52 protein-coding genes and 1 pseudogene (2 of these 53 only partly in view) are annotated in these 57,671 nt (G+C 47.2%); 23 read left to right on the top strand and 30 right to left on the bottom strand.

Going from position 1 to position 57,671, the window contains the following annotated elements:
- Both H7F26_RS08480 and H7F26_RS08475 read right to left on the bottom strand, forming a co-directional pair.
- Positions 1-234, bottom strand: partial view of a Ger(x)C family spore germination protein gene (locus tag H7F26_RS08480; RefSeq protein WP_061565965.1) — the beginning only. The gene continues 990 nt to the left of window position 1, outside the view; 234 of the gene's 1,224 nt are visible here — the first part of the coding sequence; the start codon lies at positions 232-234; its stop codon lies off the left edge, out of view.
- Positions 218-1,861 (bottom strand): spore germination protein, encoded by a 1,644-nt coding sequence (locus tag H7F26_RS08475; RefSeq protein WP_026080768.1) that lies wholly within the window; start codon positions 1,859-1,861, stop codon positions 218-220. Before H7F26_RS08475 ends, H7F26_RS08480 begins: the two co-directional genes overlap by 17 nt.
- Positions 1,862-1,985: 124 nt before the next feature.
- On the opposite strand from H7F26_RS08475, the gene H7F26_RS08470 reads away from it, so the two are divergent.
- A complete protein-coding gene (locus H7F26_RS08470; protein WP_017473985.1) occupies positions 1,986-2,204 on the top strand; it encodes a YczF family membrane protein in 219 nt (72 codons plus the stop codon).
- 23 nt (positions 2,205-2,227) lie between these two features.
- Here H7F26_RS08470 and H7F26_RS08465 read toward each other — a convergent pair whose 3' ends face one another.
- Positions 2,228-3,964: a right-handed parallel beta-helix repeat-containing protein gene (locus H7F26_RS08465; protein ID WP_025805989.1), complete on the bottom strand. Its 1,737-nt coding sequence runs from the start codon at positions 3,962-3,964 to the stop codon at positions 2,228-2,230.
- 289 nt (positions 3,965-4,253) lie between these two features.
- Between H7F26_RS08465 and H7F26_RS08460 the strand changes: the two genes are divergently transcribed.
- Together H7F26_RS08460 and H7F26_RS08455 are read left to right on the top strand one after the other, a co-directional pair.
- Positions 4,254-5,744, top strand: coding sequence for a peptide MFS transporter (locus tag H7F26_RS08460; RefSeq protein WP_016886090.1), 1,491 nt, complete (start codon positions 4,254-4,256; stop codon positions 5,742-5,744).
- Between the two features lie 250 nt (positions 5,745-5,994).
- Positions 5,995-7,140, top strand: a complete 1,146-nt coding sequence (locus H7F26_RS08455; RefSeq protein WP_011197542.1) for a phytase — start codon at positions 5,995-5,997, stop codon at positions 7,138-7,140.
- Positions 7,141-7,381: 241 nt separating this feature from the next.
- Here H7F26_RS08455 and H7F26_RS08450 read toward each other — a convergent pair.
- Positions 7,382-9,444, bottom strand: a pseudogene (locus H7F26_RS08450) (beta-galactosidase).
- A 280-nt stretch (positions 9,445-9,724) separates the two neighbouring features.
- On the opposite strand from H7F26_RS08450, the gene H7F26_RS08445 reads away from it, so the two are divergent.
- Both H7F26_RS08445 and H7F26_RS08440 read left to right on the top strand, forming a co-directional pair.
- Positions 9,725-10,642, top strand: a complete 918-nt coding sequence (locus H7F26_RS08445; RefSeq protein ID WP_009330195.1) for a bifunctional helix-turn-helix transcriptional regulator/GNAT family N-acetyltransferase — start codon at positions 9,725-9,727, stop codon at positions 10,640-10,642.
- A gap of 15 nt (positions 10,643-10,657) precedes the next feature.
- Positions 10,658-11,926, top strand: coding sequence for an MFS transporter (locus H7F26_RS08440; RefSeq protein ID WP_011197540.1), 1,269 nt, complete (start codon positions 10,658-10,660; stop codon positions 11,924-11,926).
- Between the two features lie 46 nt (positions 11,927-11,972).
- On the opposite strand, the gene mmsB is transcribed toward H7F26_RS08440, so the two are convergent.
- From mmsB to H7F26_RS08410, 6 genes are all read right to left on the bottom strand, one after another.
- On the bottom strand, positions 11,973-13,184 hold the full coding sequence (mmsB, locus tag H7F26_RS08435; protein WP_009330197.1) for a multiple monosaccharide ABC transporter permease: 1,212 nt from the start codon (positions 13,182-13,184) through the stop codon (positions 11,973-11,975).
- On the bottom strand, positions 13,159-14,727 hold the full coding sequence (gene mmsA, locus H7F26_RS08430; RefSeq protein ID WP_021838088.1) for a multiple monosaccharide ABC transporter ATP-binding protein: 1,569 nt from the start codon (positions 14,725-14,727) through the stop codon (positions 13,159-13,161). Before mmsA ends, mmsB begins: the two co-directional genes overlap by 26 nt.
- Positions 14,728-14,731: 4 nt before the next feature.
- Entirely contained in the window at positions 14,732-15,811 is a 1,080-nt protein-coding gene (gene chvE / locus H7F26_RS08425; protein WP_003178897.1) for a multiple monosaccharide ABC transporter substrate-binding protein, read from the bottom strand.
- A gap of 127 nt (positions 15,812-15,938) precedes the next feature.
- A complete protein-coding gene (locus tag H7F26_RS08420) occupies positions 15,939-17,141 on the bottom strand; it encodes a response regulator transcription factor (RefSeq protein WP_061565967.1) in 1,203 nt (400 codons plus the stop codon).
- Positions 17,134-18,897, bottom strand: coding sequence for a cache domain-containing sensor histidine kinase (locus H7F26_RS08415; protein ID WP_003178895.1), 1,764 nt, complete (start codon positions 18,895-18,897; stop codon positions 17,134-17,136). Before H7F26_RS08415 ends, H7F26_RS08420 begins: the two co-directional genes overlap by 8 nt.
- On the bottom strand, positions 18,890-19,882 hold the full coding sequence (locus H7F26_RS08410; RefSeq protein WP_003178894.1) for a substrate-binding domain-containing protein: 993 nt from the start codon (positions 19,880-19,882) through the stop codon (positions 18,890-18,892). Before H7F26_RS08410 ends, H7F26_RS08415 begins: the two co-directional genes overlap by 8 nt.
- 501 nt (positions 19,883-20,383) lie before the next feature.
- On the opposite strand from H7F26_RS08410, the gene H7F26_RS08405 reads away from it, so the two are divergent.
- The 9 genes from H7F26_RS08405 (at position 20,384) to H7F26_RS08365 (ending at position 26,344) form a co-directional block, all read left to right on the top strand.
- Positions 20,384-20,767 carry a YwqH-like family protein gene (locus tag H7F26_RS08405; RefSeq protein WP_003178893.1) on the top strand — a complete coding sequence of 128 codons (384 nt, stop codon included), beginning with the start codon at positions 20,384-20,386 and terminating at the stop codon, positions 20,765-20,767.
- Between the two features lie 13 nt (positions 20,768-20,780).
- Positions 20,781-21,059 carry a YwqI/YxiC family protein gene (locus tag H7F26_RS08400; RefSeq protein WP_003178892.1) on the top strand — a complete coding sequence of 93 codons (279 nt, stop codon included), beginning with the start codon at positions 20,781-20,783 and terminating at the stop codon, positions 21,057-21,059.
- Between the two features lie 17 nt (positions 21,060-21,076).
- A complete protein-coding gene (locus tag H7F26_RS08395; protein ID WP_003178891.1) occupies positions 21,077-22,702 on the top strand; it encodes a ribonuclease YeeF family protein in 1,626 nt (541 codons plus the stop codon).
- A 12-nt stretch (positions 22,703-22,714) separates the two neighbouring features.
- On the top strand, positions 22,715-23,056 hold the full coding sequence (locus H7F26_RS08390) for a hypothetical protein (RefSeq protein ID WP_003178890.1): 342 nt from the start codon (positions 22,715-22,717) through the stop codon (positions 23,054-23,056).
- 25 nt (positions 23,057-23,081) lie between these two features.
- Positions 23,082-23,885 (top strand): hypothetical protein, encoded by an 804-nt coding sequence (locus tag H7F26_RS08385; protein ID WP_003178889.1) that lies wholly within the window; start codon positions 23,082-23,084, stop codon positions 23,883-23,885.
- Positions 23,886-24,325: 440 nt separating this feature from the next.
- Complete coding sequence (locus H7F26_RS08380; protein ID WP_003178887.1) at positions 24,326-25,006, top strand: hypothetical protein; 681 nt, start codon at positions 24,326-24,328, stop codon at positions 25,004-25,006.
- Positions 25,007-25,026: 20 nt separating this feature from the next.
- Entirely contained in the window at positions 25,027-25,473 is a 447-nt protein-coding gene (locus tag H7F26_RS08375) for a hypothetical protein (protein ID WP_003178886.1), read from the top strand.
- A 54-nt stretch (positions 25,474-25,527) separates the two neighbouring features.
- Positions 25,528-25,872, top strand: coding sequence for a hypothetical protein (locus tag H7F26_RS08370; protein WP_225852984.1), 345 nt, complete (start codon positions 25,528-25,530; stop codon positions 25,870-25,872).
- Positions 25,873-25,897: 25 nt separating this feature from the next.
- Positions 25,898-26,344, top strand: coding sequence for a hypothetical protein (locus H7F26_RS08365; RefSeq protein WP_003178884.1), 447 nt, complete (start codon positions 25,898-25,900; stop codon positions 26,342-26,344).
- 34 nt (positions 26,345-26,378) lie between these two features.
- On the opposite strand, the gene H7F26_RS08360 is transcribed toward H7F26_RS08365, so the two are convergent.
- Genes H7F26_RS08360 through H7F26_RS08345 form a run of 4 tightly spaced genes read right to left on the bottom strand, consistent with a single transcriptional unit; the run spans position 26,379 to position 29,101 of the window.
- Positions 26,379-26,834 carry a pyridoxamine 5'-phosphate oxidase family protein gene (locus H7F26_RS08360; protein ID WP_003178883.1) on the bottom strand — a complete coding sequence of 152 codons (456 nt, stop codon included), beginning with the start codon at positions 26,832-26,834 and terminating at the stop codon, positions 26,379-26,381.
- Positions 26,835-26,849: 15 nt separating this feature from the next.
- Complete coding sequence (locus H7F26_RS08355) at positions 26,850-27,077, bottom strand: non-oxidative hydroxyarylic acid decarboxylases subunit D (RefSeq protein ID WP_003178882.1); 228 nt, start codon at positions 27,075-27,077, stop codon at positions 26,850-26,852.
- Positions 27,078-27,096: 19 nt separating this feature from the next.
- Entirely contained in the window at positions 27,097-28,518 is a 1,422-nt protein-coding gene (locus tag H7F26_RS08350; RefSeq protein WP_009330203.1) for a non-oxidative hydroxyarylic acid decarboxylases subunit C, read from the bottom strand.
- A gap of 13 nt (positions 28,519-28,531) precedes the next feature.
- Complete coding sequence (locus H7F26_RS08345) at positions 28,532-29,101, bottom strand: non-oxidative hydroxyarylic acid decarboxylases subunit B (RefSeq protein WP_003178880.1); 570 nt, start codon at positions 29,099-29,101, stop codon at positions 28,532-28,534.
- A gap of 122 nt (positions 29,102-29,223) precedes the next feature.
- Between H7F26_RS08345 and H7F26_RS08340 the strand changes: the two genes are divergently transcribed.
- Positions 29,224-30,096, top strand: coding sequence for a LysR family transcriptional regulator (locus tag H7F26_RS08340; RefSeq protein ID WP_003178879.1), 873 nt, complete (start codon positions 29,224-29,226; stop codon positions 30,094-30,096).
- A 68-nt stretch (positions 30,097-30,164) separates the two neighbouring features.
- On the opposite strand, the gene rocF is transcribed toward H7F26_RS08340, so the two are convergent.
- From rocF to H7F26_RS08325, 3 genes are all read right to left on the bottom strand, one after another.
- Positions 30,165-31,058, bottom strand: coding sequence for an arginase (gene rocF, locus H7F26_RS08335; RefSeq protein ID WP_003178878.1), 894 nt, complete (start codon positions 31,056-31,058; stop codon positions 30,165-30,167).
- Positions 31,051-32,454, bottom strand: a complete 1,404-nt coding sequence (locus H7F26_RS08330; RefSeq protein ID WP_227592766.1) for an amino acid permease — start codon at positions 32,452-32,454, stop codon at positions 31,051-31,053. The genes rocF and H7F26_RS08330 overlap by 8 nt, the downstream gene beginning before the upstream one ends.
- A gap of 213 nt (positions 32,455-32,667) precedes the next feature.
- Positions 32,668-33,870, bottom strand: a complete 1,203-nt coding sequence (locus tag H7F26_RS08325) for an ornithine--oxo-acid transaminase (protein WP_003178876.1) — start codon at positions 33,868-33,870, stop codon at positions 32,668-32,670.
- A gap of 241 nt (positions 33,871-34,111) precedes the next feature.
- Between H7F26_RS08325 and H7F26_RS08320 the strand changes: the two genes are divergently transcribed.
- The 4 genes from H7F26_RS08320 to H7F26_RS08305 all read left to right on the top strand — a co-directional run bounded on the left by H7F26_RS08320 (position 34,112) and on the right by H7F26_RS08305 (position 37,909).
- A complete protein-coding gene (locus tag H7F26_RS08320; RefSeq protein WP_017473992.1) occupies positions 34,112-35,524 on the top strand; it encodes a sigma-54 interaction domain-containing protein in 1,413 nt (470 codons plus the stop codon).
- Between the two features lie 128 nt (positions 35,525-35,652).
- A complete protein-coding gene (gene tcyA / locus H7F26_RS08315; protein WP_009330207.1) occupies positions 35,653-36,459 on the top strand; it encodes a cystine ABC transporter substrate-binding lipoprotein TcyA in 807 nt (268 codons plus the stop codon).
- Positions 36,446-37,150 carry an amino acid ABC transporter permease gene (locus H7F26_RS08310; RefSeq protein WP_003178869.1) on the top strand — a complete coding sequence of 235 codons (705 nt, stop codon included), beginning with the start codon at positions 36,446-36,448 and terminating at the stop codon, positions 37,148-37,150. Before tcyA ends, H7F26_RS08310 begins: the two co-directional genes overlap by 14 nt.
- A gap of 15 nt (positions 37,151-37,165) precedes the next feature.
- The gene (locus tag H7F26_RS08305) at positions 37,166-37,909 is read left to right on the top strand and encodes an amino acid ABC transporter ATP-binding protein (RefSeq protein ID WP_003178866.1); all 744 of its coding nucleotides are present in this window, start codon (positions 37,166-37,168) and stop codon (positions 37,907-37,909) included.
- 38 nt (positions 37,910-37,947) lie between these two features.
- Here the strand turns inward: H7F26_RS08305 and H7F26_RS08300 are convergent, their stop codons facing one another.
- Together H7F26_RS08300 and H7F26_RS08295 are read right to left on the bottom strand one after the other, a co-directional pair.
- A complete protein-coding gene (locus H7F26_RS08300) occupies positions 37,948-39,672 on the bottom strand; it encodes a methyl-accepting chemotaxis protein (protein WP_003178861.1) in 1,725 nt (574 codons plus the stop codon).
- Between the two features lie 14 nt (positions 39,673-39,686).
- Entirely contained in the window at positions 39,687-41,348 is a 1,662-nt protein-coding gene (locus tag H7F26_RS08295) for a pyridoxal phosphate-dependent decarboxylase family protein (protein ID WP_003178859.1), read from the bottom strand.
- 237 nt (positions 41,349-41,585) lie between these two features.
- Here H7F26_RS08295 and H7F26_RS08290 point away from each other — a divergent pair, with 237 nt between their 5' ends.
- Positions 41,586-41,825, top strand: coding sequence for a hypothetical protein (locus tag H7F26_RS08290; protein WP_009330209.1), 240 nt, complete (start codon positions 41,586-41,588; stop codon positions 41,823-41,825).
- 40 nt (positions 41,826-41,865) lie between these two features.
- Here the strand turns inward: H7F26_RS08290 and H7F26_RS08285 are convergent, their stop codons facing one another.
- Genes H7F26_RS08285 through H7F26_RS08270 form a run of 4 tightly spaced genes read right to left on the bottom strand, consistent with a single transcriptional unit; the run spans position 41,866 to position 44,424 of the window.
- Positions 41,866-42,045: a hypothetical protein gene (locus tag H7F26_RS08285; protein WP_009330211.1), complete on the bottom strand. Its 180-nt coding sequence runs from the start codon at positions 42,043-42,045 to the stop codon at positions 41,866-41,868.
- A 12-nt stretch (positions 42,046-42,057) separates the two neighbouring features.
- Positions 42,058-42,957, bottom strand: coding sequence for an ABC transporter permease subunit (locus tag H7F26_RS08280; RefSeq protein WP_003178852.1), 900 nt, complete (start codon positions 42,955-42,957; stop codon positions 42,058-42,060).
- The gene (locus tag H7F26_RS08275) at positions 42,938-43,867 is read right to left on the bottom strand and encodes an ABC transporter ATP-binding protein (RefSeq protein WP_003178850.1); all 930 of its coding nucleotides are present in this window, start codon (positions 43,865-43,867) and stop codon (positions 42,938-42,940) included. The genes H7F26_RS08280 and H7F26_RS08275 overlap by 20 nt, the downstream gene beginning before the upstream one ends.
- A 26-nt stretch (positions 43,868-43,893) precedes the next feature.
- On the bottom strand, positions 43,894-44,424 hold the full coding sequence (locus H7F26_RS08270; protein WP_003178848.1) for a hypothetical protein: 531 nt from the start codon (positions 44,422-44,424) through the stop codon (positions 43,894-43,896).
- 255 nt (positions 44,425-44,679) lie between these two features.
- Between H7F26_RS08270 and H7F26_RS08265 the strand changes: the two genes are divergently transcribed.
- The gene (locus tag H7F26_RS08265; RefSeq protein ID WP_003178846.1) at positions 44,680-45,342 is read left to right on the top strand and encodes a YczE/YyaS/YitT family protein; all 663 of its coding nucleotides are present in this window, start codon (positions 44,680-44,682) and stop codon (positions 45,340-45,342) included.
- Here H7F26_RS08265 and H7F26_RS21895 read toward each other — a convergent pair.
- From H7F26_RS21895 to H7F26_RS08255, 3 genes are all read right to left on the bottom strand, one after another.
- Positions 45,268-45,675, bottom strand: coding sequence for a GyrI-like domain-containing protein (locus H7F26_RS21895; RefSeq protein WP_074788389.1), 408 nt, complete (start codon positions 45,673-45,675; stop codon positions 45,268-45,270). The genes H7F26_RS08265 and H7F26_RS21895 overlap by 75 nt on opposite strands.
- Positions 45,626-46,009, bottom strand: a complete 384-nt coding sequence (locus H7F26_RS21890) for a GyrI-like domain-containing protein (RefSeq protein WP_003178845.1) — start codon at positions 46,007-46,009, stop codon at positions 45,626-45,628. The genes H7F26_RS21895 and H7F26_RS21890 overlap by 50 nt, the downstream gene beginning before the upstream one ends.
- A 245-nt stretch (positions 46,010-46,254) precedes the next feature.
- On the bottom strand, positions 46,255-47,070 hold the full coding sequence (locus H7F26_RS08255; protein WP_003178844.1) for an alpha/beta hydrolase: 816 nt from the start codon (positions 47,068-47,070) through the stop codon (positions 46,255-46,257).
- A 69-nt stretch (positions 47,071-47,139) separates the two neighbouring features.
- Here H7F26_RS08255 and H7F26_RS08250 point away from each other — a divergent pair, with 69 nt between their 5' ends.
- Entirely contained in the window at positions 47,140-47,820 is a 681-nt protein-coding gene (locus H7F26_RS08250; protein WP_185855272.1) for a 4'-phosphopantetheinyl transferase family protein, read from the top strand.
- 11 nt (positions 47,821-47,831) lie between these two features.
- Here the strand turns inward: H7F26_RS08250 and H7F26_RS08245 are convergent, their stop codons facing one another.
- Positions 47,832-49,181 carry an aminotransferase-like domain-containing protein gene (locus H7F26_RS08245; protein WP_003178841.1) on the bottom strand — a complete coding sequence of 450 codons (1,350 nt, stop codon included), beginning with the start codon at positions 49,179-49,181 and terminating at the stop codon, positions 47,832-47,834.
- A gap of 135 nt (positions 49,182-49,316) precedes the next feature.
- Here H7F26_RS08245 and H7F26_RS08240 point away from each other — a divergent pair, with 135 nt between their 5' ends.
- Positions 49,317-50,228, top strand: a complete 912-nt coding sequence (locus H7F26_RS08240) for a DMT family transporter (RefSeq protein ID WP_003178840.1) — start codon at positions 49,317-49,319, stop codon at positions 50,226-50,228.
- 46 nt (positions 50,229-50,274) lie between these two features.
- Here H7F26_RS08240 and licTE read toward each other — a convergent pair whose 3' ends face one another.
- The 3 genes in view from licTE to H7F26_RS08225 are tightly spaced (at most 57 nt apart) and all read right to left on the bottom strand, a layout consistent with a single transcriptional unit that may run on beyond the window.
- Complete coding sequence (gene licTE / locus H7F26_RS08235) at positions 50,275-51,015, bottom strand: lichenysin biosynthesis thioesterase LicTE (protein ID WP_003178838.1); 741 nt, start codon at positions 51,013-51,015, stop codon at positions 50,275-50,277.
- Positions 51,016-51,018: 3 nt separating this feature from the next.
- Positions 51,019-54,867: a lichenysin non-ribosomal peptide synthetase LicC gene (gene licC, locus H7F26_RS08230; protein WP_003178834.1), complete on the bottom strand. Its 3,849-nt coding sequence runs from the start codon at positions 54,865-54,867 to the stop codon at positions 51,019-51,021.
- 57 nt (positions 54,868-54,924) lie between these two features.
- On the bottom strand, positions 54,925-57,671 hold the 3' portion of the coding sequence (locus H7F26_RS08225; protein ID WP_074788390.1) for a non-ribosomal peptide synthetase. It continues 8,029 nt past the right edge of the window; the window shows 2,747 of its 10,776 coding nt (coding positions 8,030-10,776); its start codon lies beyond the right edge, outside the window — the gene reads right to left on this strand; its stop codon occupies positions 54,925-54,927.

Genomic DNA, 57,671 nt, shown 5'->3' with positions numbered 1-57,671 from the left:
CGTCACAGAATAGCTCGAAATCGGCGGCCTGTCTTCTCCCTGTCCGCCTTGAAGGGCTCCTGTCACATTGATCGGGTTGACGATTTGAAAGCTTAATTCGTATTCAGTATCTTTTCCTTTATCAATACCAACAGCAGTGATCAGCAGCAGATCCGTCAGTTCTCTTTTATCCCAGCACCCTTGAAGAAGGACAGTGGCGGCAAGCAGGAGTACAATCTTAACGCTTCGTCTCATTTTGATCACCATCTTCTTGTTTTGTCTTCATATCGCCTGACTCCGGCGGTTCGGGTTTCTGGTACTCTCCTTGACGCACCTTATTGTCGTTGCCGATCAGTTCAGGCCGCTTCTCATGTGTCCACAAAGGCAAGCGAACGATGGCGTCGCCCCAATTTTTCAAAATAAACGGCGCAAAAGGAGTCATATACGGAACACCGAAGGAACGCAGGCTGCATAAATGGACAAACATGATGATCAGTCCAAGAATAATGCCGTAAAAACCTGTCGTCGCCGCGGCTAATATGAAGAAAAACCGGACGAGCCTGGCGGAAATCGCCATGGGGAAAGAAGGTGTAGCAAAACTTGAAATCGCTGTGATCGCTACAATGATGACCATCGCCGGCGACACAATCCCGGCCTGAACGGCCGCCTGCCCAATGACGATCGCTCCCACAATCGAAACGGCTGAACCTATCGCTCTCGGAAGGCGGATTCCAGCCTCCCGCAAAATTTCAAACGAAATTTCCATGATCAGGGCTTCCACCACAGCCGGGAACGGAACGATTTCACGCTGCGCGGCAATTACGATCAAAAGATCCGTCGGGATCATTTCCTGGTGAAACGTCGTCGCACCGACATAGACGGCAGGCGCAATCAGCGAAATAAAAAAGATCAATACGCGTAAAAAGCGGATAAACGTCGCAATGTCAAAGCGTGAATAGTAATCTTCAACAGATTGAAAAAATTGAATAAAAACGGCAGGGACAAGCAGAACAAACGGTGTACCGTCAACAAAAATGGCGATTCTTCCTTCAAGCAGGTTTCCTGCGACCATATCCGGCCTTTCAGTTTGATATACCGTCGGAAAAGTCGTAAATACGGCGTCTTCAATAAACTGTTCAATATAACCCGATTCAAGGATGCTGTCGATCTCAATGCTTTCCATCCTTTTTTTGACTTCTTTCACCGTTTTCGGGTCGCATACCCCATTGATATACATGATCGCTACATCGGTTTTTGTGACGCTTCCCATCGTCGTTTTTTCAACCCATAGATTCGGGTTTTTAATAATTCTGCGCACCAAAGAAATATTCGTGTCGAGCGATTCGATAAATCCTTCACGTGAACCGCGGAATGCCTGCTGATTCTCAGGCTCCTTGATCGAGCGTTTTTCACCGCCTTTCGTGGTCGTAATAACCGCTTTTGCCGTCCCCTCGGCCAAAATGATCGTATTTCCTGCCATCAAAGATTCGAGCACTTTGTCCAATCGCTTTTCTTTTTCGACACCGCCCAGGGCAACGGCATCACTTGCAATCGTCTCAAGAACCTCCCTGCCGTACTCCTTTTTCGCCAATTCTTCGGAGTTCATGATCGATTCCAGCAAAAAATCGTGAATCGCTTTATCATCTGTAATGCCGCCGACATAAACGACGGCTATTTCAATTTTTTCGCCAGCGCCCGTTTTTAACTTACGGATGACAATATCGGAGCTGTTTCCGGTCATTTCTTTAATCAGGCTCAGGTTTTCGGCAAGCAAGGGACGCACAAACCCAGACAACTTTACGGTTTCCGGGTATTTATCTCCGCTCATTAGAGATTCTTGTTTGTTATCTTTTTGATGACGACCTTTAAAAAAGAATGGCATGGCTGTCAGATTCCCCTTTTCGTTTTTCATATTTTTCCTTGCGCAAGCACATTTATACTATTCCCGGGTGAATAGTGCTTTATGAAAGGAGAAAAAATAACGGGGAACGGAGAGTGGTGCAAAGTTGAAATTAATCGGAATCGGGCTTTTATTATTAGCTTCCTTAGAGGCTTTTGCCGTCATGCTGGATGTATTTCAAGGCATGACCTTGCAAAGAGCCATTGTAAACTCCCTGACGTTTGCCACCCTGGAAGTGGGCGAGTGGATCATCATCCTTTTATTTTTGTTTATCATTTTTCTCGAAGCCTCGGAAAGCTTTCGCAAAAAGAGAAAAAGGACATAAAAGGCTCCCTGTCCAAAGGGAGCTTAAACTTCGATATTTCCATTGACTGTATCTGTTTGGTGGGAATGGATCATTCCTTTGACAATCGTATTGCCGATGATGAGCGTTTGCCTTGACGTATTGGTTTGAATGGCCGTTACTCTTGCTTCCGTATTGCTTCGAAGCGTGTTGTTGAGGATCGCCGAGTCCGACGATTGGTCAAGATAAATGAGGACAGCCGGCAAGGACGGCCTGCTGAGCGTTATCGTATTGCCGATAACCTCGTGTGTTCCGCGGGTGAGAAACACCGTGACGATCAGCGGTGAATCTTCAATATAGTTTCCGATAATTTTTGTATGCTGATTTGTCGAGCAGTATATTGGAAAGTTTCTGAAGCGTGTGATGGTGTTTTGTTGAATAACTGCCGAAGCTGTGTTTGTGACGGATACAGCATATGACTCCGGCACCGTTTGAAAGCCGTTCGGCGAAATAAAGTTTCCTTCTATTACAGCATTTCCTTGAGATATCCATATGCCTCTGGAAAATTGCTTAATGACGTTATGCTTGATTTGGACGTCGTTCCCTGTGCTCCTGACAGCAAGAACGACATTTGCAATATGATTGCCGGAACATGTTACATTGTCTGATTGCGTGATGCTGAAAGCGGTGCCGGACCTTTGTTCAGGTACGTCGTTTTCAATATAATTTCCTTCAATGAAGACTTGCGACGCTTGATAAGCAAGAATTCCGGCATTTACAAAATCACGGATTTTATTCCCCGTAGCAAAAACGCTTTTTCCGCGGATATCTATGCCTGTCGTAAAACCGGAAATCAAATTTCCCTTTATTACGGCATCGCTTCTTTCTTCCAAAGCCCCTACACCGAGGCCGTTAATTCCAGTGCTCTGCCCGGTGAATTCGGGATTTTTCTTGATGATATTGTTTGCAATCGTCGTCCCCGTTCCATAGCCGTATGAAATGGTACCGTCTGCAACATTGCCTTCGATGATGACAGAAGTACCGTTGAAGTTGGAAACGGCATGATTGACATTGCCTTTTAACACGTTGTTTCTGATTATGACATTGACGGGTTCTTCATAGACGATGCTTCCTTCACTATAGCCTTCTATATCAATGCCAAAGCAAGGAGCGGTTCCGTTTCCTGTTCCCGCATCTGCAATTTCGCATCCTTCTACAAGAACATTGTCGCACCCTGTGATGGACAAGTTATTTCTTCTGGAGCGCCTGATATCGCAATTGGTTACCTGAATACGCTCTGACGGTCTATACCCTTCTCCTCCGTTGCTGATAATGATTCCGTCTCCTGTAAAATCGGCTATTCTCACGTGTTCAATGACGACATTTGACGCCCCTTCGATGCAAATTCCGAATCCCCATTCATGGGTCGGCCTCGGGGCCGGTGTATATGTGTGTTCATCTCTTTCACCAATGATGCTGCCTCCGGATATTTTTATATCGGATGTTCCGCCTATATAAAAAGCAGCGTATCCCCATGAACTGTTCGGCTTTACCTTGATGACAGCCTCCGCGTCCATCAAAATTTCAATATTGCCGGGAACATTGATGCCGGCGCCGCGAAACGGAGCCCGCGGGTCGCCGTTTTTCGTCCCGTCAATCATGTACGTGCCGTTCGGTATCCACACCGTGTTGTATCCCATCGACTTTGTCCATGCCAAACATTCGTTGATCGCATTTGTGGAGTCTGTTTTGCCGTCGCCGACAGCGCCGAACTTTGTCGCGTCAACCACTGTCATTCTCATTTCATCAGGTTGCTGCTGCACGCTGTTTTCAGCCTCCTTTTGTAAAACGGTTTGCTTTATATATATGCCAATCTAGTAAAATCCGCTTGTACATAAATAGATAAAATTTTATTAAAAAATCTTTCAATCCAAATTTTCTCCCAAAATTTTTTTCTATCCGCTTGTAAAGCGCTTCACAACTTGTGGCATCATCGATCAAAAATTCAAATCGATTGAAGGTGTATTGACACGAACATTATATAAGAATATGATTTTTATAATAGACATAGAAAGAGAAGGAGTATTGCGAATGTCAAACCATCAAAAAGAAACTTTTCAAAACATTCCGCAAAAGGGGTTTTTTGGACATCCCCGCGGACTCTTCACCTTATTCTTCACTGAATTTTGGGAGCGCTTTTCATACTACGGCATGAGAGCCATCCTTATCTATTATTTGTATACAGAGGTGACAAAAGGCGGCCTCGGGTTTGATCAAACGACAGCGAACTCGATTATGGCCGTATATGGTTCCCTCGTCTATATGTCCGGCATTATCGGGGGCTGGATAGCGGACAGGCTCCTCGGAACTGCAAACACCGTGTTTTACGGCGGCGTGCTCATTATGTTCGGACACATTCTTTTGTCATTCCCGGGAAGCGTCCCCGCTTTCTTCATCAGCATGTTCTTGATCATCATTGGGACAGGCCTTTTAAAACCTAACGTATCAAGCGTTGTCGGCGATTTGTACAGCCCTGAAGACACCCGCCGCGATTCTGGTTTCAGCATCTTCTATATGGGAATCAACCTTGGCGGATTTCTCGCGCCGATTATCGTCGGCACAGTCGGTCAGACATACAACTACCATCTCGGCTTCAGCCTTGCTGCCATCGGCATGTTGTTCGGACTGCTGACCTATTTAGCGACGCGGAAGAAAAACCTCGGATCTGCCGGAAGAACGGTGCCGAATCCGCTGACACCCGCTGAAAGAAAAATGGTGTTCGGACGGATTGGAATCGGTGTTTTGGTGATTGCTGCCATCTTTGGCTATTCCGCCTTTATGGGCTGGATGACAATCGAGCTGTTTACGATGATCGTCAGCTGTCTCGGTATTTTGATCCCGCTGATTTATTTCATCGTCATGTTTAAAAGCTCCAAAACGACGAGTGATGAACGTTCCCGTCTCACAGCTTACATTCCGCTGTTTGTCGCATCGATGATGTTTTGGGCGATTCAGGAACAAGGCGCCAATATTTTAGCCACCTATGCAGATAAACGCACTCATTTGGAATTTTTAGGTGTCCAATTGCACTCTTCTTGGTTCCAGTCGCTGAATCCGTTGTTCATCGTTGTGCTTGCACCGGTTTTCGCATGGATTTGGATGAGGCTCGGAAACCGTCAGCCGTCAACGCCGACGAAGTTTTCACTCGGGTTGATTTTAGCCGGACTGTCATTTGTCGTCATGATTTTCCCTGCTTACATCAACGGCACTGAATCGCTTGCCAATCCAATGTGGCTTGTGCTCAGCTTCCTGATCGTCGTTCTCGGGGAATTGTGCTTGTCTCCAGTCGGGTTATCCGCAACGTCAAAGCTGGCTCCTGCTGCTTTCTCAGCGCAGACGATGAGTCTATGGTTCCTGTCAAACGCTTCTGCACAGGCCATCAACGCACAGATCGTCAGATTTTACAGCGTTGATACCGAGATCGCCTACTTCGGCATCATCGGCGGTGTATCCATCCTGCTCGGGATCATTTTGATGCTGCTGTCACCGAAAATTCAGAAATTTATGAAGGGTGTTAATTAAAAAGCAATAGGCTGATACTCCTTTTCTTCTGTTTTTTCGCAGGATATATACATTTCGATTTAATGAGAGATAGGGAATACCTGTTAAAGCAAAACCCCCGGAAAGAATTCCGGGGGTTTTCTCTGCGGCTTCGTATGCTAAATCTCACAGCCCCTTTAAACCACCGCTTTTTTAACAAAAGTTTACATTTCCTCAAATGATAGTTTTCATTGATTTGCTAGTATAAGTGTTATCAAAAGGAGGTTAATATATGAACTTTTACAAAACGCTCGCCTTATCAACTCTTGCGGCATCCTTATTGTCTCCCTCATGGAGCATTCTCCCCCGTGCCGAAGCTTCAGCTTATAAGGACTTCTCGGTGACTGCCGATGCAGAGACAGAGCCGGTGGATACCCCTGACGACGCGGCAGATGACCCGGCGATTTGGGTTCATCCGAAGCAGCCTGAAAAAAGCCGGCTGATCACAACAAATAAAAAATCTGGCTTGATCGTTTACGATTTAAACGGAAAACAGCTGGCAGCCTATCCGTTTGGCAAATTAAACAACGTCGATCTCCGCTACAATTTTCCGCTCGATGGCAAAAAAATTGATATTGCCGGGGCCTCAAACCGGTCAGACGGCAAAAACACGGTTGAAATATACGCCTTTGACGGCGAAAAAAACAAGCTGAAAAACATCGTCAATCCTCAAAAACCTATTCAAACCGATATTGAGGAGGTGTATGGTTTCAGCCTGTATCACAGCCAGAAAACCGGCAAGTTCTACGCCATGGTGACCGGAAAGAACGGAGAATTCGAGCAATACGAACTGTTTGACAACGGAAAAGGACAAGTCGAAGGCAAAAAGGTCCGCTCATTCAAAATGAGCTCTCAAACAGAAGGGCTTGCAGCAGATGATGAATACGGCAAAATGTACATCGCTGAAGAAGACGCTGCGATTTGGTCTTTCAGCGCCGAGCCAAACGGCGGAGATAAAGGAAAAATTGTCGATCGCGCAGGCGGACCGCATTTAACCGCTGATATTGAAGGGCTGACGATTTACTACGGAGAAGACGGCGAAGGATATTTGATCGCGTCCAGTCAGGGCGATAACCGTTATGCCATCTATGACCGGCGCGGGAAAAACGACTATGTCGCCGATTTTTCAATTGATGACGGTAAAGAAATCGACGGGACAAGCGATACCGATGGAATCGACGTCATCGGCTTCGGCCTCGGCAAAAAATATCCATACGGCATCTTTGTCGCCCAAGACGGCGAAAATACGGAAAATGGACAGCCAGCCAATCAGAACTTCAAAATTGTCTCCTGGGAAAAAATTGCTGACGCGCTGGACGACAAGCCTGATATCGATGATCAGGTCAATCCCCGAAAACTGAAAAAACGAGCCAAATAACGACGGATCCGCGGGAAATGCCCGCGGATTTTTCACATTCCTTTATGTTAAGATAACTATTAATGGAGGGATGGTATTGCGTTTAAATCTCTATGCCGTAGTGTTTATCATGTTGGCGGTTTTATCAAATGTGGTGTTTCTCTGCGTTTTTAATCAAGGTGTATTGGCGTACACTTCTGCTGTCATCTTCCTGCTTGCTGCTGCATATTGCACGAAGCGTCGGCCTGAAAAGTAAGGCTTCCTATGCCTTATGGCTTCTCCGTAAAATGCTCGTTCCGTAAGGCGGCAGTTTGAGCGCGCCTTTTTTCCGGGTTCCCTTTAAAACGTCCGTATTTGTTTCCTCCGGAAGCGAGACACTTCTGTTTTCCGCTGTAAAATTCATCACGAAAATATAATCGTGGCGGCCGTCTGTGCGGAGCTGGGCGGTGACGCCTTTCGGGAGCTCTGTATCGAGCACTTTGGCAATCCCGCACTCTTCAATGAGCCTGGATATAAACGCCTCTTGGAACGCCGCCTCATTCCTTGAAGCGATATAGTAGGCCTTCCCGTCTCCGAACAAATTGACCGTCAGCGCCGGCCGGCCCGCGTAAAAATCATCCTCGTACGCAGCGAGCGCTTCGGCCCCTTCTAAATGAATCAGATCGCAAAGCTCGCTGGCTTCATAGCTTCCGCTTAATCCGAGCCTGTTTTCTTCATCCATCACAATGGTATTTTTCTGTCCGTCATGAAGAGCATCGATCTCCTCAGACCAAATGCCGAGCGTTTTTCTTAAGCCTCCAGGAAACCCTCCCAGGAACGTAAGTTCATTCTCATCAACAATGCCCGACCAATAAGTGGCGACAAATGTCCCTCCGTTTTGAACAAACTGTTCAATCCTTTCAGCGGTGCCTTCTCGCAGCATGTAGAGCATCGGGGCGACCAAAAGCTTATAGCGGGAGAAATCAGCCTCCATGTGAATCACATCAACCGGTACGCCTTCCCGCCAAAACGGTTCATAAAACGATTTGGCGGTCCGTTCATAATGCTTTCCGATATTGCGCGGACCTTGGGCATCTTCCAAAGCCCAGCGATTCTCCCAGTCAAATATAATCGCGGCCTCGGGTTCGACTGTCGTCCCTGCGACGTCCTCCAGCTTTTCGAGCTTTTCCCCGAGCTTTTTCACTTCCTGAAAAACGCGCGTATGCTCTGATCCTTCATGATCAACGACTGCTCCGTGAAATTTTTCGCTTGACCCGCGGCTTTTCCGCCATTGAAAATACTGAACGGTGTCCGATCCGTGAGCGACTGCCTGTAATGACGACAATTCATGCATACCGGGGCGCTTCAGCTTGCTGACATCCTGCCAGTTCGTCATGCTCGGCGTGCTTTCCATCAGCATGAACGGCCGGCCGCCTTTAAGAGAGCGATTGATGTCATGAACAAAAGCAATATCGGCTCCAAGCCGGCTGTCTTCCTGCCGGCTGTTGTGCCATGCCGGATAAGAATCCCACGAGATGACATCAAGCAAATCGGCAAACTTCCAATAATTCAATCCGGCATACGTTCCCATAAAATTCGTCGTCACAGGCAGATCAGGGTTAAACGAACGGACGTGGGCGATTTCATGCCGGCAGTTTGATCCGTGACAAAACGCTTCCAGTCCAAATTCAGACCGTGAACGGCATCCTCGCCGTGCGGAGCCGGCGACTCGATCTCGTCCCAATCTATATAGGTATGGCTCCAAAACGATGTCCACCATGCATCATTAAGGCGGTCCAGCGTTTTGTATTTCGCCAGCAGCCACTCTCTGAACTTGTCTTGGCAAAGTTCACAATGGCATTCTCCGCCGTATTCATTAGAAATGTGCCAGCCGATGACGGCCGGGTGATGCGCATAGCGCTCCGCGAGCTTTCCGTTTATGATCGCCGTTTTCCGGCGGTAGACAGGCGACGTATAGCAGTGATTGTGCCGCTTTCCGTGAAGGTTTCTGACCCTGTTGCGCTCCGTTCTCAGCACCTCTGGATACTTTTTGGACATCCAAGCCGGTCTGGCACCGCTCGGTGTAGCCAAAAACGCATAAATTCCGTTTTCCTTGAAAGTATCAAGAACCTGATCGAGCCAGTCAAATGTAAATCTTCCTTCTTCAGGCTCGAGCGAAACCCAGGAGAAAATGCCGACAGACATCACATTGCAGCGGGACAGTTTCATCAGGCGGATATCTTCTTTTAATACGTCCGGATATTTAAGCCATTGATCCGGGTTGTAATCGGCTCCATGCAATAGTCGGGGAACTTTCCGGCTGATCGGGGGATACGGTTTAACCATCCTACAGTTTCATCCTTTCTTCCTCGTTTTCATATGACGCGGAGACGGACATGACACTAAAAACGCTTTCAAAAACAGGTTGTTAGATTATATACTCTGTTTTCTTCCCTCTTTCCTGCCAAGGTGGATGAATTTTCCTGTACGATTGAATTTCTCTTTCTTTATTTGTAAAATATATTCTATCATTAACATTTTTAACTTTATTTCCATACACTTGACTAAATCAACTAATTTATTATAATTGATTAAAGCAACGATTTACAGGGAGAGAGGTTTTGAGATGGCGGAAATCAATCATTCTACAACATTAAAATTCAGAAAGTTCAATCGATTCTATACAAATGTGCTCGGTTTTCTGAATGAACATATTTATGACAGCCCTTTTTCATTGACGGAAACCCGGATATTATTTGAAATTCACAATACGGCCGATTGTACAGCCAAACTGATTCAAGATACGCTCGGCCTGGACCGGGGCTATGTCAGCCGGATCCTGAAGCGGTTTGAAAAAGAAAATATGGTCTATAAAAAGAGAAGCGAGGAGGACAGCCGCAACCACTATATCTACTTAACCAGCTTCGGTGAATCCATTTATAAAAAGCTGGAGGCCAAAGCCAATCAACAAATCGAAAACATGCTGAAGCATATCGACGGCCGCCATCAGGAAAAGCTGACGGAGGCAATGAATACAATTGAATGCATATTGTCGGAACACCTGCCTCCCGAAAAATCGGCCGTTTCTATAAGAGATTACTATATATCGGACGATATCAAACTGATGATCGAAAAACAGCGTGCCTTCTACGCGGAGACACACGGCTGGGACGATTCATTTTTGGATTACCTTCACGAAACATTCGACGCCGAGATCGAAAAAATCTGGATCGCAGAGAGCGCCGGAAGATTCGCGGGATGTGTCGGGCTCGTCAAACACCCCGGCAGGACCGTGCAGCTCAGATGGTTTCTGGTCGACGCCGCTTTTCGGCACCAGGGAGTCGGCACACGCCTCTTGGAGCATCTCATCGATTATTGCAAAGAAAATCAGTATGAGCGGATTTTTTTATGGACGGTAAGCACGATGGCCGAAGCACGGCCTTTGTATGAAAAATTCGGATTCAGACTGACGGAAGTGAAAGACGAGACTTTATTATGGGGGCAGCGGCTCCGGGAAGAACGCTGGGATGCCGAGTTAGGCTGACGAAATGGAGGATCTATGAAACGGAAAATACACTACGCCTGGATTATCGTTTTTGTGACGTTTTTGACGCTTTTGGCCGTTCAAGGAGTGCGCCTTTCTTTCGGAGCCTTTATTCAGCCTTGGGAAGAGGAATTTTCAATGGACAGGGGCACGATTTCGCTTATTTCCATGCTGAGCTTCATTGTATATGGCGTGTCCCAGCCGGTGATCGGCAGGCTTGTCGACCGCTTCGGACCGCGGATCATTTTATCCCTCAGCACGCTTCTGGTCGGCTTGAGCATCTTTTTTACATATCTCGTGACTTCTCCGTGGCAGCTGTTTATTTTGTATGGCATCATCGTTTCTCTCGGCGTCGGCGGTGCGTCGAATGTCGCGTCGACCGTGATCGTGACCAATTGGTTCAATGAGAAGCGCGGGCTTGCATTCGGCATCATGGAAGCGGGATTCGGTGCGGGACAGATGCTGCTTGTCCCTGGATCGCTCATGATGATCCACTGGTTTAACTGGAAAGTGACCGTCATTGTTCTGGGATTGTTTTTAGCCGTTATTGTATTTCCGATCGTCATCTTGTTATTGCGGAACCATCCTTCGGAAAAGAATGTACAGCCGATCGGCGGCGCTCAGGGCGGCGAGATAAAAGAAGAGCCGGACGCCCAGCCGAAAAAGATTCCATACAAAGCCGTTTTTCTCAAAAGAACGTTTTGGTTCCTCGTCTTGCCGTTTTTCATTTGCGGATTTACAACAACGGGGTTAATGGATACCCATCTTATCCCTTTTTCGCATGACCACGGGTTTTCGACCGAAGTAACAAGCGCCGCTGTCAGCCTGCTGGCCGGGTTTAACATCATCGGCATTTTGATTTCCGGCGTCGTCGCTGACCGCTGGAGCAGCCGGAAAATTTTGTGCTTTTTATATGCCGTAAGGGCGCTGTCGCTTGTCATTCTGTTGTCGAGCCACAACTCGATGCTCCTGCTTTGCTTCGCGGTTTTGTTCGGTTTGGTCGACTTTGCGACCGTCGCCCCGACGCAAATGCTGGCAACCCAGTATTTCAGGCAGTATTCCGTCGGGTTCATTCTCGGCTGGCTATTCCTCAGCCACCAGATCGGTTCGGCGCTCGGGGCTTATTTGCCGGGCGTCTGGTACAGCCAAACAGGCAACTATAACCTGTCTTTCTACCTTTCAATCGTTATTTTGGCGGTAGCAAGCATTTTGAACATCCTGCTGCCGGAACCTAAAAAAATAAATCCAACACTGAATCAGGAAGGGCGTTCCGTCCAGCAATAATGAAAAAACCTGTTTTTGAAGTTCAAAAACAGGTTTTTCTTATGAATTAAGAAGTTTTATTCTTATTGTAAATATCAAATGCAACGGCAATCAGAAGGACGAGGCCTTTTATCGCCTGCTGCCAGTCGATGCCCAGGCCGAGCAGCGACATACCGTTGTTCATGACTCCCATGACAAGACCGCCGATGATGGCCCCGCCGATCGTGCCGATACCGCCGTAAGCCGAAGCCCCGCCGATGAAGCAGGCCGCAATGGCGTCAAGTTCAAACAGGTTTCCTGCTTTCGGAGTGGCCGCGTTTAGACGGGCGGCAAAAATCAAGCCTGAAAGGGCTGCTAAGACGCCCATATTGACGAAGACCATAAAGGTGAGCCGTTTTGTTTTGATTCCTGAAAGCTCGGCTGCTTTTTCATTGCCGCCGATCGCGTAGATTCTCCGCCCGATGACGGTTTTTTTCATAACGAATGTATACCCGGCGATTAAGACGAACAATGTGATCAAAATGAGAGGTATACCTTCATAAGTCGCGAGAATGTAGGTAAAAAGGTTGATAATGGCGATGATAAAAAACACCTTAACTGTAAACAGACCTTTTCCCTGCAAGTCAAATTGGAATTTCTTCTGCATGTTTCTCTGCTGAAGCTGATATACGAGATAAAGAATCGACACACCCGCTCCGACGACAATCGTCGTCAAATGGAACGTGCCTCCGTTCAGCCAGTCCGGAATAAAACCGGACGCCATTTTTTGGAAGGACACAGGAAACGGAGCGATCGATTTCCCCTCCAGCACGATCATCGTGAGCCCTCTGAACAAAAGCATTCCCGCCAGCGTCACGATGAAGGCCGGAATCTTGACATAAGCGATCCAAAAACCCTGCCAGGCGCCGATTGCCGCTCCCAGAAGCAACGACAGGACGACCGCCGCAAACAGCGGCATATCGTTTTCAATGATCATCATCGCGGAGACGGCGCCGACAAAAGCGGCGACTGAACCGACTGATAGATCAATGTGTCCCGTGATGATGACGAGCATCATCCCAATCGCTAAAATGAGAATGTAGCTGTTTTGCAAAATCAGGTTCGTAATGTTCAGCGGTCTCAGCAAAATTCCGTCTGTCAATATTTGAAACAGCAGCATAATAAACACGAGCGCAATGACCATGCTGTATTTCCGGATATTCTGCTTATACATATCGCGAAACAGCTGAAAGTAGCCGGGCTGAGCGCGGTCTTTATCCGTTTGCACCGGTGTCTGCATACGCTTCTCCCCCTCTCTTCATGCGGATGGTCATATATTTCATCAGCTTCTCCTGATCGGCTTCTTCTTTGGAAAATTCGGCGGTGATTTCCCCCTCACACATCGTATAGATTCTGTCGCACATCCCCAGCAGCTCGGGAAGCTCCGAAGAGATCATGATAACCGCTTTACCCGCTTCGGCAAGCTGATTGATGACGCCGTAGATTTCGTATTTGGCGCCGACATCGATGCCGCGCGTCGGTTCATCCAGGATTAAAACGTCAGGCTCCGCGAAAATCCACTTGCTCAGCATGACCTTCTGCTGGTTGCCTCCGCTTAAATTTCCGGTCCGCTGGCTGATATCGGGCGTCTTGATGTTTAATTTCCGGCGAAAATCCTCCGCTTCATGTTGTTCGCGCCGCTCGTCCATCACCAATCGGCTCGACACCTTATCCAGTTTCGACAGCGTAATGTTTTCTTTAATGCTGTCCTTCAGAATCAAACCGTTTCCTTTCCTGTCCTCCGTCACATAGACGATGCCGTTTTTAATGGCATCTTCAGGGTGGTTGATGTAAAGCTCCCGCCCGTCTTTTTCGATTGTGCCGGAAATGTTTTTCCCATATGATCTTCCAAAAATGCTCATCGCCAGCTCCGTCCTTCCGGAGCCCATCAGTCCGGCAATTCCTGCGATCTCGCCTCTTTTCACGGAAAGCGCCGCCATGTTTACCACTTTGCGGTCCTGTTGAAGAGGATGGTGAACTGTCCAATCCTTCACTTCAAAGATGACGTCGCCGATCTCGGCGCTTCTGTCAGGGTAGCGGTTTTGCAGCTCCCTGCCGACCATGCCTCTGATGATCCGGTTTTCGGTCAATTGCCCGCTTTGAACAGCAAGCGTTTCGATCGTCTGTCCGTCCCGGAGCACGGTAATCGAATCTGCGACTTTCGTAACTTCATTTAATTTATGGGAAATCATAATCGAAGAGATTCCCTGTTTTTTCAGTTCAAGCAAGAGCTGCAGCAGATTCTCGCTGTCAGCTTCATTTAAAGCCGCCGTCGGTTCATCCAAAATCAAGAGCTGCACTTTTTTTGCCAAAGCTTTGGCGATTTCAACAAGCTGCTGCTTTCCGACGCCGATTTGGGAAACAAGCGTATCCGGAGATTCTTGAAGCCCGACTTTTTTCATTAATTCGAGCGTTTCCAGCTTTGTCTTTCGCCAATTGATGACGCCGCGGCTGGCCTGTTCATTGCCCAAAAAAAGATTTTCCGCAATGGAAAGCTGGGGGACGAGCGCCAGCTCCTGGTGGATGATGACGATCCCCGCTTCCTCGCTTTGCTTAATATTTTTGAATTGGCATACTTCCCCTTTATATAAAATGTCGCCCGTATACGCACCGTACGGATAGACGCCGCTCAGCACCTTCATCAAAGTCGACTTGCCCGCCCCGTTTTCCCCGCAGAGGGCATGGATTTCGCCCGCTTTAACGCGAAGGTGGACATTGTCGAGCGCTTTGACGCCGGGAAACTCCTTCGTGATGCCTCTCATCTCTAAAATGCAATCGGACATCGGATCACTTCCCTAATTCCGATTCTTTATAGTAACCGCCGTCAACGAGCACTTTTTTGTAGTTCTCTTTGTCGACGACGACCGGTTCAAGCAGGTATGATGGAACGACCTTCTCTCCGTTGTCATACGTCTTTGTGTCATTGACTTCCGCTTTTTCGCCTTTTAAGACGGATGACGCCATCTCAACGGCTTTTTTCGCCAGCTCTCTCGTATCTTTGAAAATGGTTGAGGTCTGCTCCCCTTTAATGATCGAATTCACGGAAGCAAGCTCTGCATCCTGTCCCGTAATAACCGGCAGCGGCTTCTTGTCCGAGCCGTAGCCCGCACCTTTTAAGGATGAAATGATTCCGATGCTGATTCCGTCATACGGTGAAAGCACCGCATCAAGCTTCGCCTTTGTATAATGCGCACTCAGCAAATTGTCCATCCGGGATTGTGCGGTTGCGCCGTCCCACCTGAGCGTCGCCCCTTGCTCAAATGAAGTCTGGCCGCTCAACACCTTTAATTTGCCCGAATCGATATAAGGCTTCAAAACAGACATGGCGCCGTCAAAAAAGAAATGCGCGTTGTTGTCGTCGGGCGATCCCGCGAACAATTCGATGTTGAACGGCCCTTTTTTGTCTTTTAAGCCAAGCTTTTCTTCAATATATTTCCCTTGAAGTTCCCCGACTTTATGATTGTCAAATGTCGCATAATAGTCGACATGTTTGCTGTTCATGAGCAGCCGGTCATAAGAAATGACTTTAATATCCTGCTTGTTTGCTTTCTCTAGGACGTCGGTCAGCGCTTCTCCGTCAATCGAAGCAATGACAAGCACATTGACGCCCTTTGTAATCATATTTTCGATTTGTGAAACTTGGTTTTCAACGACATCTTCCGCATACTGCAGATCCGTTTTATAACCGAGCTTTTCAAACTCTTTCACCATGTATTTCCCGTCATACACCCAGCGTTCCGATGACTTTGTCGGCATTGAGATTCCGACGTAGCCTTTGTCTCCCCCTCCGCTTGCCTGATTCCCCGAACAAGCGGTAACGATGAGACAGAAAAGCATTGCAGTGATCAACAGCCAGCATTTTTTCATGCTTGGTATCCCCCTTTTTGATTTCTCCCATCATGAATCATGCCAACTGTACCATGTCTTTCGAATGTCCGTCTTTTGAATTAATTAACTATTTTTATAAAAATCAGACTTTTTTGAAGCGCTTACATTACAATTTTCCTCCTGTTCTTTCAATTCCCGACATGCGGCGGTACTGATTGGGGGATACACCCATCGTCTTTTTAAATACAGTGCTGAAATAGTGCTGTGTATCATAGCCCGTTTGTTCGGCAATGTCATGAATTGAAAGAGGGGTTGTCTCTAACAGGTGAACCGATTGATCCATGCGCATCTCCGTCAAAAGCTGAACAAATGTCACGCCGAGCTCCTTCTTCATCATTCTGCTCAAATAGACGGACGAGACTTGAAGCGCATCCGCCATCTGTTTTAAAGAAAACTCCCTTTCAGTGAAATGCTTTTGCATATACTCCTTGGCCCTTATGACAACCGGCGAGATATTGAATGCTTTCGACACTTGCTGCCTGCAGTGCTGATAGCATTGCGCGGCTGAGCGGCCGTTTTCAGCAAGCTTCGCAAAACAGACGGCTGCGCTTGCCTGCAATTCGGCTTTGATCATCTCTGCAAGCGCCCGCTGTTCGGCTTCCGTAACAGAACGCCACAGACAGGCGGCGATCAGGCGGTCTCCGTCGAAAAATACGGCTTTATCTCGCTCGTTAATAAAAAAACGTTCTACTTTTTCTTTCAGATTGTCGGCTTCAGACGGTTTGTTCCATACATGTCCAGCCGCGATGACGCCGAGCGTTTCAGGATTGCGCGCCGGCAGACGGAGGCATTCGAGCTGCCGGTAAACGTCTTCTTCGTCTGCCCGGTTTTCGATCCAGCTTCTGAAAACATGCTCCTTCAGAAGGCCGAGGTTTTGTTGAATATGCTGCTCAGCAAGCTTTTGCTCGCTCAGCTTCTTTTTCTCAGCTGCAAGCGACACGCTGATCTTTTTGAGCACTTGTTCCAGATGAGCGGGATCGACCGGCTTTAACAAATAATCATCAACATTCAGCCGGATCGCTTCTTGCGCGTATGCAAACTGATCGTAGCCCGTCACGATGACAAAGCGGCACTGGGGCAAGGCGCCGCGGAGCTTTTTCATCAAGGCAATTCCGTTTACGATCGGCATATTCAAGTCGACAATCAATAAGTCGATACCGTGTTTGAGAGCGAGCTCAAAAGCCTCCTCGCCATTCTCCGCTTCAGCCGACACCGACATTTGATAGCGCTCCCAAGAGACGGCATCCCGTATTCCTTCCCGAATCCACGGTTCATCATCGGCAATCAGTACGCGCCAACATTCACTCAAGGCTTGTTCCCCCTTTTGCTAAAATTGGTAGCCGTATCGTGACGGCGGTTCCGGCTCCTTTCCGACTTTCAACCGTTATACCGTACGGCTCGCCAAATGTAAGAGCGATCCGTTCATGGACGTTGATCATGCCGTAGCCCGCTGTATCGTCCCTGTGTTTGAATTGATCCGTTATTTGCTTTAGCGTCTCTTCATCCATTCCGGCTCCGTCATCCTCGATTTTGATGATTAGCGAGCCATCCTCCTCCATGCCTTTGATCGCAATATGCCCCGGCCCCTTTTTTTCTTTAATTCCGTGATAGATCGCATTTTCGACGATAGGCTGAAGAACGAGCTTCAAAATCAGGCGGTCATCACAAAGCCCGGTCATTTCGATTGAGTAGTTTAATTTATCGCGGTATCTCGCTTTTTGGATTTTCAAATAGTTTTCAACATGTTCAAATTCATCAGACAGCGGGATGATATCTTTCCCTTTGCTCAAGGAAATGCGGAACAGCTTGGATAAAGCCTGCACGAGATCGCTGACCTCTTCCGCTCCTTTTTTCCTTGCCATCCAATTGATTGTATCCAGCGTATTGTAGAGAAAGTGAGGGTTGATCTGCGCCTGCAGCGCTCTTAATTCGGCTTCTCTTTTTTGGCGCTCCTGTCTTTCTGTAACGGACATCAGCTCGCGGATTCTGAACATCAGGCGATTGAAGCTTTTTCCCAAAAGGCCGATTTCATCTTCCCTTTCCTCCTGATACAATGTTGAAAAATTCCCGCTTTCCGCCGTTTTCATGACAGCATTCAGCTTCAAAATCGGCCGCGACATGGAATGGGACAAATAATAGGAAGCTGACATTCCGAGAAACGCCGCCGTCAATAAAAACAAAAGCACATACAAGTGGATTTCCTTCACTTCGAAAACCGGTTCACCCGCTTTAAAAACGCCGACCGTCGTCCAGTTCGTAAAGGAAGACGTCTCATAAATGAACTGATATTCCTCTCCCTTGATCCGCTTCGAAAAATATCCAGAACGTTCTTGACGGAACCACTTTTTCGGCAGAAATAGATTCGAAGTCTCCGGCGAATAAATATTGCCGCCATTTTCATCCATGATCATCAAATAACCCGTTTTCCCCAAGCGGATATTTTTTGTCGCTTCTGCGAGGACGCGCAGCTTCAAATCGATGAGTACAACGCCTTTCACATGCTGTGTTTCAGGATCGATAACAGCTCTGACGGCGGAAACGACCTCATCTTCCCTATAGTGCACATGGCTTCTGATATTCCGGTTGACAGGCTTCCCGATCATCTTGAAAATCCCTTCATTGTCGAGAGCCGCCTGATACCATGGTTCTTTTGTCAAATCTGTCGGCGTGCGTTCATACATCTCATTGCTGATCATCTCACCCTTATCATTGACAACGAGAATACCCGCTGCTTCGGAATATAAAGAAGTCAGGCCCTGCAAAAACGTCCTTCGCTTATAATCCGCCTCTCCATCCTCCTTTTTATGACTAAAAAACGCTTCCATTTCTTCATTCATTGATATTAAATATGTCAGGTTCTGCATGTGGCTGACATACACTTCAGCCGTCTTGTTCACTTCGCCGATCAGCTGCAGTGTTTGGTCGATCACCTGTTTTTCAATAATATTTTCAACGGCCCATCCCGATAAAATGCCCAGGCCGATCGTCGGCAGCATGCTGATTAACAAGAGAAGGCTGATCAGCTTATGACGGATCGGCGCATTATTGATCAAACGTTTAATCATTCGCATAATAGGCTGCCACATTTTCTTTCGTTATGATGGTAATGCCTGTGTCGATTGCGGCCGGAAGCGGGCGTTCATGCTTCAGATGGTGATTTGAGAAAAACAGCATGTGCAGCGACCAATAGCCCATTTGCCATGTGTCCTGGCTCATTGTCGCGGAAATCGATCCGTTTTTGATGCCGTCCAGCGTTTTCTTGTCTTTATCAAAGCCGATGATACATACTTCCCCTTCAAGTCCCGCCTCCTTCACAGCACGGGCCACGCCGCTCGCTCCATTGGCTTCAGTCGTGAAAATTCCTTTGATGGACGGATTTTCCTCCAAAATCTTCGCCGCTTCTTTTTTCGACGTCAGCTCATCCCCTTTTCCGTCCAAAACCGCGGCAACCTTCATGTTCGGGTATTTTTGCTTGATCGTTTGTTCAAAGCCCTTCGTCCTTTCCTGATGATTGTACTGCTGCGGCTGGGTAATGACCGCGGTTTCTCCCTTTCCATTCAAAAATTCGGCCATTCGCCTTGCGGCCACAGCACCCGCTTCCATATTATTTGTGCCGATATATGTAGAAGCTTTGCTGAGCGGGGCGTCTGAATCAAATAAAACGATCGGAATACCCTGCTCGTGCGCCTTGTCGATGACAGGGTTTAAAGCTTTTGGGTTTATTGCCGAAACAGCGATTCCCGCCGGTTTTTTTGCAATCACCTGCTCGAGGACGGTCGTTTGCTCATGGACATCATAATGGGCCGCCCCCCGATACTCGACAGAGACGTTGAAAAGCTGCGCGGCATCCTCAAAGCCTTTCAGACCGCTCTTCCAATATTCGATTCCCGATTGAAACGTGACCATCACGTATTTTTCGGACAGACTGCCTGCGGCCGCAGGCCTCCTGCTTTCTTCTGCAGAACCGGCTTTATCGCCCCGGGAGTAGTCGTAGACATACAGAAAAAACAAACAGAGCATCACGGCATAAACAACTAACAGCTTCTTCATCTTCATCCCCCTGTTGGTCGAGGACAAGACAGCGTTTACAATCTATAAATATATATTTAGCCGCATTTTTTTCTAAGAACCCAGCTGAGCATCCTGACAGAAATTCCGCCCGTCCTCCTTTATTCATCACAAACAGACAATTCCCCCTTGTTCTTATGAAATATCTAATCTATTTGACATTCTGTTCGAAAAACCCTGTTTAGGGTTGGCAAGATCGCCTCTTTCTTAAAATTACCTTAAAGTTTGTGAAACAAAAAATAAACACACCAAAAATCCAAAACTTAAGAACTATGTCTTTTGACCTTGCAGGAAAATGGAGAAATGTGCAAAATCGCAGTCATAATAAGGAATCCCCTGCTCCACCGCTCAACTAGATTCTTTGTTCACGGTACATTTTTCCCATTCAACTCATTTATACCATGTTGTAACATTAATAAGGTCCTTTAATGAACGGAACCCAACAGGTCATTTGAATCAAATTTTCCGGGAGGTGGCAGTAACATGATCTGGGAAAAAACAGTTTTATACGGGCTGCAAGGTACACTTCTCATCAAAAAACAACAGCTCGAACAACTGAAAAATTGCCAAACTGAATTAGAAGCAGATAAAAAGGAATTTGACGATTCAAAAGACAGTATCAAAAAGCCCGAACTGTCGCCGACGACATGGCAGGGCAGCCTGGCTGATTCTTTTAAAAACGTCAGAAGCGACATGAAAACGGCATATAATGATATTTGCGGAAAGCAGCTAAATGAAGTGTTTAAACAATTAAAGGAGAAAATCTCTTCTTTAAATGATGATATTGATTCGCTAGGTAAGGATATCAGCTCATTAAAAACGAAAATCGAAAAACTGGAAAAAGAAGAAAGAGAAGCCCGCCGCTAAAGGAGTGATTACGATGGGTCAAGAAATCAAAGTCAAAACGGGCGAAGTCAAACAGGCGCTCTCAAAACTGAAGCATTCAGCCCAAGCCGTGAAGCCGAACGTGCAGACAGATATCAGCGGCAAAAACAACCTTGACGTCGTCAAAAAAATCGAAAGCATGAACAAAGATTTGAAAAGCCTGACAAAAGCATACGCATCGGCTCTCGCTAAACAAATTGCGCAAACCGAGCAGGCTGTCAACGCCATAAAAGACGCCGACAAAAAGCTGTCGTCATCGATCAAAGCCAAGTAGAAGGAAGGGACTACGCATTGAAAACTCTAGATGTTCAGGCTTTTCAAACCGGCCTAGACAAAACGCTGACCGAATTAAAAAACCAGACTGACGAGATTTCAAAAGTCAAACAAAGCATCAAAGGCCTCACCTCCCTTGACGACGCCTTAAAAGGCGCGGGCGGTGAAGCGATCCGCTCGTTCTACGAAGAATGCCACACCACTTTTCTTCTTTTTTATGAATCTTTTATTTCCGACTATAAAGGACTTTTAGAAAAGACGAAAAGTGCGCTTCATTCCCTTGAACCGAACCAAAACGGCTTTATCTCGCAAAGCTTTCTTGAGAACGAACTCCATGACGGCGTCAGTCAAGCCGAATCGCTGACTGGCAGATTGACGTCAAAAGCCAACCAGACGATGGCCACTGTCAGCCACATCGTCGACCTGCCCGACCTAGACGATTCAGCCGTCAACGAAAACGCAAAAAAAGCGCAAAGACAAATCAGCGAGACGCTCGAAAAGCTCCACACCTTCGACCGCGAACAGACAAATGCGCTGAAAGCGGCGAGAGAAGACCTCGATACGATGAAGCAATACATCCAGCAGCTGGAGAAAATGTATACGGGGCCGAAGATTGAAATATCGGAATATAAAAGCGGTTCAATTTTAAAACCGCAAAATGACTCAACAATCAGTCAAGCTCCCGGCGGCCTGCAAAACGACCTGCAAAACCCCGGCGAAACACCGATGGAAAAGATGCTTGGGCGATTAGAAGAAAAAGCGGCAGAAACGTTAACGAATCCTGATACACAGGATAAAGAAAAAACAAATATAGCACACGAAATTCTTAGTTACTTCGAAACATTCGGAGAACCATTAGATGTCGGTGATAAAGCCTTATTAGGGTATCACGCAGCCAACGCAACAGCATCAATCGCGTGGACGCGAAAATTAAAAATTTATTATCAAGGAGGAAAACCGACGAAGTGGCAGCGATTTAAAGGGGAATATAAATTTCAGGTCATGTCACATCGTTCTTGGACTTCTCAAGGAGATCACAGTTCGAAAGTTGCGAGAACCATTAAAAACATCTCTGACTCGAATCCAAGCAACCCATTACTTAAAAAAGCGCAAAAATTTGTCGCTTCTTATGATAGTCCATCCATGATGTTTAAACATGCTGTGGGGTTCCCTAAAAATCAACATAGTTTTATAGATGGGAAAGAATTTCGCAAGAGAGCTGCCCTGAGGACAAAAGCGGGTGCGGTTGATATAATGGAGTCCACAGCCAAGGCAAAAGGGTTTACTGCATTAGAAAGAGGAGTCCCTATTGTTGGTACCGCAGTTACTTTCGCTTCTAACCTTACAGAATATACCGATCCCGAGAACTCGGACAAAAGTTTTGCAGAAAAAACAGGACGTTTCGCAGCAGGTGTTGGTACAGACATTTTTGCTGTTTCTACAGGTGTTGAAATTGGAGCAACAATAGGAAGCGTCGGCGGTCCTGTGGGAGTGATTGTTGGTGGAGCGATAGGCGGAGTAGCTGGAGCAATTGCTAGCTCTTCATACGGTGATGCAATTAAGGATGCTGGTGAAAAAGTTGCTGGTTCTATTGAAAAAGGAATTAAAAACAGTTTTGAGTCTGTGAAAAGTTGGTTTAAATAGATAGGAGGCATTATGACGCCGAAAGTATTTGTTGAATATGCTGAATATTTGATTGCTGCTATTTTAAGTTCTCAATTTGTATTTGGACTTTGCACTTTATTTCTTGGGTATATAACTATGAATTATTATGAGCAGGGGACTTTCAGACCCCCCTCAAATATATTTAAAAAAACTGTTAATTTCGGTTTTGCATTGATTTTTGGTGCAAGTTATTTTACATATAAACGACTATATAGATATAACTTGTTCCTAAGAAAATTTTATTATGCCCTTTACCTTCTGGGGAGCGGTATTTTAAGTATCATCATTTTCTATATTTTATCATTTATCCTTCACTTCATTTTCAAGGTTTAAGTTTATAATCAAGGATGTGAAAACAATGAAACACCTCATCACATGTACATCAGAAGAACTAGCGCTTTTAGTAGGGTTATGTGACTATCCTGGTGTTGCAAAAGGAATTCTTGAATCATCGTTAGGAAAAAAATCAAAAAAAGAATGGGATGCAATCTTAGAGGCAACTGTCAACCAGCTCATTTTAAAACAATACTGGGACGAAGAAAAAAGTTCAAAAGACGAAAATCCTTTAAGCGAAGAAATGCAGAAATTCATCGTTTCCTATGTGAATTCAGAACAAATGATCCGCTGTTCCAACCTTGACAATAAAAACACTTTAATGCTTCACCATTTTGAAAATGAAACATGGCTTTTCCATATGATTGACCGCGATATCATCCATGAATTTGCGTATGTCGACGAGCAGGAAATTGCCCAGCTGATGAAAGACTATTACCACTTTTCAACTGATGAGGAACATATTCCTTTAAAATTTCGTCTTTCAGATAAATGCTTTGACTGGCTGAGTAATAAAGACATGACAGAAAAGGTTCGGAAGAAAAGTTCTTTTTCACCTGAGGAAGAACATAGCTTTAATCAATTGATAGCCGATCTTGAAGCAAACCAATGGTCGCTAAACAACATCTCACATTTTTACATCCCTAGCTTAAACGATGGACCTTTCTTGCAAAATATCGTCTTTTTTATTCCATCTGCCCGTGGCGTTTGGGTTGCTCAGTATGATGAACACAATGAAAAACCTGTACATATTTCATTAAGGACACTTGAGCAATGGAACGAATTATTAAAAGGGCTTGAGTATACAGTATCTTTTCAAAATACATAATGCCGCAATGCGAGAATAAATACATTTCAAAGCATCTCACATCGGGATGCTTTCTCTTATCTCAGTTTCCCGAATTATTGTTTCAAGAAGATAGACGAGATATGAAAAAACACAAAGCCAAACGTTGCCGATGCAGAAAACACCCATCAAGAAAAGGGGCTCAATATGAAAAACGAAAAAAATTTTCTATATAAAAAAATAAACGAAGCTATGATCATCTTCACGATTTTATTCCCTGTGGTTGGTATCTTTTTTGTCATCATGACGATATGGGGTTTATTGGAACAAGCCCCTTCAGAAATTCCCTTGTTTGTTTCGGTTATCAGCTTGTTCTTTTTCGTTCTTCCGCTCCTATTGCATATCTTCAGAAAAAAGGTCTGGCTGAAAAAACACATGGAGAATTATAAAAATTCAGAGGGATAAGCGGAGGAATATAAGTTTTGCTGAGATTAAAAGAAACGGTTGTATACAAAGATTTACCTTACAATATTCAATCTCATTTGAAGGCTCCCGTCAGCCGGGAAACGAAATGGGGAATGGCCTGTTTTATCGTGTTGGTGCTGGATATTCTCTGCATATTACCTGTGCTGGCGAGCAAAGTCGAATTTTTCACTTTTGCCGTCCTCCCTGTCGCTATTCTGATCAATGTTTGGATGATCCTCATAAATACCAGAAACATGACCGAATATCTTCATCACCTTCAATATGTTCGGTTTATGGGCGTATCTTTCAGCGGTATGTCATATTGCCAGCTGATCACGGCGCAAAAAATGATGTTTTCTGCCATCGGTTTTCATTTACCGTTGATCAGTCTGTCACTATTCATATATGCCGCCTCTATCTTCCTCGTCATTCGGTATTACTTGGCTGTATTCCCTGATCCTAAAAGAGGCAAAAGGGAGACAGCAGCTCCGACAGGGATGCTTTTGGCGGCTGTTCCGGCGGCCGGTTATATGATAAGTCATGCTGTTTTGCGAGTTTCAGAGTCTGCCGTCTATTTGTTGATGAGTATCGTCTATCTGCTTATGGCTTGTTTATTTTCTATAATGGGGGTCAAATTCATCCACAAATACTTCTTCATCAAAGCGAATCAAGATATCATCAGACAGCATAGGATTTAAGGCACAAGGAGATGTCATGTTTGAAAGGCAGAAATAAAATCATTTTCTTAGTTTATTCCCTATATGCAACAATCATCATTTTGGCCGCCCTTGTCAAACCTGCAATCAACTGGAAGGAAAGGCTTGCCGTCATCGGCTTTATGTTCGTTTCAATTTCTTTATTCACATTCATCATTTATGTGTTTATAAATAAGCCGAAGAAAGATCAAAGCGCGCCCCGATGCAACATCGTCGCGAAAATCTTTTGGAAGAAACACAGAAAACCGTTCACGCTCTCTTTCTACTTCGTCGGCATACTGATTGTGGGAATATCCGTGTTTTCCATGTCCGAACTCTCACTCGCTTGGAAATCCGGCATGTTTGCGATTCTGTTTGCCGTGATATCGGGCAATTTTTTTGCGGTTTATCAAACGGCGAATCAAATGCTGAACCGGTCTTGTTTGGAAAGAATGCCTGACGAAGAATGAAAAGCTTTTTATGTCAGTTAAAAAACGCTTGAGACCGCTATTCATAAAGGAGTTATGATGTCACCAGAAACTTTTGTTGAATATACCGAATACTTAATCGCCGGTATGTTGGCCGCTCATTTCGCTTACAGTTTGTGTTTTTTAATCATTGCGAGTCATATGATCATTGAATATGAAAAAATGATCTTTTTAAAACCTGAAAAACGGTCCCATAAAATCACAAATACATTCGTTTTTCTTCTTGTCGGCACCGGCTACTTTGTTTACAAACGGCTATTAAGATACAACTGGTTCCTGAGAAAACTGTATTTCGCCCTTTATCTTGTGGGCAGAGGCATCTTAAGCATCATCATCTTTTATATTTTTTCTTTTCTGGTCCATCTCATTTTCAGCGTTTAAATCATTTACAATTGGAGAGATCCGAATGTCTAATTTTCTACAAAAACCAAGAAACAAAGCCATCTTATCCGTCTACCTGTTTTTCGTATGCGGCTCCGTTCTAAGCGCCGTTCTGAATCCGAAGATGAGCATCGGGGAAAAGCTGTTTATCCTCTGTTTTAATATTTTCTCGGCAACTTTATTCGCATTTCTCATTTATCTACTGCTAAATAAATTGATGAAAGATGAAGACCGCAAACACCCGGCAGATCCCGAAAAAAACGGGATTAATCAAGTGATTTGGAAAAAATACAAAAAGCCTCTGATCCTGTTTGTTTATTTTGGCAGCCTGTTTGCCGTCTGCGCTGCTATTCTTCCCATGCCGATATATACCGTTGCTGAAAAGCTCGTGATCCTTTCGATCGCCATTATTTTTATTACAATTTGCTGTATCCTGGCTTATAAAGTGACGAATAAAATGCTGCAGAAATAATTGAAAGGACCATGGTTCGCCATGGTCCTTTTCTTCATTTCCTCAGCTCCCCCAGCGTCTCTTCCCACCGCCGCAAAACCGCCGCTTCATCCTTCAGCTTAATCTGAACGCCGGAGATGATATCAGCGTATTTTGCGATATCTTCCCGGGCCGCTTCGACCGTACCGGCGAAGCGCGCTCTCGGGTGTTTGGCGTCTCTTAATTCGGGCAGTTTCTTTAAAGACAGCCGCACATAATGTGCTTTGCCTTTCCAGCAAGCGACGAAGAGCGCCCGTCCTGTTCTCGCAATATTCGCGGTCGTCGTTGTGCCTTGCCAGAGAGCCAGGCGGATGTCGGTTTTGTTCAGGGCAAGGATTTCGCCGGCGCTGATCATCGCCGTGTGCGGCCAGCCGTCTTCTGTGACGGTCTGGAGCATCATCGCTTCGTGCCGCTTACCGGCGAGCTTCTCTCCGTTTAAAAGCTGAAATAGTTCGTTTGATAGCTGAGCCATGCCGGATGCCTCCCTTTAGATTTTCCGGTCTGGAATCGCCGGCACTTGTACAGCTGTTTCAACTTCAGCGGGATCGATTTTAAAGGCCGGATTGTATTTTTCAGGATTTGTGATCGTCTCCGGCTCTGATGACCTCCAAGTGAAAAAGCAGTGCTGGCATTGATAGACTTCCCAGGCTCCTTCAACGGGTGATTTGCTGACGGTTTCCGCTTTTTTTAATTCGCAGCGCGGACATGTATGCATGATGAAACACTCTCCTCTTTTATTGATTTAGCAGATTCATTAATTTTGCTTCCCACTCTTTCGTTCCTATAGGGGAATCGAGCGGCTGTGAATAGTGTCCCCTTGTTTCCGGTGCAGCCGGCGTTGTCGCGTCCAATATCATTTTGTGGGTGATTCCCGCCGGTTCAGAACCTGGATCTAGCGCCAAAACGGATAAATCCGGGATGATGACTGCATCGTGTTTCGGATGCATTTTCGTTGAGATTGCCCACATCACTTGCGGGAGGTTAAACGGATCGACGTCTTCGTCAACGAGGATCACCATTTTGCAGTAGCCGAGGCCGTGCGGAGTTGTCAGCGCGCGCATGCCGACGGCTTTGGCGAATCCGCCGTAGCGGCTTTTCGTTGATACAATGGCGATCAAGCCGTGCGTATACATCGCGTTTACCGCGACAATTTCATTCGGATACGCCTCTTTAAGCTGCTGGTAAAGCGGCACACATGTATTAATGCCGACCATATAGTCAACCTCAGTCCAAGGCATGCCTAAATACAGGTGTTCAAAAATCGGATTGTTGCGGTGGCAGACGCGCTTGATTTTGATGATCGGCATGCTTCGTCCGCCTGAATAGTGGCCGGTAAACTCGCCGAAAGGACCTTCATACTCGCGTTCGCCCGCAAGGATCTCACCTTCGAGAACCACTTCTGCGCCCCATGGGATATCTAAGTTAGACAGTTTTGATTTGACGATTTTATATGGTTCGCCTTGCAGGGCCCCTGCCATCTCGTATTCTGATTGATCGTATAAGAGCGGTGTGGATGCCGCCGTTGCAATAACCGGTTCGCAGCCGAGCGCAATCGTGACAGGCAGGTTTTCGCCGCGCTCTTCAGCCTGACGCAGGTGGATCGCAATGTCATGCTGCGGGACGGGCTGAATGCCGAGGCGGTCTTTGCCTTTTACCTGCAATCTGTACATGCCGACGTTTTGCTTGCCGAAGTGGTCCGGATCCTCGACATCTCTCGAAATGACGCATGCCTTGTCTAAATAAAAGCCGCCGTCGCCCTGATTGATGCGGAAGAGCGGCAGAATGTCAAACAGGTTGATGTCTTCTGTGATTTCGTTTTCGTGAAACGGCGCTGTCTCCTCTCTTTGCACTTTTACTGGAAACTGATTATAACGGCGCGCGAACTCAAAGAATTGTTCTTTAACCGGCGTGTCTTTTGGAAGGCCGAGCATTAATGCGTGGTTCGGCCAGGAGCCGATTACATTCAGCGCGATTTGGGCATTGTTATAGCCGTAAATGTTGTTGAATAAAAGAGCGGGTGATTTGTCTCCGAGGTTGTTGGCGGCGCGTGCAGCTGCTCCCAAATCGGGTTCCGGCTTCACCTCTTCCTGGACTTCAAGAAGCTGTCCTTCTTTTTTCAGCGTATTTAAAAAATCTCTAAAATCTTGATAAGCCATTCTGTTATCCTCCTTATTTCTCCTGTTTCATACCTTCCCAGCGCTTCGCTTCAGACAGATGGATGCCAAATTGGTCCAGCGTCCGAAATACGATATGATCGACCATTTCGGTCAGATTTTGGGGATGATTATAAAAAGCCGGCATCGGCGGCAGGATCACCGCCCCCATTTTTGTCAGCTCAAGCATGTTTTCAAGATGAATCTGGTTCAGCGGCGTCTCCCTTGTTAACAGAACGAGCTTTTTCCGTTCCTTCAGCATGACGTCCGCCGAACGGGTCAAGAGGTTATCCGCCATACCGGTGCGGATGCCCGCCAACGTCTTCATACTGCACGGTGCGACAATCATTCCGTCCGTTTGAAAGGAACCGCTTGAAATGCGGGCCGCCTGGTCTTTGTGGGAATACGTAAAAGATGCGAGCTTTTCCACGTCTTTCATCGTATATCCCGTTTCGTGCAGGATCGTTGCCGCTGCCCACGGAGAGATGACAAGGTGTGTCTCTGCGTCGGTTTTCTTCAGCCACTCCAGCATCCGCACGCCAAATACCGCGCCGGTCGCGCCCGTGATTCCGACGATGATGTTCATATGCGCCCCCCCTTTCCTTCCTGGTGCTTCAGTTAAAATGATACGCCTCTATTTACCATATTGAAAATATCTGTTAAATCTATATATAATACTCTAAAGGTATAAAAAGGAGTGCCGTGAAAATGGATATTCGCCAGTTAAAATACTTCGTTACAATCGCCCGGGAAGGAAAAATTACAACGGCGGCGAAGCGGCTCCATATTGCACAGCCGCCGCTCTCCAGGCAGTTGAAGCAGATGGAAGAGGAGCTCGGAGTCGTTTTATTTGACCGGAACAAAAAGAAAAACCTGACGTTGACCTACGAAGGAGAAGTTTTTTTGAAAAGAGCAAAAGAAATCCTGCACAAGCTTGAGGATTCCATCTTGGAGGTGCGGGAGCTGCGTGAAGAAGTCAACGGAACCCTTGCCGTCGGCTCGACGATTTACTGCGCGGCCCTGCTGCTCTCAAAAGTCTCGAAGATCAGAGATATGTATCCGAATTTAATGTTTAACATTTGGGAAGGTGAGCCTTCACGGCTAAGCGAGCTCCTGGAAAGCCGGCAGATCGATGCAGCCGTCACGACAACGCCTATCCACAGCAAAAACACCGAATCAAAAAGCCTGCCGGAGGTTCCATGCAAGCTTGTTCTTCCAGGGAATCAGTCGTATGGCTTAAAAGGAGAAGCCGGAATGAAAGAAATTGCCGGCCTGCCGCTGATTCTGCTCAGGCCGTCGCACGGAAAAGGGATTTACGACGAGGTCGTCCATCACTTTCAATCATCTGGCCTCGAACCGAGGGTCGTTTGTGAGTGCCATGATTCTACAACGCTTCTCAGCCTCGTCACTTCGGGATTCGGAGCGACGATTCTGCCGCTGTCCATGCTGCCGGCGCATTTTGCACGGCATGTTCAGACATTGGAAATTCAAAACAATCCGTTCATTCTGCAGCCGTCTGTCGTTTGGAGGGCCGGCAGTTTTCTGCCGAAGCCTGTGAGAGAATTTTTGGCTTTATTTTGATAAGCGCCCGGGAATGCGCCAATAAAAAAAGAGAAGGCATCATGCCGATGCCCTCTCCTTCGCATTGGTTACAGCAGTTTCTTCCCTAACAATGATTCGATCAGTTCGACGGCCGCCTCACCGGTTTTATTTTTATGATCCAGTATCGGGTTGACTTCAACAAACTCGGCGGATGTAATGATATCTGCGTCATAGAGCATTTCCATCGCCAAATGGCTTTCCCTGTAGCTGATGCCTCCGACGACAGGGGTGCCGACTCCCGGAGCGTCACTCGGATCAAGACCGTCCAGATCAAGGCTCAGATGGATGCCGTCGCAATTTGCTGACAAATACTCGATCGTTTCCTCCATTACCTTCGTCATGCCGAGCCTGTCAATTTCATGCATGGTATAGACTTTCATGCCGGTTTCACGGATATATTTGCGCTCTCCTTCATCAAGCGAGCGCGCACCGATGATGACGACGTGCTCCGGTTTGATTTTCGGCGCATAGCCGTGGAGGTTGACCAGCTTTTCGTGGCCGACACCGAGACTTACCGCCAGCGGCATGCCGTGGATGTTGCCTGACGGCGATGTCTCAAGCGTATTTAGGTCTCCGTGTGCGTCATACCAAATCACGCCGAGCTGTTGATAATGCTTGGCTACACCCGCCAATGTCCCGATGGCAATGCTGTGGTCTCCGCCCAGCACGAGCGGGAAGCGGCGCTGCTCGACGACATTGTCGACGATATCGGCCAGCTTGCGGTTTCCTTCCAGTACGGAAACTAAATTTTTCAGCCCTTCGTCTCCTTTTGGCTGATCGCGGTTGATCGGCACATCGCCCAGATCATCGATATCATAGCCCAGCTCGTTTAAGCGCTCCACGATATGAGCGTAGCGAATCGCGCTCGGTCCCATATCCACACCGCGCCGCGCCTGCCCCAAGTCCATCGGCATTCCAATCAAAGAAACTTGTTTATTCATCAATAACCACCTCATCGTTTGTTTTGTTTTGATAGATCATTGCTTCTTGTCGATCAAGAGCCTGGCGTTTTTTCACAAACACGTGATAAACAAAGTAGCAGGCCGACATGAATAAAATCCCGCAGTACAATGCCATCCTCTGCTCTGAATCAAAAGCGAGGCTCACAAGGACGGCGCTGTTTAAAATAAATCCCGTCAGCGGCAAATAAGGATAAAGAGGCGTTTTAAATTTTAAGTCTTCAACCTTTCCGCCTTCTTTGACATATCGTCTGCGAAATAGCAGCTGTGATACCGTAATCGTGATCCAGCCGACTTGCGCGCTTAAACCGGCTAGAGACAAAAGCCAAATGTAGAGCGTTTCTGCTGCGACTACGCTTGAGATGAGGGACAAACCCGCAAAACCGAGCGTGATCCAAAGCGCATTCATCGGAATACCTCTTTTATTGACCCGGCTTAAAGCCTGAGCGGCCATTCCCTCTTTCGCCAGGGAATAAAGCATCCTCGTCGATGCGTACAAGCCCGAATTCGCCACCGATAACAAAGCAATTAAAATAACAAAGTTCATCAGATCGGCGGCATACGGAATGCCGATTTGTTCAAATACCACAACGAACGGACTTTCAACAACCCCCGCTTTTTCCCATGGAATCAATCCCGCCAGTACAAATACGGACAGGCCGAAAAACACCAGTGTCCGCCAGACCGTCTGTTTGATGGAGCGGGGCACCGTTTTTTCCGGATTTTCGCTTTCCCCCGCCGCGATCCCGATCAGCTCCGTCCCCTGAAAGGCAAAGTTGACGGTGATCATCGTGATAAAGATCGCGCCGAATCCGTTTGGAAAAATTCCGTCTCCAATCAGATTGGAAAAGAACGGTGCAGCCTGTCCGTCTTTCAAGTCGATGAGTCCGAACATCGCGCCTCCGCCGAGAATAATAAACAGAAGAATGACGATAATTTTGATGCCGGACAGCCAAAATTCCGATTCCCCGAAAGCCTTTGCCGATAAAGCATTGAGTGAAAAAAGCAGCAGCCCGAAAATCAAGCACCATATCCAGACGCCGACATCGGGAAACCATCTTTTCATCAGCTGCCCCGCTGACAAAAATTCCAAAGCAACAGTAACCGACCAGCCGAGCCAATAGATCCAGCCGACGGCAAACCCTGTAGCAGGCCCGATAAATTTTGTCGCGTACGCCTGAAAAGAGCCTGAAACCGGCATTGCCACAGCGAGCTCCCCAAGGCAGAGCATCGTAAAATACATGATCATTCCGCCCGCTAAATAGGAAAGAATCGCGCCGATCGGTCCGGCTTCATTAATCGTATAACCTGTTCCGAGAAAAAAGCCGGTTCCGATGACGCCGCCAAGCGAGATCATAAACAAATGGCGGGATTTCATCGTTCGTTTCAGTGTATATTGTTCACGGTTTTCATGATTCAAACCGCCTTCACCCCTTCCGTTTCAATTCTCCCTAATGTCAGCTCCCCCTATGACATATAGACTATTTTTTAAATCTTCTGAACATTTTCCTGATATTTCAATTTTTGACAAACTTCGCACAGACAGCGAAAAAACGGGCTGAACAATCCCCTTATTGTTCAGCCGTTCGCTTTACTTCGACAAAACACGGGTAATCTTTTCAATCGCCCAATCCAGATCCTCATGAGAAATGACAAGAGGAGGTGCAAAGCGAATTACCGTCTCATGCGTTTCTTTGCAGAGCAGCCCTTCTTCTTTCAGGCGCTCGCAATACGGACGCGCCGCCTCGGTCAGCTCTACCCCGATGAACAGCCCCCTGCCGCGCACTTCTTTGATTTTAGGATTATCAATTTGCGAGAGCTTTTCTTTAAAGTATTCCCCAAGCTCCAGCGACCGTTCAGCGAGCCGCTCGTCTTCCAGCACTTCAAGAGCTGCGATCGATACGGCGCATGCAAGCGGGTTCCCTCCAAAGGTCGATCCGTGTGAGCCCGGATTAAACACGCCAAGCACATCCCGGTTTGCTGCAATGCACGATATCGGGAACACGCCGCCTCCGAGCGCTTTACCTAAAATGTACATATCCGGTGTGACGTCCTCCCAATCAGAGGCGAACATTTTCCCTGTACGTGCAAGCCCTGACTGTATTTCATCGGCGATAAACAAGACATTGCGCTCTTTGCAGACTTCAGCAGCCTGCTTCAAAAAGCCTTCCGGCGGAATGACAATTCCCGCTTCACCTTGAATCGGCTCAATTAAAAAAGCGGCTGTATTCGGTGTGATCGCCTGTTTCAGCGCTTCCAGATCCCCGTATGGAATCAGCTTGATGCCGGGAAGCATCGGTCCGAAACCGCGTTTATACTCTTCTTCTGAAGATAGCGACACAGCCAGCATCGTCCGGCCGTGAAAATTGCCTTCACATGCGATAATTTCCGCCTGATTGTCCGGAACGCCTTTTACATCATAAGCCCAGCGCCGCGCTGCTTTAACTGCGGACTCAACCGCTTCCGCACCGGTGTTCATCGGCAGAACCATGTCCTTCCCCGTTAATGAAGCGACCTTTTCATAAAAAGGACCAAGCTGGTCATTGTGAAAAGCTCTCGAAGTCAGGGTGATTTTGTCTGCCTGATCTTTTAACGCCTGGATGATTTTCGGGTGCCTGTGCCCTTGATTCACTGCGGAATAAGCGCTCAGCATATCCATGTATCGGTTGCCTTCCGGATCTTTCACCCACGCGCCTTCCGCTTCAGAAATCACGATCGGCAGAGGATGATAGTTATTCGCGCCAAAATGTGCGGTTTGCTTCATAATTTTCTCGGACTTTGATAGAACCGTCATTCTGATTCCTCCTTCTTATTTTTGGACATACATGCCAGATGTCGTATTTTGTTTCACACTATCTTATATGCAAGTATCGTGCCAACTCTTAATACCGCAAATTTTCAGAACATTGCATGTGTAACTCGCAAAAAATTTTGCGGTTTTTATGCAAAGGTGCAAAAATAAATGCATATTTTTTTGCACCCTTATCAAGTCTTCACTTAAAATGGAGACAGATACGAACAAAGGGGGATATCAATTGCTGAAGGATTATGATTTTCTGAAACTTATTTTTCAAGGAATTATAGATGAAATCGATATCGGCTTGCATGTCGTCGATGAAAACGGCACATCTGTTGTCTATAACAAAAAGATGAGCCAGATTGAAGGGATGGATGTCGGCGATGTGCTCGGCAAAAACGTGCTGGACGTGTTTACGTTTGCCAGCCAGCATGACAGCACCCTCCTGCAGGCGCTGCATCACGGGAAAACGAACAAAAACGTCAAACAAACTTACTTTAATAACAAAGGACAGGAAATTACGACCGTCAATCATACATTCCCCATTATGGAAAACGGGAATACGAAAGGAGCGGTCGAGATTGCCAAAGATGTCACAAAGCTTGAACGCCTGATCAGAGAAAATATGAACAAAACAGAAAGCACAAAGTATACGTTTGACAGCCTGATCGGCGTCAGTCCGGCGTTCAAGGAAGTCATTGAACATGCAAAGCGGGCGACCCGGACCTCTTCCTCCATTCTGATCGTTGGCGACACCGGAACCGGAAAAGAACTGTTCGCCCAAAGTATACATAACGGAAGCCAGCGCTCAACGGGCCCATTCATCTCGCAAAACTGTGCAGCCCTCCCGGAAAGCCTTGTCGAAGGCCTATTATTCGGCACGGTCAAAGGCGCATTCACGGGAGCCGTGGATCGTCCGGGTCTTTTCGAACAAGCTGACGGCGGAACACTGCTCCTTGACGAAATCAATTCTTTGGACTTCAGATTGCAGGCAAAGCTTTTGCGCGCGATTCAAGAAAAAACGATCAGGCGGATCGGCGCTTCAAAGGATACTCCGATCGACGTCAGGATCATCACGACGATGAACGAAGATCCAGTCGACGCTGTCAGCGGCCAGAGGCTGCGAAAAGATTTGTATTACAGGCTGAGCGTCGTCACCTTGTTTATTCCTCCATTAAAAGACCGGAAGGAAGATATTATGCCGCTCACGCAGCATTTTATCGACAAATACAACGCATTGTTCCAAATGGAGGTCAAGGGTTTTGAAGAAGAGGTGCGGCGGTTCCTGCTTTCATACGATTGGCCGGGAAACGTCAGGGAGCTTGAACATTTAATTGAAGGCGCCATGAATTTGATGTCCTACGAAGACAAAATCGAGCTGACGCACCTTCCATTGCAATACAGGACGAAACCAGCGGCAAAAGAGCAGCTGCCGCAGCAGGGCTATGATCTGTTCGCCCCGCTTCCTTCCGCCTCGGCCGCTCCTTTAAAGGAACAAATCGAGAATGCCGAAAAGTATTATATTCAAAAAACCGTTAAAAAATGCAATTACAATGTGTCACAAGCGGCTCGGGTGCTGGGGATCAGCAGGCAAAGCCTGCAATACAGGCTTAAAAAATGGAAGATCCGCTTCGATCAGGAATCAGAATGATCTTCTCTCCCTTTCATCACTAAAAACGTATTTCTTGACTCATACTAAAAAAGGTTTATGCTTTACTTTTGTAAGAGCCTTAAGTAAAATCATATCAACTAAATCCAATCAGTAAAGTGGGGAATAAAATGAAGAAAGCAATATTCGCTGTATTATTGACGCTGTTGATCACCGTGATGGCCGCATGCGGCGCGTCAGGGGACAATTCCAAGGATAAAAACGCAGCCGGCGACAGCCTCTGGTCTTCAATTAAAGATAAAGGCGTATTGACAGTCGGTACTGAAGGAACGTACGAACCTTTTACATTCCACGATAAAAAAACAGATAAATTAACAGGTTATGATGTCGAAGTGATGCAGGAAGTCGCCAAGCGCCTCAACCTGAAAGCTGAATTTAAAGAAACGCAGTGGGACAGCATGTTTGCCGGACTCAACTCAAAGCGTTTTGACGTCGTTGCCAACCAAGTCGGGAAAAAAGACCGTGAAGATCAGTACGATTTTTCTGATTCATATACAACTTCCCAAGCCGTCGTTGTCACAAAAGCGGACAACAACGATGTAAAGTCTGAAGGAGATGTCAAAGGGAAAAAAGCCGCGCAGTCTTTGACAAGCAACTATAATGACCTTGCGAAAAACGCCGGCGCTGAAATCGAAGGCGTAGAAGGAATGGCTCAAGCGTTTCAGCTGATTCAGCAGGGCCGTGTCGACCTCACCTATAACGATAAACTGGCGGTGCTGAACTATTTGAAGACGTCAGGAAACAAAAACCTGAAAATCGCTTTTGAAACAGGCGAGCCGCAAACTACGCATTTTGCTTTCCGCAAAGGAAGCGGCGAACTGGTTGACAAGGTCAACTCCGCGCTGAAGGACATGAAAGAGGATGGCACACTCGCGAAAATAGCGAAGAAATGGTTTGGCGAAGATGTTTCTAAGTAATATACAAGCGGCGGCCATCGGCCAGGCGATCCCGTGGGATCTTGTGCGTGAGTCATTTTGGCCGATCTTTTTAAGGGGAATCTATTACTCGATTCCCCTTGCCATTCTCTCTTTTATATTCGGTATGATCATCGCATTGATCACGGCGCTGGCGAGAATGTCCAAATCCCGCATTTTAAGAGCGGTTTTCGGCATTTATGTCTCAGCGATCCGCGGAACGCCGCTGCTCGTTCAGCTGTTCATTATTTTTTACTTGTTTCCAGCGTTTCAAGTCACGATCGACCCGTTTCCGAGCGCAATCATTGCCTTTTCATTAAATGTCGGCGCTTATGCGTCGGAAATCATCAGGGCTTCCATCCTTTCCGTTCCGAAAGGACAGTGGGAGGCGGCTTATTCGATTGGAATGACTCAAAAAACGGCGCTTACCAGGGTCATCCTGCCGCAGGCTGTGCGCGTGTCAATTCCGCCATTATCCAATACATTCATCAGCTTGGTTAAAGATACATCGCTTGCGTCACAGATTCTTGTTGCTGAATTATTCCGGAAGGCCCAGGAAATCGGGGCCGGCAATCTTGACCAAATTTTAATCATTTATATGGAAGCCGCATTCATCTATTGGATCATCTGCTTTGTTCTCGCGCTTGTTCAGCAGCAGATTGAACGGCGTTTGGACCGGTATGTGGCCAAGTAAGGAGGGAAATAGACCATGCTTGCGATCAAAGGGCTGAATAAATCCTTCGGCGAAAATGAAATCTTAAAAAAAATCGATCTGAACATCGAAAAAGGAAAAGTGATCGCCATTTTAGGGCCTTCCGGTTCCGGCAAAACGACGCTGCTTCGCTGCCTGAACGCTTTGGAAATTCCAAACCGCGGCATTCTTTCTTTTGACGATTTCACCATCGATTTTTCCAAGAAAAATAAACCTGCTGACCTCCTCCGCCTGCGGAGAAAGTCGGGAATGGTATTCCAGGCCTATCACCTGTTCCCGCACCGCACCGTGCTCGAAAATGTGATGGAAGGGCCTGTAAAAGTGCAAAAGCGCAATAAAGAAGAGGTCAAAAAGGAAGCCGTTCAGCTTCTGCAAAAGGTCGGCCTTGAAGACAAAATGGATCTCTACCCATTCCAGCTTTCCGGGGGACAGCAGCAGCGCGTCGGGATCGCCCGCGCCCTGGCCATCAAACCTGAGCTGATGCTTTTTGACGAGCCAACATCGGCTCTGGACCCCGAGCTGGTCGGCGAAGTGCTGAAAGTCATGAAAGACCTTGCAAATGAGGGCTGGACGATGGTTGTCGTCACCCACGAAATCAAATTCGCGCAGGATGTCGCAGACGAAGTCGTCTTTATCGACGGCGGCGTCATCGTCGAACAGGGCCCGCCTGAACAAATCTTCTCAGCCCCTAAGGAAGAACGAACAAAACAGTTTTTAAACCGGATTTTGAATCCTGTATAAACAAAACAGCCTGATCAAGAGAGATCAGGCTGTTCTTTTTATTCAGCGGCCAGTTTAAACTTGGATGCCGCCTGATTCAATTCTTCCGACAAAGCGGAGAGCTGCTGAATGGCCGATGCGATTTCCTGCATGCCGGCGCTTTGCTGCTCCGCTGCCGCAGCGACTTCTTCAGAGCCTGCCGCCTGCTCTTCGGTAACGGCGGAAATCTGCTCCATCGCAGACGAAATGGTTTGATACGATTTTTCGACTTTTAACAAGGACTGAAGCAATTGATCTGTGCGTTCGGCGAATTGAGAAATTCCTTTAAAAATTCCTGAAAAATTCTCGTATGTGCCATTGATTAAAATCTGCCCTTTGTCAACCGCTTCGTTTCCTTCCTGAATGCGTTCCATGACAAGCCGGCTGCTCTCCTGCGTGCCCGCCACAAGCTGGGAAACGGATAAAGCGGCATCTGCCGAACGTTCAGAAAGCTTTCTGACTTCTCCGGCAACAACCGCAAAGCCCTGGCCTTCCTCACCGACCCGGGCGGCTTCAATGGAAGCATTGAGCGCCAGCAAATTCGTCTGTTCAGCAATAGAGGAAATCATTCCGATGACTTTTTCAATTTCTTCTGTATGGTTTTGCATCTCTGATGCCGCTTGTTTGGACTCTTCCATCACGTTTTTAATCGTCTGGGTCTGCCGCAATGTTTCTTCGACAAGCTCCTGCCCCGTCTTGGAATCCTTGCTGACGCCCTCGGCAACGTTCTTCATCTCGTTCACTTTTTCTGTGACATGTGTAAGCTGCTGATCGATTTCGGCAGCCGATGTATGACAATCCGAAACTGAAGAGACAACCTCGTTGATTCCCTCGCTCATGCTGTTCATCGATTCAGCCACTTGAGCTGCGCTTTCGCTCGATTCAGCCGATACATTTTTCAGCTGCAGGCTCGTCTTGGATACCTCTTCAGAGGAAGCTGAAATATGTCCAATCAATTGTTGTAAATTTTCGCTCATCCGCTTGAACGATTCGGCAAGCTTTCCTGCTTCGTCCCGGCTCTTGACAGAAATGTCGGCCGATAGATCGCCGTCGGCAATTTTTTCTGAAGCCTTCATCAGCTGCCTGATCGGCTTCGCGATGTAAGAACCGAGAAAATAGGCCATGACCATTCCGAGCAGCAAGACAAATGCTGAGATCGCAATTGTATACCATTTCGCTTTTGCCGCTGTCTCCGGAATCACGGAAGCATCAAGGTCGATCCCCAAAATTCCCACCTTTTCTCCTGAGCCGTTCTCAAGCGGCAGAAAAATCGACTGGTGGATGCCGTATTCGTCCTCATACACGTCGCTTACCGTCTCTTTGTTTGTCGTCAAGGCTTCTTTCATTTCAGGAGAAAAGCTGTAATCCGTGCCGAAATCATCGGGCGTATCCGACAGCACGAGAATCCGCTCCTTCCCGCCTTCATTGGAAAGGATATAAATATTCTCAAGTTTGTTTTTCTTTTTCAGGCTGTCCACAGCCATTTTTGTCTGCTTGTAAAGCGGACCGTCTGCGGAATCGATCTCAAGCGGATTCCCGTCCAGACGTTTGATTTGATTTTCAGCAAGATGAATATCGGTATAAAGGCGGTTTTGGAACTGCTGTTTCAGCTGCTCTGACAAGTCTTTGCTGATAAAAGTAAACACGGCTGAAAATGATGCGATCGTGATTAAAAGCACTAAGGCGACGCCAATCATAATTTTGACTGAAATGTGTTCTGTTAGCTTTTTCTTCAACGTTTTCATCGTCTATATCCCCTTTAATTTGTCATGAGAGACCCATGCTCCCGGAAGACTTCCTCAATAGTTTCTTTTAAATAATCGATAATTCCCGGGACATGTTCAGGCATGGTATACGGAGAAATGACGAAAAACTTGCTGACGCAAAGCGGTAATTCAACCCCTTCACAGGACTTCACAAGCAAGTGTTTTTTCGTATCGCCAAAAAACATCTTGTCCCTTTTTGTTCCGAGCTTTTCAAATAATTTTTCAGTAAGCGCATTGTTTCTTTCCAGCTCTTCAATGGTGCATGCTCCCGAAATTTCGTCTTCAAATCTAGGCGCCCCTTCAGGATAAATGCGAAACAGCGTAGACATGCCGCAGTTGTCCGGGTTCACAATATCGGCCTCCGGAATCTGCCGAGACAGCTGTTCCCTAAAATGCAGGTTGACTTCAAGGAACTGGGCAAGCAGCTTTTGATAGCCTTCATAGCCAAATGCCATCAATGCGCTGTACATACTGATCGAACTGGCCATGCGCGAACATTCCAGCGTGTAGCCCGTATGGTAGTCCCCATAGCCGCGGTGGCCGACATACGGCGTCTCATCGGGATCCAGATCGATCCGTTTTAAGTCATTGCGATCCTTCACAAGAAACAGGCTCGTCACATAAGGCGTCTGCCCGAGCTTCTGAAAATCAAAGCAAAGCGAATCGGCAGCATGCAGATGCCTCATTTTTTCCTGAATCGGTTTGATCATGCTGAGGACACCGGGACTGAAGGATAAAGCGTTCTCATTCAGATCGTACTCATTAAAAAAGGCAAAAAATCCTCCCAGGGCGGAATCGGCGTGGATATGCGGAACCGGCAGCCCGAAGCTCTTCGCGGTTTCTTCAGCCGCACGGCGGACAGCGCTCACATCATCGATGCCGATCGCATCTGTCGTTCCCGTCGTGGCTACGATATAGACGGGAATGCCCCCGGCTTCGCATACTTGTCTAAGCTTCTCTCGCAAATCTTCCGTATCCATGGAATGGTCGAGATTTGTTTTGACTTTAATTAAATGATCGCTGCCGAGTCCTGCGGCTTCCATCGACTTATACAAGCTGTAATGAGCCGCTTCAGAACAAAACGCATAGAAATTGCCGGGAACCCCTTCTTTTAGGGATGACGGAGCCATTTTGGCAATCGCGATTCTGAGGCCGCTGTATACCGCCCCTTGTCCTCCCCACGTTGTATATCCTCCGCTTGTTTCGGCATCATACCCAGCAAGCTTTGACATCATCGCTGTAACCTTCACTTCCGCCTCCGCTCCGGCTGGACCGTACACATCCCACAGGTTATTGCCATTGACCATAAACGCCGTAAGCATGCCTAATATCCCCGGGATGCTGGCCATCGGCAGAATGTTCGTGAAAAAGTATTTGGTGTGATACGGATGGCCGTGCAACAGCTTCAACAGCTCTTCGTTAACCTCTTTCATCGGCGCACCTTCATGCGGAATCCGACTCTCTGCAACCAGCTTTTCATAAAAGAAGCCCTCTCGGTTCTTCTCGCCGCCAAGGTTGACCTGATCCGGATTTTTCAGGTTGTCCACTCCCTCGATCAGCTGCTCGATCAATGATAGGAACTCGTTTCGTTTTGCTTCATTTCCGTCCTCGCTCGGAAACCATCTCTGTACATCCGGTGTATTGCGTTGCTGCATGATTTTCTCTCCTGCCTTGTCTTTTATATTTCAGAAAAAGATTTCACTTGCCATATCGGTATAATATTCCTATATTTTTAGGCCTTCGCTCAAAAAGTTCATGAAATTGTTTTATCTTTTACATTTTCTCCAAAATAAAAAAACTTCTTAACAATAGATTAAGAAGTTTTTGAATCATCCAAGCGTTGTATTCGTACAATAGAATGATAAATTCATATTGGAAAGGATTTCTTTAAAATGAACCACGAAAAAGAGAAAAAGAGAAAAAGAGAAAAAGAGAAAAAGACATTCAGTATGAGAATGGTGCTCAATGTGGTCGGTCTATTCGCCTTTATCGGCATGACAGTCGGCGCATATACCCAGGCTTATTACTTGGATGAACATCTCGAACTCCTCCGCTTCGCATACATGACGGCATTAGAGTGGAAAGAATTTTTTTGTTTGTGTCCGGGACGGCCGTCATCTATTTCGTTTTAGCAAACGTTCTTTTATACAAGAAAAAACGCTGAAGAAAGGATTAGTGCTTTCGTCTTCTCCATTCCTTCATTTCCTCTATAAAGGCAAGATACAGACAGACGATTAAGGCAATGATCAAAGCGATCCAAACGGGCATCGCCAGAAAAGGTGCATAAAACAACAGCGCCAGACAGGCTAAAAAGGCAAGACAGATCAGCCTAACTAAAAAAATCAACGCCATTCCCCCCTTTTTTCATAAAATCTGCTGTTTTTTCGCTGCAAACTGCTGAACCGCAATGACAACAAAGAGCCAGCATACAAGAACAGCCCAAGCGCCCGGTTCGCCCATCGGCTCTGTCAAATAGGGCTGGCCGATGATGCTTCCGTCGACATAAATAAAATGGTGAACCATGAGGGATTGATAAGCAGTCAATGGCAAAAAAGGCAGACTCATCATTTGCTCAGCATACGGGATCGCCAAGCTGATCAGCACACCCGCCAGCCGGCTTTTCGTCAACAGCGTGACAGTCATTCCTAGAACACTGTAAAATGTCAATCCGATCATTAAAAACAAAATTAATACCGGATAGGAGACAGCTGCATTCACTTCAAGAGAAGCGGCTAAGTCTGAATGTGCCGTGGCGAACGTCCAAGCCAGCCAACCGCCTGCCAGTCCAAGCAATAAAGCTGCAATAACCATAACAATAACCAGACTTAACAGTGCGCATAGTTTTCCAGAAACCGCTTTTCTCCATCCGATGTGAGCGGCTTTCATTTTCACAGTCCCCTGATGGTATTCGCTTCCGACAAGGTGAGATCCGATTATAATAAAAACAATTGGCCCAATGTTCGCGAGGATTAATAAAAACAGATTAGGAGTAACACTTGGATGAAGTCCTATGTACATACTACGCGCTATATCATCATTTTTTTCAATCTCCAATCCGCCGTTTTCAAGCTCTTCCTCCGCCCCATTCTTTTTCACTTCATCAATGACGGATTGGTGAATCTTTTCCTGTCTGCGTTCCTCGCCTTCAGCGCTTTGATATAAAGTGAGAAGCCCCCAGATAAAGCAACAAAATAATAACGCGATACAAACCCTCACAAGCATGCTATTCTTCAATTGATTCGTTTCAATTTTGAACGGATTCATACGTTAACCCTCTCTTTTCCGACTGAAATCCATCCTTGTAAATATCTGTCACCATTTTCCCCATTGACGCTTTTTCAGTCGATAGCTCTTGAAAATTCAGGGTGCTTCTCCTCACCTGATCAATCACGGCGCGGGCCTGTTCACCTGATTCGCAAACGATGCGGTATATTCCGGAAGAATCAGGTTCAGCTTCTGGAAACTGCACAGCTATTTCCCGATGGTCATCAGTTACAATTCGAACATATACGGGAAATGCTTGAACAAGTTTTACAATAGGACCGGAGAAGATAATTTTTCCACTTTGCAAAATCGCTATATTGTCAGCGAGATTTTCAATCGCGTCATAATTTTGCCCCGTAATCAAAATTGCACATCCCCTGGCAGTCATCTGTTTTAAAGCGATTTGGACCAGCTGCCATGACGGTGGGTCGAGGCCGATTGACGGCTCATCAAGAAACAAATATTTAGGTTTGCGCAATAACGCGGCCGCTACAGCTAAACGGTGTCTTTGACCCAGTGATAGCGCTTTTGCTTTTTGTTTTAAAAGTCCCTCATCCAATTTGAGCATGGCACAAACCTCCTGACTCCACTTTCGATCAAGGCTGTGTATACCTGATAAAAACTTTAGATTGTCAAGACCACTTTCATTAGGATAAACAGGAGGCTCATCAAACACGCAGCTGATCTTCTCCCGGATTTCCCCGACGCTTTGCCCGTCGAACAGCGCATTTCCTGCCTTCGGACTGATTAAGCCGAGAGCAACCTTTATCAAAGTTGTCTTTCCGGCTCCATTCTCGCCTGCCAAGAACGTGATGGAGGAGGGATCGGCATGGAAACTCACCCCCCTTAGCACATCCTTGGTACGATATTGATGTTGAATGTTTTTAAAGTTTATCCCTATTGTACCCATCGGTATGTCACCTTTCATATATAGCTTTAATTTGTATACCAACTGCCATTTGATTTAAATGAAACCTTTATTCTTGAGCTATAATTAGATCCAACTGGCCCCCATGGTGTTGGAACTCCCCAAGTGTATCTTACTTGTAAATTAGAACGTCCTGTTGCACCTTTCCCTGTATTGTACCAGTCCCAGCTTTTAGAGCTTCCTGATTTAAAATTCGGAGGAAGTGTCCACCAATCATTACTTAAAGCTCTGGGACTCTTATATAACTTACCGCTTCCGTAAGTGAAAGTAGTATCAGAGTAATGTCTGGCAACTACAATGTTTAAAAGACTTTTATAGCTCCTATTAACTGACACGGTTTTGATATATTTTTTCGCTTGTGTTGTTACTTCACCATCCTGTATGCTAATTGGCTGCGTATATGAATACACTGTTTCATCAATGAATTTATTCTCATCCAAAACCCCGTTATTGTTCTGTGGTTCTTGAGCATGTATTTTTGTTCCACCAACAAAAACAAACAATAAACCCAGGACAGCACTAATATAAAGTTTCTTCATGTTTACTCTCCTTTTTTAGAATGATCCCAAATCCATTAAAGTCTATATACCTTTTAAGCAACTATCCCTATAAAGATCACCTACTAGTAAATATTATACATTAATTTTATAAAATGGAAATATCTTTTAGTCAATTGTTATTTTAATAAAGTTTGGTACAAGTATTACACAAAATAAAACATTTTTTGGATATCACCCCACTGAAGAATATGATACAATGACAATTGATTGTTTTTTTGAAAAGAGGGGAATCCATTGAAGCGGGAACTTGTTTTGCGCTGGCTTTTTTATTTTGTCGGATTGATTGTTTTGTCTTTCGGGGTTTCTCTTACGATTGAAGGGAAAGTGCTCGGCATCGGTCCTTGGGATGCGTTTCACTACGGGCTGTATATGCTTTTGGGCCTTACGGTCGGCCAATGGGCGATTATTGTCGGGGCGGTCATCGTAGGTTTAACGTCCTTATTTACAAAAGCATGGCCGAAAATCGGCGCCGTGCTCAATATGCTGTTAATCGGTATTTTTATAGATTTCTTTACTTATATTCTTCCAGACCCGGAAACGTATATTTCAAGCACTGTCGTATTCGTGATCGGCGTTATTTTTATCGGTTACGGAGTCGGCATTTATGTATCGGCCGATCTCGGTGCGGGTCCGCGTGACTCCCTGATGCTTTTGATTTCCGAGAAAACGGGCTGGAACGTTCAGTGGGTCCGAAACGGAATGGAGCTGACGATTTTATTGATCGGCTGGCTGCTCGGCGGGCCGATCGGCATCGGTACTGTTTTAACCGCCATTTTAACCGGCCTGATTTTGCGGTTTTCTTTGCCGCAGTCCAAACAGCTTTTAAAAGCAGCAATGGCAGGAAGGCGCATCAGAGCTGCCAAGCCTGTACATATGTCGCTGAAAAAAAACGGATGAGCGTTTCATCCGTTTTTCTAGTTCAGGATTATTTCTGCTTACCACCGGTATCCAAATTTCGGTGATATGATCTTGCGCCATAATATCCCCGTCCTCAGGATAGGCTTCAAATTGCGGCTCGTTCGCCAGTTCATAGCCAGTCGCCGGAAAACATTCTGAGAAGATCCTTTCCCATGTGGCTTGACCAGCCGGATTGACGGGGCCGATGGCCTCAAAGACGGCCCAAGTTGCGGCGGGAATCGTTTTTTCGACACAGCCGGCAGGCGTGTAAGCGGTATTTTTTTCAAAAATTGAACGTATCGGGTTGATCGTTAAAATCCATGCAGACGCCAAGGAAGCCAAGCGGGCCGATGTGCGGTTTTAAAGAATCGGTAAAGCCGTTGTGATTTAATTCGTTCCAAAAAGCCGGAATATCCTTTTTGTTTTGACCATCCTTGACCGTAACCTCCAACGCTTTGCCGATCACCTGAAACGGTTCTTTTTCAACAATCTTGTAATCCATATCCTCCACTCCCTTTATTTGAATATGAAAGGATAGACGTGGAAATGCCCTGAGCGTCCGCCTTTTTCTCGGGCCTGTGAAGGGCTGATGCCGTGAAGGCGGCTGAAGGCCTCCCGATAATGATTCCGGTGTGCTGTAGCCGTATTTAAAAGCAGCATCAACCACTTGCAGTCAGCTCCTGCGCGGCGGCTGTCAGCCTTCTTTTCCGAATGTAATCGGCAAAGGTGACACCCGTCAGCATGTAGATCATCCGCTGATAATGAAATTTCGAACAATATGCGATTTTGGCGATGTCTTCGTGTTTCAGCGGCTGATCCAGTGCTTTTCAATATAATCGATGTTTTTCAGCCAAACGATTCAGAATGTCCATTGCTTCCGCGCCTCTCGTTTACAACGATACTTCATGCCAATCAGAAACTCCTGCCATTCCGTGCGCTGTTGTGACAGGAGCCAAACAGCCATTTAACGGCTTCCGGAAAACGCTTCGCAAACCGCTCAAGCCGATGTGAGCCACCTTCATCAATGACAAATTTCAGTTCTTTTTCGGAGGCGGCGCTTTCTGTTAACAGGCTGAAGGCTTCCTTTGTCCTCGGTATCATCTCTTTCTGCAGATTATCCCTGTCTGTCCCTTCCGTGCTTCCGACATCCATATAAATGCGCAGATGCTTATTCTCAAAGCGGTTATTCTTCATAAACTCGGTTATTCCTTCAAACCAGAAAGAACCTGACAAAGATCCGATTTTTCCAAAGGTCTCCGATGCTAGAAAAGCTGTGTAAACCGAGATCAACCCTCCGAACGACTTTCCGATGATTCCTGTTTGTTCACGGCTCGGATTTGTTCGGTAGTGCCGGTCGATATGAGGCTTGAGCCGATTGGCCAAAAAAGCGGCATATTCGTTGCCCTTCCCGCCGTACTCCCGTTTATTCGGCAGCAAATGCCGCTTGGGAAAAGGCGTGTATTCGCTTTCCCTGTCTTTTGGAGCCACTCCGACCAGCAGCAATTCCGGCACTTCCTGACTCGAAAACAGCTTTTCGATTGAGCGCAGACTGTTGCTGTATGCCGGATCGAATAAATCTCCCAGGTCATGGACGTATAGAACGGGATAGCGGTTTTCACCGCTCCCGTATGAAGGAGGAAGATAGATCAAAAGCTCCCTCCCGAAGCATGTATCTTTTATCAATGTTCCGTCTATCATGTTCATTACTCCATTCTGCACAAGTATCATGCCTATCTTTCCTGCTGTCTGTTTGCTAAAATGAAAGCAGAAAAATATCATGTGAAGAGGTTGCGTTTGATGAAGATTTACGCCGTTTATATGGATCAGCTGCCGGAAGCCGGTCAATTTAACCGAATGATGGCCATGGTGTCTGAAGAAAAGCGAAAAAAAGTGGGCAGATACAGATATCCCGAAGATGCCAGCCGGACGCTGATCGGAGAAGTGCTGGCGAGGAACATCATCAGCGAAACGTTTCATTTGCCGAATGAGCAGATCCGTTTTACAGAAGGAAGGTACGGCAAACCGGCTGCTGAAGGTCTGAACGACTTTCATTTCAACATTTCCCACTCCGGAAAATGGATCGTGTGCGGAGCCGGCGCGCAGCCGATCGGAGTGGATGTCGAAAAGATCAAGCCGATCAATTTCGACATTGCCAAACGGTTTTTTTCACCTTCCGAGCACGATGATCTCATGGAAAAGGACGAATCAGAACGCCTGTCGTATTTCTATCATTTGTGGACGATGAAAGAAAGCTTTATTAAACAGGCGGGAAAAGGCCTGTCTCTGCCGCTTGATTCCTTCTCCGTCAAACTGAACGAACAGGGGCGAGCTTCGGTGGAAACTCCCCCCGGCTATCCGCCTTGCTATATACAAGCCTATGAAATTGACCCCGGCTATAAAATGGCGGTGTGTTCCGCCGCACCTGAATTTCCCGGCCGGATTGTGATGAAAAGCTGCGCTGAACTGTCAATGCTTTAAAAAGTCCCGCCCTAAAAATAAGCGGTTTCCACCGCTTGCCGCAACCGCTCGATGCCGCTGCGGATGTCCTCTTCCTTCACATTGGACGTATTGATTTTCAATAGATTTCTTTTTGGAAAAGCCGGCATATAATGAGCGTTGACCGGTTCGAGCAGGACGTCCCGTTTTTGTAGGCTTTTAATCAGACGGGATGCCGGGATCGTCCGGTCCAATTCAATATGGGTGTGGATAGCCGGCTGTGCGGGAGGATGAAATTCAAACACATCCCCTAGAGACGCGGAACATTCTTTTAGCAGATCATGCAGAAGGCATGATCTTTTTTGATAGGAAGAACGGATCTTTTGCTTATGCTTTTCAAACATCCCGCTCTTCAAATAGATCTCCAAAGCGGCCTGAGACAGCATGGAACTGTCAATGTCGAGCAGCTGTTTGTACCGGTTGAACACAATTGTCAGAGAATCGGGCAGCACGGCGGCTCCGACCCGCAGACCCGGAAAAATAATCTTTGAGAAACTTTTCAAATAAATAACGTGGGAAGAAATGTCATAGTAATGTAACGGATCCGCCTTTTTATCATTCTCCAAATCTCCTAAAAAATCATCCTCGGCAATATAGACGTCATATTTCTCCGCCAGCTTGACGATGGCCGTTTTTTCCCGTTCCGTGTAGGATGTCCCGAGCGGATTGTGGAATCTCGGCATCGTATAAAAAAATTTGATATCTTCGGTTTGAAAGATGCGCTCCAGCTCGTCCATATCGATGCCTTCGGCGGTTCTCTCGATGCCGACCGCGGGGATGCCGTGAACTTCAAGGTATTTAATCAATAAATGATAGCTCGGCTGTTCGATCAGAACTTTCCGCTTCCGGTTTGGAAAAGGCATTGAAGCGAGCAAGGCGAGGGCCTGCTGGACGCCTGATGTAATAAATATGTGTTCCTCTTTTGCAAACACCTGGCTGTTTGCGAGCTCTTTCTGAACGGCTTGGATTAACGACGGCAGACCTTTCGGCGTCCCATAAATAAACAGATCGTTTTTGTATGTATCGATGGCTTTATTGATGCAATGCTGAAAATCGATGTATGGAAAAACATCCGGATCAGGAGCGGATGCTGCGAAATCGATTACAGCCTTTCCGGAGTTGGGCCGCTGATTCGTTTTTTTCACGACGTAATAGCCGCTTTTCGGCACTGAATAGATGAGGTGCCGTCTTTCCAGCTCGTTCAACGCCCTGATGACCGTGCTTTTGCTTACCTTGAAACGTATGGCCAGCGCGCGGATGGAAGGCAGCCTGTCCCCTTCCTGAAAGGATTTGTCTTCGATCATATCCTCCAATTCGTTCATCAGTGCGACATATTTGTGCATGTTCGTCTCCTTCGCCAATCTGTAACGGTACAGATTCCGTTTTTTTGTATTGTATCAGATTTCGCTTCCGTATAAGATGACAGAAGCCGGTAAAATATCTGTATTGCATGCATACTTTAACGGAGATGATCGACTTTGAACAAATCTGCTTATGCGGCAGCTTTGCTCTATGCTTTTATCATTGGATTTTCCTTTTTCTTTGTCAAATTGGCTCTCACTGCAGCGAGTCCGGTCGACATTCTGGCCCATCGCTTTACGGTCGCTTTTTTGGCTGCGCTTATTCCCCTTCTGCTCGGATGGGTGAAGATCGCCATCAGCATAAAAGACGCACTGAAAGTGCTGCCTTTAGCATTATTTTACCCTGTCATGTTTTTTGCTTTTCAAGTTTTCGGGCTCGTCTACACGTCTTCGTCTGAAGCCGGAATCATTCAAGCGGCGATCCCGATTTTCACCATGATATTCGCCGCTTATTTTTTAAATGAGCGGTTTACGAAACGGCAATTCTTTTTTACCGTCTTGTCAGCGGCGGGGGTGGCCTGCATCTTTATGATGAAAAGTGCAGGCACCGGAAGTTCCGATTTAAGAGGGGCGGCGCTGATTTTGCTTTCGGCGCTTTCATCGGCGGGCTACAGCGTGCTCGCCAGAAAGATGACGCGAACCTTCAGCTCGCTTGAATTAACATATGTCACAACGGGAGCGGGATTTCTTTTTTTCAACGGCATCGCCGGAATCAGCCATATGTCAGACGGCACGCTGAGCGGATTTTTTGCCCCCTTCACTGATCCGGTGTTTGTTCTTTCGGTATTGTATTTAGGCGTGTTGTCATCGTTTGCGACATCATTTTTATCAAATTATGCACTGTCAAAAATAGAAGCTGCGAAAATCAGCATGTTTAATCACTTGGCGACACTGGTGACGATTTTGGCGGGGATTATATGGCTGGGAGAATCACTCGAATGGTTTCACTTCGCCGGAACGGGGATGATCATTGCCGGAATTATTGGGGCGACGATGGTTCGGCGGGAAAATCGGCTGAAAAAAAGCTGAAAAAACGGAAAATCGGCAGCTGCAGCACACCGATTTTCCGCTTTCTTTACATTGTCGGAACAGCCGTACTGCGGCTGGCCGCGGCAATCGTTTTCAACTTGGCGGCTACTTGTTCCGTTTCTGATAAAAGATACATATGTCCGCCTTTGAAATAGTGGAAATCGATCGTATTCGCCCACTTTTTCCAGCCAAGCGCATCCCTCATGCATTTCTCATCGCGGTCTCCGTTCAGAATATGCACAGGCGATCTAAGCGGCGTATGATCGGTATGGCAGAACGTCTCAAGCGCTCTGTAGTCCGCTCTGAACGAAGGCAGGAAAAAGTTCATCATTTCCCTGTGCTCTGCCAGTTCTTTGGGTATTCCGCCAAGCTGAATGAGATGGTCGAGAAATGCGTCATCCTTTTGGTGAGACACCTTTTGCCGCTGAATATGGGGCGGCTGTATCGCTGATATCACAGCGGCTGCCGGAAAGATCCCTTCTTGTTCAAGCTTTTGCGCCAGCCTGTAAACAACCATGCCGCCCATACTGTGGCCGAACAGCACGAATTGAGAGGAAAGCCGCGGCTTAAGCGCCGCTATATACAAATCGGCGAGCTTTTCCAAATTGTCGACAAGCGCCATTCGATTTGTGCCGTGTCCAGGCGGTTCGATCGCCAGCATATCAAAATCTGTTTTTAAATGTTCGTGAAGCGGTCTGAATGATGCCGAATATCCCCCGGCAAACGGGAAACAGATCAACTGCATACCGCTTGCCGGCGCTCCAAACTGCTTAATGATCTCGTTCATGCATCATGCACCTCCGATTACAGCGGCACGTTCGCCCAAAATCTGTCTGATGAGATCTGCGTTGCTTTTAACAAAGCCGTCCGCAAGCATTTCATCATGTCTTCCAGCGCCTTGATATTCATCATATGAAGACTCCGTTCCTTCTTTCCACAACGAAAGCCATGCCGGGAGCGGTTTTGCGTGCTCTGATTTGATCAAATGAATCTCCGAGCTGACCGTTCCTTGATGGACAAGATTGACAAAGTAAGAATAATAGGCTGTCATCTTTTTAGCGATGCCATCGGCAACCGTCTTGATTTTCATATATTCATTGTCCTTGTTGGCTTCCATCAAGGCGGCCGTATCGGCTTCAATTGACCGCCCTTCTAAATCGCTGACATCGTTCTTCATATATGAGTCGATCATCAGCAGCTTTTCGACCTTCCGTCCGTTCTTTTCGAGCGCTTGCGCCACTTCAAAGGCAAGTCCGCAGCCGGCTGAATAGCCGATCAATGTCAGCGGCCCTTCAGGCTGAAGGTCGGAGATGGCTTCTGCATAGCGCACAGCGCGGTCATCGCTTTCTATAAAGTCGAACGCGTGAATCCTGTATTCCGGCATTTGTTCGGCCAGCTTGCCGTACATGATGCCGTATCCGAGGACAGGCGGGAAAGCGAACAAATGGCGGGTGCTTGCCTGATTGAAGACGGTTTTTTTCACTTCATCCACATGGCCGCCTTGGTCGATATAAGCCGCGAGGCCCTCGATTGTGGGCATTTCAAACAACACATTCACCGGAACATCGATTGCGAGATCTTTCAGCATCCGGGAGGCGACGGCCATGGCTTTCAATGAATGTCCCCCGATTTCAAAAAAGTTCTCGTCTATTCCGATCTGCTGTCTGCCGAGAACCTCAGACCAAATCACTGCAAGCTTTTCTTCCGTAGCATTGCGGGGTGCACGGCGCTCTGTTGAATTCGGCCGGCCATCGGCTTCAGGGAGAAGGCGTCGGTTGACTTTTCCGTTAGCGGTAAGCGGCAGCTCTTCAAGCATGATATACGCAGCCGGCACCATGTAAGCCGGTAGCCTCCGCGCCAATTGGCGGCGAACCTCCTCGTTTGCAACCTCAGTTCCCTGCACCGGGACGACATAAGCGGTGAGCGCCGCATCCCCGTTCCCGCTTTTCCTGGCGGTTACAACGGCTTCCTTTACGCCTTGGCAGCGCATCAGCTGCTCTTCGATTTCACCGAGCTCAATCCGGTGTCCGCGGATTTTCACTTGATCATCGATCCGCCCGATGAAGTCGATATTGCCGTCCGGCAGCCAGCGGGCCAGATCTCCCGTCCTGTACATCGTTTCACCGCTGTTAAACGGATGCGGCGCGAATTTTTCCGCAGTCAGTTCCGGCCTGTTCAAATAGCCGCGCGATACTCCTGTACCGCTCAGACACAATTCACCCACCGCTCCAATCGGCTGAAGCCGGTTATTTTCCGTCAGGATGTATGCATTCGTTTCGTTTATCGGCTTGCCGATCGGAATGGAAACAGCGCTGTCTTCCATACGGTTGACCGGATAGAACGTCGCGAAGACGGTCGTTTCCGTCGGCCCGTATACATGGATGATCCTGTCCGGTCCCATGGCAGCAAATGCTTTCTTGACATGGCTGACAGATGAGCGCTCTCCGCCGAACAGGACTTTGCGAATCCCTTTCATCCACCCTGTTCCCGCATCAACCAGCAAGTTGAACAGCGCCGTTGTCACAAACATGACTGTGATGTTTTCCTTCTGAATCGCTTCTGTCAGCTTGCCGATATGGAGAATCGTCGCCTGATCGGCCACCACCAGCTTTGCTCCGTTTAACAGCGCGCCGTACAGATCAAATGTGAAGCCGTCAAACGCATAGTTTGAAAGGGACAGCAAGGTGTCTTTCTCGGAAAGGCTGATGTAGTTTGTCTCTTTTACAACCCTTGTAATATTGGCATGTGTCGTCAGATTGCCTTTCGGTTTTCCCGTTGTGCCAGACGTATACATAATATAAGCAAGGTCGTCCGGCTCGGCGGCGATTTCGAGGTTTCTCCCGCTTTCTGCAGACACAGCAGGATCGTCGATCAGGATCGTATGCTTATGAAAAGAAAGCGACGCCGCCCGGCCGGCAAGCTCTTCCTGTGTCAGCATGCAAACAGCCCCGCTGTCTTCCAGCATATACTGAATCCGTGCTTCAGGATATTCCGGGTCAATCGGCAGATAGGCGCCCCCTGCTTTTAAGACGGCGAGTATCGCGATGACCATTTCCGGCGAACGGCGGAACAAAAGGGCGACGGGCTCGCCGCGGCCGACGTTCTTTTTGCGCAAAAGGTGCGCGACCTTGTTCGCCTTTTCGTTCAATTCCCGATATGTCAGCGTCCGCCCGGCCGCTGATACCGCGGGCTTTTCCGGGAGCGCTTCAGCGTATTGCTCAAACCATTGGGGAATCGTCAGGCCGATTTGCTTCCGTTGGACTTGACCGTTAAATTCATGGAGAAGTCGCTCTTTTTCCTTTTTGGAAACGACACAAATGTCGTCAAGCGGCTGCTCCGGATCTCTGATGACCTCGCGAATGGCTGTCAAAAGCTGTTCTTTTAACCGCAAGATGAAAGATGGTTCGAATATATTCCGGTTGTATGCAAGTTTCAGCATCATTTCTTCACCCGGTGAAGCAAGCAAATTCAGATCATAATTCGATTTTTCAAAAACGCTGATCTCGTCCATTGTGAAGCCGAGATTTTTTTCTTTCTGCTGTTTATTGGCTTCTTGCAGCGGGTAATTTTCAAAAACGATAATATGGTCGATTAAGTTCGGCGCTGCTATATGACTTTGAATTTCATAGAGCGGCACATATTGATGCGGTTCAGCTTCGAGCGCCTGCTTCTGCAAATCAGCGACCAGCTCCGTAAAGGTCGTTTGCGGGCCAAAGGTCGCCCGTTTCGGGACGACATTGATAAACAAACCGACCATGTGCTCGACACCTTGAATGTCAGCGGGGCGGCCTGAAACAACTGTACCGAAGATCAGATCGCGGGATCGCTGATAGCGGCTGAGCAGCACCGACCACACCGCCTGAAGCGCCGTGCTCAACGTGGTATGATGCGCTTTTGCTAGCTGTGTGAACGCTTCTGTATCTTCTTTTGGAAGTGTAAACAGCAGTTCTTCCGGCTGATTGCCGGCTTGCTCCGGGTTTTTCCGCTGTTCGCTGAATGTCGTCTGCCCTTCGAATCCGGCTAAATGATGTTCCCAGTAGACCAGCGATTTTTGTTTGTCCTGGCTTTCGAGCCATTTAATATATTCTTTGTAAGGTCTGACAGGCCCGAGGCTGTATGGCCTGTTTTCACGGAGCGCGTTGTATACTTCGAACAGCTCCTGTACGACAATGCCGAAGCACCATCCGTCAAGCAGAATATGATGATAGCTCCACACCCATTCGTAACGATCCTGCCCCTTCTTAAAAACCGCCGTTCTCATCGGAATGTCTTTTGAGAGGTTAAATCCTTTTTCTTTATCTTTTCGTTTATAATCTTCAATTCTCTCATTTTGTTCTGCTTCAGAAAGTCCTGATAGATCAATTTCTTCTGCCTGAAATGACCTTTCCTTTAAAACGACTTGAACCGGACGTTTCATTTTTTCATGAACGAAAACGGTTCGGAATATATCATACCTGCCGATGATGACATTCATGCTTTTTTCCAATACATCCTTTTGAAAAGAGCCTTTCACCTGCATGCTGATTTGTTCAATATAAAAGCCTTGCCCCGGATGCAGCAGCGTATGAAACAGCATCCCTTCCTGCATCGGTGACAAATAGTATATGTCTTGGACATGTTCTTTTTTAAACTGGCTCAAGATCGTATCCCCCTTTCATAGGCTCGCCCGCTTGACAAGCGGGCAAGTCCTCGGTGGTTATTTCAAGTTTTCTTCAAGAACGTCAAACAGGTCGCCCATTTCTTCCATCTCAAGATCGCCGGCAGAAAAATCACTCGGTGTAAATTCGCGTTCTTCTTTAGCTGTACAATGGTCGATCAATGCTGTCAGGAAAGCTTTGAATCTGTCCATGAGCTCCTGTATGGTCTGCCTGTCATATTCCTCTGTATTGAATGAACATGACAAGATGAATTTTTCCTTGCTGATGATGCCGCTGAAGCTCAGTGCATAGAGTGCTTCAGACCTTTCAGAGACCTGTCTTCCCATATCATAAGGAGAAGGCCCAAAGAAGCCGGTCTGCACCTCCCTGTCGATCTGTCCCAGGTAGTTAAAGCTGATGTCAGGCTTGATCGAGAAAATTGCACCGGCTTTTTTCCGGTCTGTTAAGTAGCGAAGGATGCCGTAGCCGATTCCTTTGTCAGGAATGCGCCGGAGGGTTTCTTTGACGTTTTTAATGGTCTCAGGCAACCCTGCCGCTGCTTGGCTTTTTAAAACAACTGGATATTGTGCGGTAAACCACCCCGTCGTTCTCGAAATGTTCATCCCTGGAATGATTTCCTCCCTGCCGTGGCCTTCCATATTGATGCAAATATTGGAGCCGTTCGTCCATTCCCTGATCGTCAGGCTGAGAGCGGAAAGCAGGATATCGTTGATATCCGTTCCATACGGCTCATGCACTTTCGTCAGCAGCAGACGAGTCTCCGCTTCGCTTAATTCAAACTTAACAGCAGAGGTGTTTTCCGCTTTTCTTTCTGCGGCAGCACGATCTTTCGGCAGCTCACAAATACGCTCTTGTTCAAGTCTGCGCCAATAATCGGCCGTTTTAAGGAAGCGTTCGGTTTGCGCATAAGCCTCAAGCGCTTCGGCCCAGTCTTTAAACGAATTGGTTTTATCAGGGAAAACAACATCATGCTGCTGTGCGGCCTGCGAATAGCCTGATGCAAAGTCTTCCAGCAGAATCCGCCATGACACGCCGTCGATCACCAAATGGTGAATGACGATCAGCAAATGGTCGCCTTCCGCAGTCTGATACTGTTCAGCCTTTACAAGCGGCCCGTTTTCAAGATCAAGGCTTGCCTGAAGGCGGTTTGCTTGAGCGGCTATTTCCGTTTCAATGTCGGTGACATATCGCAGGTCAACCACTCGAAAGGCGAACGAACGGTCATCCGGCCCGCGGTTATATTGAATGAGGCGGCCGTTATTCTTTTGATACACCATGCGAAGTGCATCATGATGCTCTGTCAATGCCGCCAATGTCTGTTCGACGAGCTCCGGGTCAAACCCTGAAGGGGCGTGAAGCATGACCGACTGATTCCAGTGATGCTCGTTCGTAAATTTCCGTTCGAAGAACCAGCGCTGGATCGGCGTCAGTGTGACTTCGCCTTCGACAGGGCCTTGATCGATCGGTTTAGCGTCAGCGGCTTGAACATAAGAACTGAGCTCCCCGATCGTCGGGTGCTGAAACAAGTCCTTCATCTCCAGCTTCCACCCGTGCTGCTGAAGCCGGCTTGCCATTTGAATTCCTTTGATCGAGTCCCCGCCGAGCGCGAAGAAATTGTCCGTGACTCCGATTCGGTCTATGCCGAGAACATCCTGCCAAATGTCTGCCAACAGCTGTTCCGTTTCTGTGCGCGGCGCTTTGTATTCAGCTGTCTGCGCTTCGACGTCAGGCTGAGGCAGCGCCCTTCGGTCGACTTTTCCGTTCGCCGTAACCGGAAGCTCATCAAGCTGCACCCAATACGCCGGTACCATGTAGTCCGGAAGCGTCTGCCCCAGCTTACGGGCGAGGCTTTCTGTATCAAGCTGTTCGTCCGCAACGACATAGCCGCACAGCGCTTTGTTGCCGTAGGCGTCTTCGATGTCGGTGACGACTGCTTCCTGAACTTCAGAGAGCCGCGCGAGCTGGACTTCAATTTCAGAAAGCTCGATCCGGAAGCCGCGGATTTTCACCTGCTGGTCGATCCGGCCGATGTACTCAAGCCGCCCGTCTTCCAGCCATTTGACCGCATCCCCTGTCCGGTACATGCGCTCGCCCGGCACAAACGGGTCTTCCGTAAAACGCTTCGCCGTTTCCTCCGGCTTGTTCAGATAGCCGCGCGCAAGCCCGCGGCCGGCGATGCACAGCTCGCCAGCGACGCCGACAGGCTGAACTTCGTTGTTTTGTCCAAGCACATACGCCCGCGTATTGGCAATCGGCTTTCCGATCGAAAGCATGCCTTCATCAGGATCGATTGCTGTGCTCGTCGCAACGACTGTGTTTTCCGTCGGCCCATAGTTGTTGACGAGCGTGTAGTTCCGTTTTTCGATCCGCTTCAGCTTGTCTCCGCCAGTAAGCAGCACGCGCAGCGACTGGTTGTCGAGCTCCATGAACTGTTCGCACAGCTGTGTCGGCAGGAACGTGATCGTAATCCCGTTCTCTTCGAAATATTCATTCAAACGCGTAATGTCCATCCGGATCGCTTCATCGATGATATGAAGCTCCGCTCCGGCGATCCAGTACGGGAACATCTCCCAGACGGAAGCGTCAAAGCCGAAGCCGGCATATTTCGCGCTTTTGTCCTGTTCGGTGACCGTGAATGCATCGTTATGCCAATAGCACAAGTTCACGAGCGATTGATGTTCGACCATGACGCCTTTCGGCTGGCCTGTCGTGCCCGATGTGTAAATCAAGTATGCCAGGTTGTCAGACTGAGCCTCTGCGCTTGGATTGATGTCATCCTCGGGAT

The organism is Bacillus sp. PAMC28748 (assembly GCF_014250415.1).
GTDB classification, from domain to species: Bacteria; Bacillota; Bacilli; order Bacillales; family Bacillaceae; genus Bacillus; species Bacillus licheniformis.
Note: the sequence above shows the minus strand (reverse complement) of the source record. Positions and strands in the feature narration are given on the sequence as shown.

Coding starts and splice junctions, on each gene's coding strand:
- H7F26_RS08465 (WP_025805989.1), bottom strand. CDS start 3,964: ATGAGAATGACAGTGGTTGACGCGACAAAGTTCGGCGCTGTCGGCGAC.
- H7F26_RS08455 (WP_011197542.1), top strand. CDS start 5,995: ATGAACTTTTACAAAACGCTCGCCTTATCAACTCTTGCGGCATCCTTA.
- H7F26_RS08400 (WP_003178892.1), top strand. CDS start 20,781: ATGGGTCAAGAAATCAAAGTCAAAACGGGCGAAGTCAAACAGGCGCTC.
- H7F26_RS08360 (WP_003178883.1), bottom strand. CDS start 26,834: ATGGCTCAGCTATCAAACGAACTATTTCAGCTTTTAAACGGAGAGAAG.
- H7F26_RS08410 (WP_003178894.1), bottom strand. CDS start 19,882: ATGAAGAAGCTGTTAGTTGTTTATGCCGTGATGCTCTGTTTGTTTTTT.
- chvE (WP_003178897.1), bottom strand. CDS start 15,811: ATGAAAAAATGCTGGCTGTTGATCACTGCAATGCTTTTCTGTCTCATC.
- H7F26_RS08405 (WP_003178893.1), top strand. CDS start 20,384: ATGATCTGGGAAAAAACAGTTTTATACGGGCTGCAAGGTACACTTCTC.
- H7F26_RS08290 (WP_009330209.1), top strand. CDS start 41,586: ATGAACCACGAAAAAGAGAAAAAGAGAAAAAGAGAAAAAGAGAAAAAG.
- H7F26_RS08310 (WP_003178869.1), top strand. CDS start 36,446: ATGTTTCTAAGTAATATACAAGCGGCGGCCATCGGCCAGGCGATCCCG.
- H7F26_RS08475 (WP_026080768.1), bottom strand. CDS start 1,861: ATGCCATTCTTTTTTAAAGGTCGTCATCAAAAAGATAACAAACAAGAA.
- H7F26_RS08270 (WP_003178848.1), bottom strand. CDS start 44,424: ATGAAGAAACTTTATATTAGTGCTGTCCTGGGTTTATTGTTTGTTTTT.
- H7F26_RS08280 (WP_003178852.1), bottom strand. CDS start 42,957: ATGAATCCGTTCAAAATTGAAACGAATCAATTGAAGAATAGCATGCTT.
- H7F26_RS08415 (WP_003178895.1), bottom strand. CDS start 18,897: ATGATTAAACGTTTGATCAATAATGCGCCGATCCGTCATAAGCTGATC.
- H7F26_RS08305 (WP_003178866.1), top strand. CDS start 37,166: ATGCTTGCGATCAAAGGGCTGAATAAATCCTTCGGCGAAAATGAAATC.
- H7F26_RS08445 (WP_009330195.1), top strand. CDS start 9,725: ATGGCGGAAATCAATCATTCTACAACATTAAAATTCAGAAAGTTCAAT.
- mmsB (WP_009330197.1), bottom strand. CDS start 13,184: ATGCAGACACCGGTGCAAACGGATAAAGACCGCGCTCAGCCCGGCTAC.
- H7F26_RS08275 (WP_003178850.1), bottom strand. CDS start 43,867: ATGGGTACAATAGGGATAAACTTTAAAAACATTCAACATCAATATCGT.
- H7F26_RS08390 (WP_003178890.1), top strand. CDS start 22,715: ATGACGCCGAAAGTATTTGTTGAATATGCTGAATATTTGATTGCTGCT.
- H7F26_RS08340 (WP_003178879.1), top strand. CDS start 29,224: ATGGATATTCGCCAGTTAAAATACTTCGTTACAATCGCCCGGGAAGGA.
- rocF (WP_003178878.1), bottom strand. CDS start 31,058: ATGAATAAACAAGTTTCTTTGATTGGAATGCCGATGGACTTGGGGCAG.
- H7F26_RS08255 (WP_003178844.1), bottom strand. CDS start 47,070: ATGATACTTGTGCAGAATGGAGTAATGAACATGATAGACGGAACATTG.
- H7F26_RS08370 (WP_225852984.1), top strand. CDS start 25,528: ATGATGTCACCAGAAACTTTTGTTGAATATACCGAATACTTAATCGCC.
- H7F26_RS08350 (WP_009330203.1), bottom strand. CDS start 28,518: ATGGCTTATCAAGATTTTAGAGATTTTTTAAATACGCTGAAAAAAGAA.
- H7F26_RS08245 (WP_003178841.1), bottom strand. CDS start 49,181: ATGCACAAATATGTCGCACTGATGAACGAATTGGAGGATATGATCGAA.
- H7F26_RS08365 (WP_003178884.1), top strand. CDS start 25,898: ATGTCTAATTTTCTACAAAAACCAAGAAACAAAGCCATCTTATCCGTC.
- H7F26_RS08330 (WP_227592766.1), bottom strand. CDS start 32,454: ATGAAATCCCGCCATTTGTTTATGATCTCGCTTGGCGGCGTCATCGGA.
- H7F26_RS08355 (WP_003178882.1), bottom strand. CDS start 27,077: ATGCATACATGTCCGCGCTGCGAATTAAAAAAAGCGGAAACCGTCAGC.
- H7F26_RS08385 (WP_003178889.1), top strand. CDS start 23,082: ATGAAACACCTCATCACATGTACATCAGAAGAACTAGCGCTTTTAGTA.
- H7F26_RS08460 (WP_016886090.1), top strand. CDS start 4,254: ATGTCAAACCATCAAAAAGAAACTTTTCAAAACATTCCGCAAAAGGGG.
- mmsA (WP_021838088.1), bottom strand. CDS start 14,727: ATGTCCGATTGCATTTTAGAGATGAGAGGCATCACGAAGGAGTTTCCC.
- H7F26_RS08300 (WP_003178861.1), bottom strand. CDS start 39,672: ATGAAAACGTTGAAGAAAAAGCTAACAGAACACATTTCAGTCAAAATT.
- H7F26_RS08250 (WP_185855272.1), top strand. CDS start 47,140: ATGAAGATTTACGCCGTTTATATGGATCAGCTGCCGGAAGCCGGTCAA.
- H7F26_RS08295 (WP_003178859.1), bottom strand. CDS start 41,348: ATGCAGCAACGCAATACACCGGATGTACAGAGATGGTTTCCGAGCGAG.
- H7F26_RS08440 (WP_011197540.1), top strand. CDS start 10,658: ATGAAACGGAAAATACACTACGCCTGGATTATCGTTTTTGTGACGTTT.
- tcyA (WP_009330207.1), top strand. CDS start 35,653: ATGAAGAAAGCAATATTCGCTGTATTATTGACGCTGTTGATCACCGTG.
- H7F26_RS08285 (WP_009330211.1), bottom strand. CDS start 42,045: ATGGCGTTGATTTTTTTAGTTAGGCTGATCTGTCTTGCCTTTTTAGCC.
- H7F26_RS08345 (WP_003178880.1), bottom strand. CDS start 29,101: ATGAACATCATCGTCGGAATCACGGGCGCGACCGGCGCGGTATTTGGC.
- H7F26_RS08325 (WP_003178876.1), bottom strand. CDS start 33,870: ATGACGGTTCTATCAAAGTCCGAGAAAATTATGAAGCAAACCGCACAT.
- licTE (WP_003178838.1), bottom strand. CDS start 51,015: ATGAACGAGATCATTAAGCAGTTTGGAGCGCCGGCAAGCGGTATGCAG.